Annotated in this window: 56 protein-coding genes and 1 tRNA gene (1 of these 57 running past the window's edge); 27 read left to right on the top strand and 30 right to left on the bottom strand. The window is 71.0% G+C overall.

Annotation, left to right across the window (positions count from 1 at the left end):
* Window positions 1-66 precede the first annotated feature (66 nt).
* Window positions 67-975, bottom strand: a complete 909-nt coding sequence (locus ABCS02_RS08505) for a hypothetical protein (protein WP_345835148.1) — start codon at window positions 973-975, stop codon at window positions 67-69.
* A 207-nt stretch (window positions 976-1,182) separates the two neighbouring features.
* Between ABCS02_RS08505 and ABCS02_RS08500 the strand changes: the two genes are divergently transcribed.
* Window positions 1,183-1,734: a YceI family protein gene (locus ABCS02_RS08500; RefSeq protein WP_345835147.1), complete on the top strand. Its 552-nt coding sequence runs from the start codon at window positions 1,183-1,185 to the stop codon at window positions 1,732-1,734.
* Between the two features lie 70 nt (window positions 1,735-1,804).
* On the opposite strand, the gene ABCS02_RS08495 is transcribed toward ABCS02_RS08500, so the two are convergent.
* The 6 genes from ABCS02_RS08495 to ABCS02_RS08470 all read right to left on the bottom strand — a co-directional run bounded on the left by ABCS02_RS08495 (window position 1,805) and on the right by ABCS02_RS08470 (window position 10,153).
* On the bottom strand, window positions 1,805-5,197 hold the full coding sequence (locus ABCS02_RS08495) for an error-prone DNA polymerase (RefSeq protein ID WP_345835202.1): 3,393 nt from the start codon (window positions 5,195-5,197) through the stop codon (window positions 1,805-1,807).
* A 108-nt stretch (window positions 5,198-5,305) separates the two neighbouring features.
* Complete coding sequence (locus ABCS02_RS08490) at window positions 5,306-6,886, bottom strand: DNA polymerase Y family protein (RefSeq protein WP_345835146.1); 1,581 nt, start codon at window positions 6,884-6,886, stop codon at window positions 5,306-5,308.
* Window positions 6,887-7,582 carry a hypothetical protein gene (locus ABCS02_RS08485; protein ID WP_345835145.1) on the bottom strand — a complete coding sequence of 232 codons (696 nt, stop codon included), beginning with the start codon at window positions 7,580-7,582 and terminating at the stop codon, window positions 6,887-6,889.
* 65 nt (window positions 7,583-7,647) lie between these two features.
* On the bottom strand, window positions 7,648-8,871 hold the full coding sequence (locus ABCS02_RS08480; RefSeq protein WP_345835144.1) for a hypothetical protein: 1,224 nt from the start codon (window positions 8,869-8,871) through the stop codon (window positions 7,648-7,650).
* 63 nt (window positions 8,872-8,934) lie between these two features.
* The gene (locus ABCS02_RS08475; protein ID WP_345835201.1) at window positions 8,935-9,780 is read right to left on the bottom strand and encodes a DUF3097 domain-containing protein; all 846 of its coding nucleotides are present in this window, start codon (window positions 9,778-9,780) and stop codon (window positions 8,935-8,937) included.
* A gap of 82 nt (window positions 9,781-9,862) precedes the next feature.
* Window positions 9,863-10,153, bottom strand: coding sequence for a DUF6504 family protein (locus ABCS02_RS08470; RefSeq protein ID WP_345835143.1), 291 nt, complete (start codon window positions 10,151-10,153; stop codon window positions 9,863-9,865).
* A 164-nt stretch (window positions 10,154-10,317) separates the two neighbouring features.
* On the opposite strand from ABCS02_RS08470, the gene ABCS02_RS08465 reads away from it, so the two are divergent.
* From ABCS02_RS08465 to ABCS02_RS08455, 3 genes are read left to right on the top strand one after another with little or no spacing between them, the layout of a single operon-like run.
* Window positions 10,318-10,968, top strand: coding sequence for an NAD(P)H-dependent oxidoreductase (locus ABCS02_RS08465; RefSeq protein WP_345835142.1), 651 nt, complete (start codon window positions 10,318-10,320; stop codon window positions 10,966-10,968).
* 15 nt (window positions 10,969-10,983) lie between these two features.
* The gene (locus ABCS02_RS08460; RefSeq protein ID WP_345835141.1) at window positions 10,984-11,385 is read left to right on the top strand and encodes a helix-turn-helix domain-containing protein; all 402 of its coding nucleotides are present in this window, start codon (window positions 10,984-10,986) and stop codon (window positions 11,383-11,385) included.
* A 4-nt stretch (window positions 11,386-11,389) separates the two neighbouring features.
* On the top strand, window positions 11,390-11,875 hold the full coding sequence (locus ABCS02_RS08455; protein WP_345835140.1) for a DUF1707 domain-containing protein: 486 nt from the start codon (window positions 11,390-11,392) through the stop codon (window positions 11,873-11,875).
* 55 nt (window positions 11,876-11,930) lie between these two features.
* Here ABCS02_RS08455 and ABCS02_RS08450 read toward each other — a convergent pair whose 3' ends face one another.
* From ABCS02_RS08450 to ABCS02_RS08435, 4 genes are all read right to left on the bottom strand, one after another.
* On the bottom strand, window positions 11,931-13,031 hold the full coding sequence (locus ABCS02_RS08450) for a VIT1/CCC1 transporter family protein (protein ID WP_345835139.1): 1,101 nt from the start codon (window positions 13,029-13,031) through the stop codon (window positions 11,931-11,933).
* Window positions 13,028-14,008, bottom strand: a complete 981-nt coding sequence (locus ABCS02_RS08445; protein ID WP_345835138.1) for a transcriptional regulator — start codon at window positions 14,006-14,008, stop codon at window positions 13,028-13,030. Before ABCS02_RS08445 ends, ABCS02_RS08450 begins: the two co-directional genes overlap by 4 nt.
* Window positions 14,009-14,047: 39 nt before the next feature.
* A complete protein-coding gene (locus ABCS02_RS08440; protein WP_345835137.1) occupies window positions 14,048-15,016 on the bottom strand; it encodes a cation diffusion facilitator family transporter in 969 nt (322 codons plus the stop codon).
* Window positions 15,017-15,072: 56 nt separating this feature from the next.
* Window positions 15,073-15,157: transfer RNA gene (locus ABCS02_RS08435), tRNA-Leu, on the bottom strand.
* A 125-nt stretch (window positions 15,158-15,282) separates the two neighbouring features.
* Here ABCS02_RS08435 and ABCS02_RS08430 point away from each other — a divergent pair.
* Window positions 15,283-16,602, top strand: a complete 1,320-nt coding sequence (locus tag ABCS02_RS08430) for a M20/M25/M40 family metallo-hydrolase (protein WP_345835136.1) — start codon at window positions 15,283-15,285, stop codon at window positions 16,600-16,602.
* A 10-nt stretch (window positions 16,603-16,612) separates the two neighbouring features.
* Complete coding sequence (locus ABCS02_RS08425; protein WP_345835135.1) at window positions 16,613-17,476, top strand: undecaprenyl-diphosphate phosphatase; 864 nt, start codon at window positions 16,613-16,615, stop codon at window positions 17,474-17,476.
* Between the two features lie 54 nt (window positions 17,477-17,530).
* Here the strand turns inward: ABCS02_RS08425 and ABCS02_RS08420 are convergent, their stop codons facing one another.
* Entirely contained in the window at window positions 17,531-18,472 is a 942-nt protein-coding gene (locus ABCS02_RS08420) for a PAC2 family protein (RefSeq protein ID WP_345835134.1), read from the bottom strand.
* Between the two features lie 89 nt (window positions 18,473-18,561).
* On the opposite strand from ABCS02_RS08420, the gene ABCS02_RS08415 reads away from it, so the two are divergent.
* The 10 genes from ABCS02_RS08415 (at window position 18,562) to lnt (ending at window position 28,848) form a co-directional block, all read left to right on the top strand.
* On the top strand, window positions 18,562-19,266 hold the full coding sequence (locus ABCS02_RS08415) for an HAD family hydrolase (protein ID WP_345835133.1): 705 nt from the start codon (window positions 18,562-18,564) through the stop codon (window positions 19,264-19,266).
* The gene (locus tag ABCS02_RS08410; protein WP_345835132.1) at window positions 19,263-20,285 is read left to right on the top strand and encodes a tRNA (adenine-N1)-methyltransferase; all 1,023 of its coding nucleotides are present in this window, start codon (window positions 19,263-19,265) and stop codon (window positions 20,283-20,285) included. Before ABCS02_RS08415 ends, ABCS02_RS08410 begins: the two co-directional genes overlap by 4 nt.
* Before the next feature lie 83 nt (window positions 20,286-20,368).
* Window positions 20,369-21,289, top strand: a complete 921-nt coding sequence (locus tag ABCS02_RS08405) for a peptidylprolyl isomerase (RefSeq protein ID WP_345835131.1) — start codon at window positions 20,369-20,371, stop codon at window positions 21,287-21,289.
* A 20-nt stretch (window positions 21,290-21,309) separates the two neighbouring features.
* Entirely contained in the window at window positions 21,310-22,359 is a 1,050-nt protein-coding gene (locus ABCS02_RS08400; protein ID WP_345835130.1) for a WYL domain-containing protein, read from the top strand.
* Window positions 22,352-23,326 (top strand): WYL domain-containing protein, encoded by a 975-nt coding sequence (locus ABCS02_RS08395; protein WP_345835129.1) that lies wholly within the window; start codon window positions 22,352-22,354, stop codon window positions 23,324-23,326. Before ABCS02_RS08400 ends, ABCS02_RS08395 begins: the two co-directional genes overlap by 8 nt.
* 9 nt (window positions 23,327-23,335) lie before the next feature.
* Window positions 23,336-23,686 carry a hypothetical protein gene (locus ABCS02_RS08390; RefSeq protein ID WP_345835128.1) on the top strand — a complete coding sequence of 117 codons (351 nt, stop codon included), beginning with the start codon at window positions 23,336-23,338 and terminating at the stop codon, window positions 23,684-23,686.
* A gap of 3 nt (window positions 23,687-23,689) precedes the next feature.
* Complete coding sequence (gene tatA / locus ABCS02_RS08385; protein WP_345835127.1) at window positions 23,690-23,950, top strand: Sec-independent protein translocase subunit TatA; 261 nt, start codon at window positions 23,690-23,692, stop codon at window positions 23,948-23,950.
* A gap of 43 nt (window positions 23,951-23,993) precedes the next feature.
* Window positions 23,994-24,746 carry a twin-arginine translocase subunit TatC gene (gene tatC / locus ABCS02_RS08380; protein ID WP_345835200.1) on the top strand — a complete coding sequence of 251 codons (753 nt, stop codon included), beginning with the start codon at window positions 23,994-23,996 and terminating at the stop codon, window positions 24,744-24,746.
* Window positions 24,747-24,755: 9 nt separating this feature from the next.
* Window positions 24,756-27,191 carry a DEAD/DEAH box helicase gene (locus ABCS02_RS08375; protein ID WP_345835126.1) on the top strand — a complete coding sequence of 812 codons (2,436 nt, stop codon included), beginning with the start codon at window positions 24,756-24,758 and terminating at the stop codon, window positions 27,189-27,191.
* A 58-nt stretch (window positions 27,192-27,249) separates the two neighbouring features.
* Complete coding sequence (gene lnt / locus ABCS02_RS08370; RefSeq protein ID WP_345835125.1) at window positions 27,250-28,848, top strand: apolipoprotein N-acyltransferase; 1,599 nt, start codon at window positions 27,250-27,252, stop codon at window positions 28,846-28,848.
* 25 nt (window positions 28,849-28,873) lie between these two features.
* Here the strand turns inward: lnt and ABCS02_RS08365 are convergent, their stop codons facing one another.
* From ABCS02_RS08365 to ABCS02_RS08350, 4 genes are all read right to left on the bottom strand, one after another.
* Entirely contained in the window at window positions 28,874-29,245 is a 372-nt protein-coding gene (locus ABCS02_RS08365; protein ID WP_345835124.1) for an RNA polymerase-binding protein RbpA, read from the bottom strand.
* A 116-nt stretch (window positions 29,246-29,361) separates the two neighbouring features.
* Entirely contained in the window at window positions 29,362-30,111 is a 750-nt protein-coding gene (locus tag ABCS02_RS08360; RefSeq protein WP_345835123.1) for a glycerophosphodiester phosphodiesterase family protein, read from the bottom strand.
* Window positions 30,108-31,118, bottom strand: coding sequence for an SPFH domain-containing protein (locus tag ABCS02_RS08355; RefSeq protein WP_345835122.1), 1,011 nt, complete (start codon window positions 31,116-31,118; stop codon window positions 30,108-30,110). Before ABCS02_RS08355 ends, ABCS02_RS08360 begins: the two co-directional genes overlap by 4 nt.
* Window positions 31,115-31,615 (bottom strand): NfeD family protein, encoded by a 501-nt coding sequence (locus ABCS02_RS08350; protein WP_345835121.1) that lies wholly within the window; start codon window positions 31,613-31,615, stop codon window positions 31,115-31,117. Before ABCS02_RS08350 ends, ABCS02_RS08355 begins: the two co-directional genes overlap by 4 nt.
* Before the next feature lie 141 nt (window positions 31,616-31,756).
* Between ABCS02_RS08350 and ABCS02_RS08345 the strand changes: the two genes are divergently transcribed.
* Together ABCS02_RS08345 and ABCS02_RS08340 are read left to right on the top strand one after the other, a co-directional pair.
* Window positions 31,757-32,545 carry an SDR family oxidoreductase gene (locus ABCS02_RS08345; protein ID WP_345835120.1) on the top strand — a complete coding sequence of 263 codons (789 nt, stop codon included), beginning with the start codon at window positions 31,757-31,759 and terminating at the stop codon, window positions 32,543-32,545.
* Window positions 32,542-34,536 (top strand): S9 family peptidase, encoded by a 1,995-nt coding sequence (locus tag ABCS02_RS08340; protein WP_345835119.1) that lies wholly within the window; start codon window positions 32,542-32,544, stop codon window positions 34,534-34,536. Before ABCS02_RS08345 ends, ABCS02_RS08340 begins: the two co-directional genes overlap by 4 nt.
* Window positions 34,537-34,669: 133 nt before the next feature.
* On the opposite strand, the gene ABCS02_RS08335 is transcribed toward ABCS02_RS08340, so the two are convergent.
* Complete coding sequence (locus ABCS02_RS08335) at window positions 34,670-35,188, bottom strand: DUF308 domain-containing protein (RefSeq protein ID WP_345835118.1); 519 nt, start codon at window positions 35,186-35,188, stop codon at window positions 34,670-34,672.
* 176 nt (window positions 35,189-35,364) lie between these two features.
* Between ABCS02_RS08335 and ABCS02_RS08330 the strand changes: the two genes are divergently transcribed.
* A complete protein-coding gene (locus tag ABCS02_RS08330) occupies window positions 35,365-37,746 on the top strand; it encodes an excinuclease ABC subunit UvrA (RefSeq protein ID WP_345835116.1) in 2,382 nt (793 codons plus the stop codon).
* 4 nt (window positions 37,747-37,750) lie between these two features.
* Here ABCS02_RS08330 and ABCS02_RS08325 read toward each other — a convergent pair whose 3' ends face one another.
* Window positions 37,751-38,380, bottom strand: coding sequence for a septum formation family protein (locus tag ABCS02_RS08325; RefSeq protein WP_345835114.1), 630 nt, complete (start codon window positions 38,378-38,380; stop codon window positions 37,751-37,753).
* Window positions 38,381-38,389: 9 nt separating this feature from the next.
* The gene (locus tag ABCS02_RS08320; protein WP_345835113.1) at window positions 38,390-38,551 is read right to left on the bottom strand and encodes a hypothetical protein; all 162 of its coding nucleotides are present in this window, start codon (window positions 38,549-38,551) and stop codon (window positions 38,390-38,392) included.
* A 54-nt stretch (window positions 38,552-38,605) separates the two neighbouring features.
* Between ABCS02_RS08320 and ABCS02_RS08315 the strand changes: the two genes are divergently transcribed.
* Complete coding sequence (locus ABCS02_RS08315; protein ID WP_345835112.1) at window positions 38,606-39,118, top strand: hypothetical protein; 513 nt, start codon at window positions 38,606-38,608, stop codon at window positions 39,116-39,118.
* On the opposite strand, the gene ABCS02_RS08310 is transcribed toward ABCS02_RS08315, so the two are convergent.
* On the bottom strand, window positions 39,113-39,844 hold the full coding sequence (locus ABCS02_RS08310) for a flavodoxin family protein (protein WP_345835111.1): 732 nt from the start codon (window positions 39,842-39,844) through the stop codon (window positions 39,113-39,115). The genes ABCS02_RS08315 and ABCS02_RS08310 overlap by 6 nt on opposite strands.
* A 208-nt stretch (window positions 39,845-40,052) precedes the next feature.
* On the opposite strand from ABCS02_RS08310, the gene ABCS02_RS08305 reads away from it, so the two are divergent.
* The 6 genes from ABCS02_RS08305 to ABCS02_RS08280 all read left to right on the top strand — a co-directional run bounded on the left by ABCS02_RS08305 (window position 40,053) and on the right by ABCS02_RS08280 (window position 45,380).
* The gene (locus ABCS02_RS08305; RefSeq protein ID WP_345835199.1) at window positions 40,053-42,068 is read left to right on the top strand and encodes an MDR family MFS transporter; all 2,016 of its coding nucleotides are present in this window, start codon (window positions 40,053-40,055) and stop codon (window positions 42,066-42,068) included.
* Between the two features lie 62 nt (window positions 42,069-42,130).
* Entirely contained in the window at window positions 42,131-42,718 is a 588-nt protein-coding gene (locus ABCS02_RS08300) for a helix-turn-helix domain-containing protein (RefSeq protein ID WP_345835110.1), read from the top strand.
* Between the two features lie 62 nt (window positions 42,719-42,780).
* Entirely contained in the window at window positions 42,781-43,578 is a 798-nt protein-coding gene (locus ABCS02_RS08295; RefSeq protein WP_345835109.1) for an alpha/beta hydrolase, read from the top strand.
* Window positions 43,579-43,671: 93 nt separating this feature from the next.
* Window positions 43,672-44,187, top strand: a complete 516-nt coding sequence (locus tag ABCS02_RS08290; protein ID WP_345835108.1) for a DUF1003 domain-containing protein — start codon at window positions 43,672-43,674, stop codon at window positions 44,185-44,187.
* 132 nt (window positions 44,188-44,319) lie between these two features.
* On the top strand, window positions 44,320-44,907 hold the full coding sequence (locus ABCS02_RS08285) for a hypothetical protein (protein WP_345835107.1): 588 nt from the start codon (window positions 44,320-44,322) through the stop codon (window positions 44,905-44,907).
* A gap of 62 nt (window positions 44,908-44,969) precedes the next feature.
* Window positions 44,970-45,380 (top strand): VOC family protein, encoded by a 411-nt coding sequence (locus ABCS02_RS08280; protein ID WP_345835106.1) that lies wholly within the window; start codon window positions 44,970-44,972, stop codon window positions 45,378-45,380.
* Window positions 45,381-45,402: 22 nt separating this feature from the next.
* Here the strand turns inward: ABCS02_RS08280 and ABCS02_RS08275 are convergent, their stop codons facing one another.
* From ABCS02_RS08275 to ABCS02_RS08235, 9 genes are all read right to left on the bottom strand, one after another.
* A complete protein-coding gene (locus tag ABCS02_RS08275) occupies window positions 45,403-45,966 on the bottom strand; it encodes a dihydrofolate reductase family protein (RefSeq protein ID WP_345835105.1) in 564 nt (187 codons plus the stop codon).
* A 99-nt stretch (window positions 45,967-46,065) separates the two neighbouring features.
* Window positions 46,066-46,512, bottom strand: coding sequence for an SRPBCC domain-containing protein (locus tag ABCS02_RS08270; protein ID WP_345835104.1), 447 nt, complete (start codon window positions 46,510-46,512; stop codon window positions 46,066-46,068).
* Window positions 46,509-46,859, bottom strand: coding sequence for a metalloregulator ArsR/SmtB family transcription factor (locus ABCS02_RS08265; protein WP_345835103.1), 351 nt, complete (start codon window positions 46,857-46,859; stop codon window positions 46,509-46,511). The genes ABCS02_RS08270 and ABCS02_RS08265 overlap by 4 nt, the downstream gene beginning before the upstream one ends.
* An 85-nt stretch (window positions 46,860-46,944) precedes the next feature.
* The gene (locus tag ABCS02_RS08260; RefSeq protein WP_345835102.1) at window positions 46,945-47,205 is read right to left on the bottom strand and encodes an SHOCT domain-containing protein; all 261 of its coding nucleotides are present in this window, start codon (window positions 47,203-47,205) and stop codon (window positions 46,945-46,947) included.
* On the bottom strand, window positions 47,202-47,627 hold the full coding sequence (locus tag ABCS02_RS08255) for a DUF6325 family protein (protein ID WP_345835101.1): 426 nt from the start codon (window positions 47,625-47,627) through the stop codon (window positions 47,202-47,204). The genes ABCS02_RS08260 and ABCS02_RS08255 overlap by 4 nt, the downstream gene beginning before the upstream one ends.
* A 159-nt stretch (window positions 47,628-47,786) precedes the next feature.
* Window positions 47,787-48,188, bottom strand: coding sequence for a DUF1801 domain-containing protein (locus tag ABCS02_RS08250; protein ID WP_345835100.1), 402 nt, complete (start codon window positions 48,186-48,188; stop codon window positions 47,787-47,789).
* Window positions 48,188-48,805, bottom strand: a complete 618-nt coding sequence (locus tag ABCS02_RS08245; protein WP_345835099.1) for a dihydrofolate reductase family protein — start codon at window positions 48,803-48,805, stop codon at window positions 48,188-48,190. Before ABCS02_RS08245 ends, ABCS02_RS08250 begins: the two co-directional genes overlap by 1 nt.
* A complete protein-coding gene (locus ABCS02_RS08240; RefSeq protein WP_345835098.1) occupies window positions 48,805-49,302 on the bottom strand; it encodes an SRPBCC family protein in 498 nt (165 codons plus the stop codon). The genes ABCS02_RS08245 and ABCS02_RS08240 overlap by 1 nt, the downstream gene beginning before the upstream one ends.
* Before the next feature lie 3 nt (window positions 49,303-49,305).
* Window positions 49,306-49,656: a metalloregulator ArsR/SmtB family transcription factor gene (locus ABCS02_RS08235; protein WP_345835097.1), complete on the bottom strand. Its 351-nt coding sequence runs from the start codon at window positions 49,654-49,656 to the stop codon at window positions 49,306-49,308.
* Between the two features lie 177 nt (window positions 49,657-49,833).
* Between ABCS02_RS08235 and ABCS02_RS08230 the strand changes: the two genes are divergently transcribed.
* Window positions 49,834-54,543, top strand: a complete 4,710-nt coding sequence (locus tag ABCS02_RS08230; RefSeq protein ID WP_345835096.1) for a hypothetical protein — start codon at window positions 49,834-49,836, stop codon at window positions 54,541-54,543.
* Window positions 54,544-54,625: 82 nt separating this feature from the next.
* On the opposite strand, the gene ABCS02_RS08225 is transcribed toward ABCS02_RS08230, so the two are convergent.
* Window positions 54,626-55,011, bottom strand: the 3' end of a protein-coding gene (locus ABCS02_RS08225) for a class II glutamine amidotransferase (RefSeq protein ID WP_345835095.1). It continues 460 nt past the right edge of the window; only the last 386 of its 846 coding nucleotides appear in the window; its start codon lies off the right edge, out of view — the gene reads right to left on this strand; the stop codon is at window positions 54,626-54,628.

Raw genomic sequence — 55,011 nt, 5'->3', positions numbered from 1 at the left:
TCGTCGAGTGTGGGAAGTTCGATTGAACCATAGGGAGTGTAGCACCTGACATTGGAGAGCGAAATGTCAGTAGTCGATGAGCCAGGCCGCGCGGTAGGCCGGGAACCGGGGGAAGGTCCAGACGAAGATCGCGGTCCCGCCGGGGCTAGCGGCGGTCGAGCGCGTCGCCCGGACGGCGGGGACGACTTTCATCACCGTGAACCCGTCGCCCGTCGAGGTGCGCCCGGATTGGTGCGTTCCGCCGATGGGCATCCCGGAGAACGCGAAGCCGTCCTGTTTCTGCCAGACCAGGTTCGGGCTCGCCGTCGTGTGGGCCTCCATCCGCCAGTCGACGCCGCCGCGCAGGAACGCGGGATTGCCGAAGCCCCCGCCGAACAGCGTCCCCGTCGGGGTGAAGGTGTTCGAGGCGCCGGTCGAGGCGTATTGCCACGTGCCGGTCCAGGTGTCGGTGATCGTGCCGTCGTTGGCGATGGCGCGGACCCCGTGGGATGTCGTCGGCGTCAAGGTGTTGTACGACGACGTCACGCCGAACGGGGCGTTTCGCGCCATGTAGAAGAGCCCGTCGTCGAAGGTGACGGCGAGCGTGGTGGTGGCAGGCAGGTAGCCGGGCGCGCTGACTGTGATCGTGGTGGAGCCGTTGGTGTCGAGGCCGGTCACGGGGATCGTGACCAGGGCGGCGCCGCCGGTGGCGACGACGACGGGGCCGTCCACGACGCCGGGCGTTCCGTACCGGACCGAGACGCTGGCCGGAAGTTGCTCGCCCGGCGCCGGTGTGAGCTGGACGGCGAGGCGCGCGGTGTGACCGCTGCCGATCAGGTCCTCCGGGTCGAGGAAGGCGATGACGCCGGGGGTCGACGCGGCGTAGGCCGGGGAGGCGGTCGTGAGTGCGATGGCCGGGGCGGCCCAGGCGGCGGCGCCGACGATCGTCCGGCGTGTCGGGCGCGGATCCTGGCCGTTCGGGAAAGGTGTCGACATGGTCGGATTCTCCTCTGCATTCACATGGCATGAAACATAACAACAGTAAAAATTGTACGGATCGTGCGCTGATGCGCATCCGTCGCGAGGATGAGAATGGATGTCATGTCAACTTTTTTCGCCGAGTTCGGAATAGGCGCGGAATCCATGCGGTTGCATGTACCTGACAGCGTCCGACAGCGCAAGCTTCGAGCAAGGAGAAACCGAATGACCATCGACATCCCCGGATACAAGGCCGGCACCTGGACCATCGACCCCGCGCACAGCGAGGTGGGCTTCAGCATCCGCCACCTCATGATCAGCAAGGTCAAGGGCGTCTTCGAGAACTTCGACGCCACCTTCGTGACCGCAGAGAACCCGCTGGAGTCGACCGTCTCCGCGAAGGCCCACGTGGCCTCCATCAACACCAAGAACTCCGACCGCGACGCGCACCTGCGCACCGGCGACTTCTTCCTCGCCGAGGAGTTCCCGACCATCGACTTCGTCTCCACCGGCGTGCGCCACGAGGACGGCGAGTTCCTGGTCGACGGCGACCTCACGATCAAGGGCGTGACCAAGCCGGTCACCTTCGAGTTCGACTTCGGCGGCTTCGGCCAGGACCCGTACGGCAACTACAAGGCCGGCGCGACCGCGAAGACCAAGGTCAACCGTGAGGACTTCGGCCTCACCTACAATGCCGCGCTCGAGACCGGCGGCATGCTGCTCGGCGACGACGTCACCATCACCCTCGAGCTCCAGGCCGTGCTCGCACAGGCCTGACCCCCCTCTCTGAAGGGCACGTTGTTGTCACTTTTTCCCCGTGAAAGTGACAACGACGTGCCCTTCGGCGTTAACGGAAGTCGCGGGAGGTGGTGCGGATGGCGGTGTCCAGGGGCTCCAGGCGGTCGGCGATCACGTTGACCACGCCCTCCTCGCTGCGCTCCAGGATGCCGCGGATGATCATCGCGGGGGCCTGCCTGGCGACACGGCGGTAGCGGTTCCACACGCCGACGGGGCAGATGACGTTCACGAGGCCCGTCTCATCCTCCAGGTTGAGGAAGGTCACCCCCGCCGCCGTCGCCGGCCGCTGCCGGTGGGTGACCACGCCGCCCACCTCGATGCGCCGCCCCGACTCGGCGACCGAGAGCGTGTCCGCCGCCCGGACCCCGCGCGCCGTCAGTCCGGGGCGCAGGAAGCGGATCGGGTGGTCGTCGGTGGAGATCCCGGTGGCCCACAGGTCGCTCGCGAGCTGCTCGGCAGGGGAGAGCATCGGCAGCAGCGGCGGCTGCACCGTGATCGCGGTGCCCGCCAGGAACTCCGGGCGCTCCTGGGCGGCGTTGCCGGCCTCCCAGATCGCCTGCCGCGGGCTCAGCCCGAAGCCCTCGAAGGCGCCGGCCGCGGCGAGCGCCTCCAGCTGCGCCACCGTCAGCCCGACCCGGCGGGAGAGGTCGCTCAGGTCGCGGTAGGGCCCTGACGCCTCGCGCTCGGCCACGATCCGCCCCGCGAGCGTCTCGCCGATGGAGGTCACCCCGGCCAGGCCCAGCCGCACCGCGTGCCCGGCGTCGCGGCGGTGCGCGGCGAAGTCGAGCGGCACGGCGCGGTCGAAGCCGCCGACCGGGGGCTGGTCGTGCTCCAGGCACGGGTCGGTGCCGGTCGGTCCCTGCCGCGCCGGGTCGATCGCCTCCAGCAGCGGGAACACCCCGGAGAGCTGGATGTCGGGCCGGCGCACCACGACGCCGTGCCGGCGCGCGTCGGCCGTGAGCGTGCGCGGCGAGTAGAACCCCATCGGCTGCGCGCGCAGCAGCGCCGCGAGGAACGCGCCGGGGTAGTGCAGCTTCATCCACGAGCTGACGTAGACCAGCAGCGCGAAGCTGATCGCGTGACTCTCGGCGAAGCCGAAGTTGGCGAACGCCTCGATCTTCGCGTAGATCGCGTCGGCGTCGTCCCCGACGATCCCGTTGTGCGCCATCCCCTCGTAGAGCTTCGCCCGCAGCGCGCCGATCTTCTCGACCCCGCGCTTGGAGCCCATCGCCCGGCGGAGCAGGTCGGCGTCCTCCGCGGTGCAGTCGCCGACGGCGACGGCCATCTGCATGAGCTGCTCCTGAAACAGCGGAACGCCCAGCGTCCGCTCCAGCACCGGCTCCAGCGCGGGGTGCAGGTAGGTGACCGGCTCCTTCCCGAGCTTGCGGCGGATGTACGGGTGCACGGCGCCGCCCTGGATGGGGCCGGGCCGGATCAGCGCGATCTCGATCACGAGGTCGTAGAAGCTGCGCGGCTGCAGGCGCGGCAGCGTGCCGATCTGCGCACGGCTCTCCACCTGGAACACCCCGATCGAGTCGGCGCGGCACAGCATGTCGTAGACGCCGGCCTCCTCCTTCGGGATGCTGTCCAGCGTCCACGCCTCGCCGAGCGACGCCTCGATGGTGCGCATGGAGTAGTCGAGCGCGGAGAGCATCCCGAGCCCGAGCAGGTCGAACTTGACCAGGCCCATCCAGGCGCAGTCGTCCTTGTCCCACTGCAGCACGGTGCGGTTCTCCATGCGGGCGTGCTCGATCGGGCACACCTCGCCGACGGGCCGGTCGGTGAGCACCATCCCGCCGGAGTGGATGCCGAGGTGCCGAGGGAACTTCAGCACCTGCTGGGCCAGGTCGACCACGGCCTCCGGGATGTCGTGCTCGTCGGTGGTGGCGACCCGGCTCCACGAGTCGATCTGCTTGCTCCAGGCGTCCTGCTGCCCGGTGGAGTGGCCGAGCGCCTTCGCCATGTCGCGCACGGCGTTCTTGGGCCGGTAGGTGATGACGTTGGCGACCTGGGCGGCGTTGTGCCTGCCGTACTTGGCGTAGACGTACTGGATGACCTCCTCGCGGCGGTCGGAGTCGAAGTCGACGTCGATGTCCGGTTCCTCCTCGCGCATGGAGGAGAGGAAGCGCTCGAACGGCAGGTTGTACTTGATCGAGTCGACCGCCGTGATCCCGAGCAGGTAGACCACCGCCGAGTTCGCCGCCGAGCCGCGGCCCTGGCAGAGGATGCCGCGCTCGCGGGCGAACCGCACGATGTCGTGGACGATGAGGAAGTAGCCGGGGAAGTCCTTCGCCTCGATCACGTCGAGCTCGCGCTCGATGCGCTCCCGCTTGGCCGGGTCGCGGTCGAGGTCGGGATAGCGCTCTGCGGCGCCGCGCCAGGTGAGCTCGCGCAGCCAGCTCATCGGGGTGTGACCCTCCGGGACCTCCTGCTTCGGCAGCCGCGGCCGGGCGCTGCGCAGCCGGAACGCCAGGTCGTCGGCGATGTCCGCCGTGCGCTCCACGGCGCCGGGGTAGCGCGCGAACCTGGCGGCCATCTCCCGGCCGCTGCGCAGGTGGGCGGCGGCGGAGGCCGGCAGCCAGCCGTCCATCTCGTCCAGGCTGCGCCGGGCGCGCACCGCGGAGATCGCCGTCGCGAGCGGGTACTGGGCGGGCGTGGCGTAGTGGACGTTGTTGGTGGCGACGACCGGGAGGCCGAGCCGGCCGGCGATCCGGGCGAGCACGTCGTTGTCGGTGGTGTCGCGCGGGCCGCCCTGGTCGATCAGCTCCACCAGCACGTTGCCTGGGTCGAACAGCTCAGCCAGCCGGGCGACCTCCCGCTCGGCCGCCCGCTCGCCGTGCTCGGCCAGCGCGAGGCGCACGTCGCCCTTGCGGCAGCCGGTGAGCACCATCCACTCGCCGCCGGACTGCTCGGCGAGGCTCGGGAGGTCGTACACCGGCCGGCCCTTCTCCTCGCCGGCGAGCTGCCCGGCGGTGATGGCGGCGGCCAGCCGGTGGTAGCCGGACTGCTGCCGGGCGAGCAGGACGAGGTGGCTGCCCTCCGGGTCGGCCTCCCCGTTCTGCGGCCGGCTGAGCGAGAGCGACAGCTCAGCGCCGAACACGGTCTTCACGCGTTCGTAGGCCTCCGCGGCCTCGGCGAGCCGGACCACCCCGTACAGTCCGTCGTGGTCGGTGAGGGCGAGGCCGTGGAGGCGGAGCCGGGTCGCCTCCTCCAGCAGCTCCTCGGGCGCGCTGGCGCCGTCGAGGAAGCTGAAGGTGCTGTGCGCGTGCAGCTCGGCGTAGGGGACGTGGCCCTCGTCCGGTTCGTCGGACATGGGCTGCGCGACGTACTTCTGCCGCTTGCGCGACGACGGCCGCTCCGGCTGCTCCTGCTCGCTGACGCGCCGCCCGCTCAGCCGCCGCTCGAACTCGGCCCACGGGATCGGCGGGTTGTTCCAACCCATCACCCCCCGCGTCTCGGCGTCGCGGGGACGCAACACGCCGTCACTCGCCGGGGATTACGGCGTGTTGCGTCCCCTCGATGGCGGCGGAGGGGGCGGAGGAGGGGCGCGCTAGTCATAGCGGGCCTCGGCGAACCAGGCCGTGCCGGTCAGCGCGAGCAGCCAGGCCGTCCCGTCGGCGTCGACCAGCTGGAAGCGGTGCATGGCGCGGGCGAGCGTCGCATCCCACCAGCGCTCGCGCACCGGCCACGGGCCGGCCCAGGAGTCGACAGGGCGGGCATCGCGTGCCGAGCCTGTGGGGGAGAACGACGCGATCGGCGCGGTGACGTCGCCGCGGTCGGTGACCTCCACCGGCTCCCCGGACGCGCTCAGCACCGCCACCGGCCGCGGCACCTCGAACACCGTGGAGGGCGCCGGCGCAGGCAACGACCCCGGCCACGGCCGGTCGGAGCGGGCGACGCCCACCGGCCGGTCGCCCCACGGCACGAGCACTTGCCGGTCGGACAGCGCCCGGCCGCCGCCGATCGTCGCGGTGACGACGGCGTCGTGGCCGAGCATGCCCTGCACGCGGGTGAGGCCGTGGTGGATGCGCTCGTCCGCGCCGCCGCCCCACAGCCCGTCCTCGTGGTGGCCGATGTCGTCCACGGCCTCCGGCGCGACCGCGACCTTGGCGATCGGCGAGGCCAGCCCGGAGTCGATGGAGCCGGAGCCCTGCAGCTGCCAGCGCACCCGGTCGACCACGTCGGAGGCCGAGAACAGCCGGGGGTGCTGCCAGCTGCGCTCGCTCACCCGGCCGCGCTCGTCGGTGACCTCGATGCGCAGCGACGTGCACACCAGCCCGGCCTTGGTGAGCCCGGCCACGAACTGCTCGGCCGTGCCGCGGAACGCGAACGTCACCTGGTCGACCCGGTCGAGGGGAGGCTCGAACTCGATCGCGCGGTCCAGGACCTTCGGCGGGGTGCGCGGCACCACGGCGGCGCCGTCCATCCCGCTGGCGAGGTCGTGGGCGTGCTCGCCGCGCTCCCCGAACCGCTCCCGGACGTCCAGCCGGTCGAGCCGCGCCAGGTCGCCGAGGGTGCGCAGGCCCAGCCGGCGCAGCAGCGGGGTGAGCTCGGTGAGGCCTAGCTGGGCGACCGGCAGCGGGGCGAGGAAGGCGGGGGAGCCGCCGGGTGGGACGACGCGAACGCGGGGTGCGGTCTGCGCGATCCCGGTGGAGCGCGCCGCCTGCTCGGCGGCGAACGGCCCGTCGGCGATCCCGATCCGCACGTCCCCGAGCGCGAGGCCGAGCTCGTCCTCCAGCGTCTCCAGGCAGCGCAGCAGCTCGGCGGCCGCGGCCTCCTCGCCGCCGTAGTAGCGCGCAGGACCGCGCGCCCGCAGCACGCAGGTGCCCGGCCGCACCGCCTGGACGCCCGGCGTGATCTCCTCGATGGCGGTCAGCACAGGCTCGAAGGCGCGCGCGTCCAGCACCGGGTCGTAGAGGACGATCTCCAGCTGCGGGCAGCGCGACTGCGCCTCCCTGACCCGCAGCCCCCGGGTGACGCCGTCGGCGCGGGCGTGGGAGGAGCAGGCGAACACCATCCCCTTCTCGACCAGCGCCAGCGGCACGTCCGCCGGCAGCTCCAGGCGCTGCCGTGCGGCGATGACCGGCCAGTCGGGGCACCAGAGCACGATCGCGCGGGTGACCTGCCGCATCTAGCTCACCGCCTCCAGCCGCGTGGGCGCGGAGGCGCGGAACGTCTCGTCCACCGCGGGCAGCCAGAGCTCGGCCCTGCGCCGCGGCCCCGCCCCGCCGCGCGGCGCGGCCTCCACCGTCACCCGCCGGGAGGAGAGGTAGCCCGCGCCGGCGCCCAGGCCGTCCCAGCCGCTGCGGACGACGGAGAGCGCCGCCTCCGCCTGCGGCCAGTCGCCGGCGACGACGAGCGTGGCCTCCCGCTGCCGCAGCCGCGCGGTCAGCCGGGCGACGTCGCCGCTCTTCGGCCGCTCCGGGGGCGCGACGGCGATCACGCCGAGCACGTCGGCCATCGCGGCGGTGACCGTCAGCCATTGCGGCCCGGGATGCGGCACCAGCACGAGCCGCTCCAGGTCGATGCCGAACCGCCCGGCGGCCTCCGCCCCGAAGTCGGGCATCCCGACCACCCCGCACCAGGCGCCCGCGGCGCTCGGCCCGGCGAGCATCGCCATCAGGAGCGTGGTGGAGCCGTGCACCGTGTAGGCGGCGCCGGCCTTGAGCGCCCCGCCGGGCAGCAGCGCGGCGAGCGCGGGATGGGTCTCCAGCGTCCGCGCGTCGAGCTTCGTCGCCTGCATCTGGCGGATGCGCGACTGCAGCTCATGCACCTGCGCCCGGTCGGCGACCGGGTCGGGGAAGGCGGGTGCCACGGCAAGGGACATACCTCTATTTTCGAACACATGTTCGAATACCGCAAATGTATTCTGATGCGCTGAAGTGCGCGCGATCAGACCGCGTAGAGCCGGCGGGACTGGACGATGTCGGGCAGGTTGTACCGCTCCCAGTTCTCCCGCTTCACAAAGTACGAGTGGTCGAAGTAGCCCTCCCGCCGCCGCCAGTGCACCATCACGGGGAAGTGCGGAAGCTTCTGCGGGTCGAACTTCAGCCGGCTCGTCCAGTGCCGGGTGCCGTCAGCCAGCACGACGAGGTCCAGCCGGGTCCGCATCACGACCACGCCGCCCACCTTCGCCCGGATGGCCGCCCACTCGACGTCCGGCCGCTCGATGGCCGGGGTGTGCAGCAGCACGAGGAGCCGGATCCCCTGGCCCGCGGCGGCCGCCGACAGCGCCACGTTGCCGCCGTGGCTGTGCGCGAAGACCGTGTCCAGCCGGTCGTTCTGCGGCGAGACCCGGCGGGTCCAGACCGGGAGGTCGGCGGCGCCCTGCCCACGGTCCGCGTCCGAGTAGCCGCCGTTCCACATGAAGTAGTCAGGCCGGGAGTCGTACAGGTCGTCCCTGACCCGATCCCGGAGGAAGTCGTGCATCGGCGACCCCGGCACGTACCAGCCGTCGTCCTCCGCGACGAGACCCCAGGTGCCGTGGATGGTCGTGCTCACGCTCGCCCCGAGCGGCACAGGGGCGGTCGGTCCGGGCCCCGGCACGGGCGCCGGCCCCGGCTCCGGCACCGGCTCCGGCCCGAGCGCGGCGAGCGCGATCCCGCGCTCCAGTTCGTCGGAGGAGCCCGCGGCCGCGCTCAGGAGCTCGGCGCTGACCCGGAGCTCACCCCGCGACAGTCCCAGGAGCGAGGCCGCCGCGGCGGCGGCCTCGACCCCTCCCGCGCGCTGGCGCAGGTTGAGCAGGGCGAGCAGCACCTCCGGGCGGCGCGTGCCGTCGACCTCCTGCCACAGCAGCGACGCCGTCTCCGAGCTGCCCGGACCTCCGTCGAAGCCGGGCAGGCCCCGGTCGGCGAGCGCGATGTCGGTCGACTCGTCGAGCCGCTCCTGCGCGTACCGAACGGAGTCGACCTCCTTGCCTGCCGCAGCGAGCTGCGGGATCGCCAGCTCATCGCCCTCGTCCTGGAGCGCGGCCGCGGCCGCCGGGCTCCCGAACGCGTAGGTCGCCATCCCGAGGTACTGCGCCGCCCGCGACGCCAGCGCCGATGGCAGCTCGCTCTCGAAGGCCTCGACGCCAGGAAGCGGTTCGAGCTCGTCTGCCAGGTCGACGTCGGACACGTGGGACCCCCTCGTTTCGAGGCAGGATAGCGCCGCCGGAACCGACGGTGGAAGTGCCCGCCCCTACCGCGCCACCGGCTCCGTCACGAAGTCGATCAGCCGCTCCACCCGCCCGAGCAGCTCCGGCTCCAGGTCGGCGAACGTCCGCACCCGGCCGAGGATGAGCTTCCAGGCCCGCGCGATGTCCGCCTGCGTCTCGTGCGGCAGCCCGAGCGCCTCGCAGATCCCGTGCTTCCACTCGATGGAACGGGGGATGGCCGGCCAGGCCTCCAGCCCGACCCGCGCGGGCTTCACGGCCTGCCAGATGTCGATGTAGGGGTGGCCGACCACGAGTACGTGCGCGCCGAACGGCCCGCCGGCGACCTTCTCGGCGATCCGGCTCTCCTTGGACCCGGGGACCAGGTGGTCGACCAGCACGCCGACGCGGCGGCCGCGGTCCGGCGCGAACTCGCGCACGATCGCGTCCAGGTCGTCCACCCCCTCCAGGTACTCCACGACGACGCCCTCCACCCGGAGGTCGTCACCCCAGACCCGCTCCACCAGCTCGGCGTCGTGGCGGCCCTCCACGAAGATGCGGCTGGCGCGGGCGACGCGCGCCTTCTGCTCGCCGACCGCGAAGGACCCGGAGGCCGTGCGCCCACGCCCGGCCGGGGCGCGGCTCGGCACGACGAGCCGCACGGGCTCCCCGTCGATCAGGAAGGAGGCACTGAGGGGGAACACGCGCTTCGCCCCGAAGTAGTCCTCCAACTCGACGGTCTGCGCCTCCAGCCGCACGATCGCCCCGCAGAACCCGGTGCCGGCCTCCTCGACCACGAGGTCGCGCACGGCCTCCACGGTCGGAATGGTCTTGCGGCCGGCGTTCTTCCAGTCGGAGGCCAGCACATCGGAGCCGTAGCGGTCGTCGTCCATCACGTTGAAGGAGGGTAGGGGATGGGCGGGGTGGGGTGGGGGAGGCTCCCCGGGTGAGGGCGGGATGCGCGCCCCACCCGCCTCAATCGAAGATCCGCACCAGCCGCCAGCTCCGGTCGTCCGCGTCGTGCCGCACGTCGAACACGTGCGCCACCCCGCCGTCGCTGGTCGCCTGGAACCGCCAGCCGCCGATCTCCCGCGGCAGCGCGCCGACACCGTATCGGTGCTCGCCGAAGGGGCGCCACCACGCGCAGATCTCCGCCCACACTGTCGGGGTGTCGCTCACCCGGTAGCGCGTGGAGCGCCAGACCAGGCGGGTCGGGATGCCGTCCTCGGTGGTCCACACGGCCACCGCCTCGTCGATGTCGGTCATGGGCTCGGGTTCCTCTCGAATCGAACATATGTTCGAAATGCAAGTGTAAACCTGTCCGCTGACGCACGCACCCGGCAGTACCCCGGGGCACAAAAAAGTGCCTGGTTCCCTTTTTCTTTCGTTGCTGCAAACATGGAGGTCGCTGAAATACCGAAAGGAAGAATATGCCCGCCATCCTCCATGTGAACGCCAGTCCGCGCGCCGCCCACAGTCAGTCGCTGGCACTGGCCGAAACGTTCCTGGATGCCGTCGCCGAGCACGCGCCGGCTGTCGAGATCATCACCCTCGATCTCTTCGATCGCGGCGCATTGCCCGAATTCGGGATTGCCGCCGCCCAGGCGAAGATGGCGATCTTCACCGGCAACGACCAGACGGAGGAGCAGAGGGCCGCGTGGGCCGACGCGCGAGCCGTGTTCGACCAGTTCGCGAACGCGGACGGATACGTCTTCAACATCCCGATGTGGAACGCCGGCATCCCATACGTGCTCAAACAGTGGATCGACATCGTCACCCAGCCGGGCTGGAGCTTCGGGTTCGACCCCTCGGCAGGATATTCGGGCCTCATGGCCGGGAAGAAGGCCGTGGCGATCCATACCTCAGGCGTCTTCGCCCCGGGCGTGCCACCGGCGTTCGGCTCGGACTTCTCGGTGCCGTTCTTCGAGGATTGGCTCTCGTTCGTCGGTGTCACCGATGCCGATCATGTGAGGTTCGCCCCCACGGTACTCAACCAGGACCCCGAGCAGGCTCGTCGCGCCGCCGAACGCGAACTCCGGGCCCTGGTCGGCGATTTCAGCGCTCACGTCACGCTGGCGTAGGCCGCGAGTACCGACGTGAACGACGGAGACGATGGGGACCCTCGGGAGCTCGGTGACTGTTCTGCTCGACAGCTCCTGGCGGCGATCAGCAGCAAATGGGTGACGCTGGTCCTGCTCGCGCTGTCGAGCGACGACCTGCGGCACAGCGAGCTGCGCCGGCGCATCGGCGCCAGCCAGAAGATGCTGACCGCCACGCTGAGGGCTTTGGAGCGGGATGGACTCGTGCGACGGACTGTGACGCCGAGCGTGCCGCCCCGAACCGACTACGGCCTGACGGAGCGCGGCGCCTCGCTGCTCCCCGTGCTGGAGTCGATGAAGGCCTGGGCGGAGGCGAACATGGACGACGTCGCCGAGAGCAGGCGGCTGAATGATGAAGCCAAAGCCGGGTCCACGGTGATCGTCCCCCTGCCATACTGACCGCATGACAGACTTCGGGGATCCGTCGAACGCGTCGCTGCGCCTCAGCCACGACGAACGGGAGCGCGCCGTCGCCGCGCTGCAGTCGCACGCCACGCAGGGGAGGCTGAGCGAGGCCGAGCTGGAGGCGCGGGTCGCCGCCGCGCGGTCGGCGGTCACGCGCGGCGACCTCCAGCCGTTGTTCTCCGACCTCCCGGGCGTGCTGCGCCTGGATGGCGACGGCGCCGCACCGAGCGCCCCGGCCGCCGCCGCGTGGCAGGCGTCCCAGCCGGGGCCGAGCCCGTGGGGCTACCCGCCGGCGCCGGGCGAGCACGGCCGGCCGGTCACCCGCTGGGGGCTGCTCGTCGTCTCGATCATGCCGTTCGTCGCGGTCATCCTGTTCTTCGTGACCGGGATGGCCTGGGGCTACGCGTACAGCTGGCTGTGGTTCCTGCTCATCCCGCTCGCCGGCGCGCTCGTGTACGGCGTCGATGGGGGCCGGAGGCGCTGACATTCGGCACGAATGGCGGCTCTCGCGCCGTCATTCGCGCCATTCGGCACGAATGTCAGCCGACGGTCGCGCCGAACAGCAGTCCCAGTAGGTACGTCGCGGCCGCCGCGCCGTAGCCGATCGCGAGCTGCCGCAGCGCGCGCTTCAGCGGCGACGCGCCCGACAGCAGGCCGACGATCGCGCCGGTCCCGAGCAGCACCAGGCCGACGAGGACGGCGGCCACCACGATCGCGGCGGTGCCGGTCAGTCCGAAGATGAACGGCAGGATCGGGATGAGCGCACCGGAGGCGAAGAAGCAGAAGCTCGACACGGCGGCGCTCCAGCCGTTGCCGACGGCCTCGTGGTCGTCCTCCACGGCGCCGGGCACCGCGACCGGCGACGTGTACGCACCGAGCGTCGTCAGCACCTCGTGGGCGTGCTCCTGTGCCTCCGCCTGGTCCATGCCGCGCGCCCGGTAGACGAGCGTGAGCTCGTTCGCGTCCACGTCGAGGTGGGACAGTGCCGAGCTGGTCGCCGGGTTCGGGCTGGAGGCCTCCAGCAGCTCGCGCTGCGACCGCACGGACACGTACTCGCCCGCGCCCATCGACAGCGCGCCGGCGAGGAGGCCGGAGACGCCGGTGAGCAGCACGACGTGGCTCGGGACGCCGCTCGCGGCCACACCGAGGACGAGCGCCAGGTTACTGACCAGGCCGTCGTTGGCGCCGAACACGGCCGCGCGGAACGTCCCGGAGAGCCGCTGCCGGCCGCGGGCGGCGAGCGCGCGCACGACCTCCTCGTGCACCTGCTCGTCCGCCGCCATCTGCGGCGTGGCGTCGGCGTCGTCTGCGTACGGCGAGCGCGCCTCCGCCCGCTGCGCGAGCGCGAGCACGAACACCGAGCCGAACCGGCGGGCCAGGAAGCCGAGCATCCTGGTGCGGATGTCGCCCCGCAGCGGGCGGCCGACCTGATCGCCGAGGAGGTCGACCCAGTGCTGCTCGTGGCGGCGCTCGGCCTCCGCGAGCGCCAGCAGGATCTCCCGCTCCTCGCCCTCGCGGCGGCCGGCGAGGTCGCGGTAGACGGCGGCCTCCGCACGCTCGTCTGCAAGGTACTGGCGCCAGCGCTTGATGTCGGTGTGCGTCGGGGTGCGCGGGACGGGGGAGGGCTCGGGGGTGCTCATCGGGTGACGAGTCTACCGGCGGCCGCGAAACGGTCGCCCCAGACGGCGGCCAGCTCGCGGACCTCGGGAGGCCCCTCGATCGTGAACGGCGCGGCGACCGCGGCCAGCCCGAACAGCGCCCACTCGGGGGAGTCCGCGGTGATCCGGACGCGGGTGCGCGCCGTGCCGTCCGCCGCCGCGGCCTGAGGCGAGGCCTCCGCCCAGCGCCCGATGGCCTTCTCCACGTCGGCGAGCGGAGCCGCGATCACGGCGTCCACGACGAGGGACTCCACCGCCCCGGCGAGCGACTCGCGCACGTACTCGGCGGCGTCGGCCGCCGGCAGCGTCCGCGGCCGGAACCGCGCCCCGGTCGGCCGCGGCTCGGCCATCCGGTCGAGCCGGAAGCTGCGCCAGTCGAACCGGCCGAGGTCGTACGCGACGAGGTACCAGCGCCGCCCGACCGACACCAGCCGGTGCGGCTCCACCGTGCGCTCCGAGGCGTCCCCGTCTCGCCGCACGTACGAGAAGACCAGCCGCTCCTCGTCGCGGCAGGCCTGGGCGACGACGGTGAGCAGCTCGGCGTCGACCACGGGGCCGGGCCGCAGCTCGGAGGCGAGCGTGGCGACGCGGAGGGCGTCCACCCGGCGGCGCAGGCGCGGCGGCATGACCTGCACCACCTTGGCCAGCGCACGGACGGACGCGTCCGCGACCCCGGCGACACCGCTCTGCGCGGCGGCGCGCAGACCGACCGCGAGCGCCACGGCCTCCTCGTCGTCGACCACGAGCGGCGGCAGGGAGGCACCGGCGGCGAGCTGATAGCCGCCGGCGACGCCGCGCGTGGCGTCGACCGGATAGCCGAGGTCGCGCAGCCGCTCCACGTCGCGCCGGAGCGTGCGCGGCGACACCTCCAGACGGTCGGCGAGCTCCTGGCCCGGCCAATACCGGTGCGTCTGCAGGAGCGACAGGAGTTGGAGGGTGCGCGAACCGGTGCTGGCCATGCGCCCAGTCTGCCGTGTTAACCGGTCAGGATGTGGCCGCTATCGCAGGTCGTCCGTGTCGGAGTCCCGCGGGAGGAGGGCGGGGGCGCCGCGCTGGGACAGGGTCAGCACCGCCTCCGCGACGTGCTCGTTGCGCTCCAGCGACTGCGCGACCGCGTACAGGTCGTCGGCGACGTCCGCCTCCCGGTCGTCGCCCACCAGGTCGACGGCCGCGACCAGGAACACCCGCTCCGGTCCCACATACTCCAGGTGCAGGTAGGTGACCCGCTCGACCTCGGGGTGCTGGAGGATCGCGGTGAGCGCCGCCTGCTGCACCCGGTCCGGAGCCGGCTCGCCGAGCAGGAAGCGGCGGTTCCGGTCGATGAGCACGACCGCGACGACCGCCAGCAGGATGCCGACCAGGATGGAGCCGACCGCGTCGTACACCGCGTTGCGGGTGAGCTCGTGCAGCAGCACCCCGAGGAAGGCGATCACGAGCCCGATCAGCGCGGCGGCGTCCTCCGCGAAGACTGCGCGCAGCGTCGGGTTCGACGTGCTGAGCACGTGTTCCAGCGTCCCGGTGTCGCGCTCGGCCGCCATCGACCTGGCCTGGCGGAAGGACTGGGCGAACGAGATGCCCTCGAACACGAAGGCCACGGCGAGCACGATGTAGTTGATGAGGTAGTCGCTGTCGGGCTCCCCGGTGCCGAGCTGCGAGAACCCGTGCAGGATCGACACGACGGCTCCCGCCGTGAACAGCCCGACGGCGGCGAAGAGCGACCAGACGTACGCCTCCCGGCCGTAACCGCTGGGGTGGAGGTCGTCGCTCGGCCGGCCCGCGCGCCGCTCGGCCTGCAGCAGGAAGACCTCGTTCCCGGCATCCGCCCAGGAGTGCGCGGCCTCCGCCACCATCGACGCGGACCCGGTGATGATCGCCGCGACCGTCTTCGCGAGCGCGACCACGATGTTGGCGCCGAGCGCGAGCAGCACAGTGAACAGACTCTCCCCGGAGCGCTTACGGTTCGCCATGCCCGCCACACTACGACTGAAGGCCCCGATCTTTCGATCGGGGCCTTTGTCGTCGGTGTCCGAGGGGGGACTTGAACCCCCACGCCCTATACGGGCACTAGCACCTCAAGCTAGCGCGTCTGCCATTTCCGCCACCCGGACGGGTGTTTTCCGGCCGCCGAAGCTTCCGGCTGCCGAAGAAAGACATTAGCACGAAACCGACTTCCGCTCTGACATCGTCGCGCACCCCGGGCGTGGCGGGACGGGCCGCCCGGTAGCGTGGGGGGATGACCGACTCCACCGACACCGCCGCGTCCGGGCTGGACGAGACCGCGATCATCGCGCGCGACCTGATCCGCTTCGACACCACCAACTACGGCGAGGGCCGGTCCAACGGCGAGACCGAGGCCGCCGAGTACGTGGAGGCGCGGCTGAGCGCGATGGGCCTGTCCCCGCAGCTCTTCGAGTCCGACCCCGGCCGCACCAGCGTGGTCGCCCGGGTGCAGGGGCGCAACCCCGCCAAGCCCGCCCTCGTGGTGCACGGCCACCTCGACGTCGTCCCCGCCGACCCGCGCAACTGGTCGGTCGACCCGTTCGGCGGCGTCGTCAAGGACGGCCTGCTCTGGGGCCGCGGCGCGGTCGACATGAAGAACATGGACGCGATGATCCTGACCGCGGTCGGCGACATCCTGGCCGCAGGGGAGCAGCCCGAGCGCGACCTGGTGCTCGCCTTCTTCGCCGACGAGGAGGACGGCGGCCGGCGCGGCTCGCACTTCCTGGTGGAGACCCAGCCGCAGCTCTTCGCCGGCGCCACGGAGGCCATCAGCGAGGTCGGCGGCTACTCCATCGACCTCGGCGGACAGCGCGCCTACCTGCTGCAGACCGGCGAGAAGTCCCTGGTCTGGATCAAGCTGATCGCCCGCGGCCGCGCCGCGCACGGCTCCCGCCTCATCCGCGAGAACGCGATCACCCGGCTCGCCGAGGCCGTCCTCGCGATCGGCCGGCGCGAGTGGCCGATCCAGCTCACCGACACCACGTCCCGGCTGATCGCCGAGCTCGGCCGGCTGCTCGACGTCGATCCGGAGCGGGTCGGCCCCGACGAGGTGGTGCTGCGCACCGGCACCGCGGCGGGCTTCATCCTCGCGACCCTGCGCGCCACCAGCAACCCGACGCTCCTGGACGCCGGCTACAAGCACAATGTCATCCCCGACACGGCGGAGGCGCTCATCGACATCCGCACCCTGCCCGGCGACGAGGACCGCGTGCTCGCCGAGGTCCGCGAGCTGGTCGGCGACGACGTGGAGGTGCAGATCATGCACCGCGACATCGGCCTGGAGGCGGAGTTCGGCGGCGACCTGGTCGACGCCATCACCGGCACCCTGGAGCGGCACGATCCGGGCGCTCCCGTGCTGCCGTACCTGCTCTCCGGGGGCACCGACAACAAGGCGCTCAGCCTGCTCGGGATCACCGGCTACGGCTTCGCGCCGCTGCGACTGCCGAGCGACCTCGACTTCCCCGGGATGTTCCACGGGGTCGACGAGCGGGTCCCGCTGGAGGCACTAGTGTTCGGCAGGTCCGTCCTGCGCGACCTGCTGCGCAGCTACTGAAAGAGCCTTCGTGGAATTCCTCAACGCCCTGATCCTGGGTGTCGTCCAGGGACTCACCGAGTTCCTGCCGATCTCCTCCAGCGCCCACATCCGCATCGTCGGGACGCTGCTGGGGACCGGCGCAGACCCCGGCGCCCGCTTCACCGCGATCATCCAGCTCGGCACGGAGGCCGCCGTGCTGCTGTACTTCTGGCGCGACATCGCCCGTATCGTCACTCGCTGGTTCCAGGCCCTCCTCGGCCGCATCCCGCGCAACGACCCCGACGCGCGGATGGGCTGGCTGGTCATCGTCGGCAGCGTCCCGATCGTGGTGCTCGGCCTGCTGTTCCAGGACGCGATCGAGACCACCTTCCGGTCGCTCTGGATCGTGGCGACGACCCTCTTCGTGTTCGGCGTCCTGCTCGGGATCGCAGACTGGGTGGGAGCGAAGACCCGCCGCCTGCGCGAGCTCACCTGGGGCCACGGCATCATCTTCGGTTTCGCCCAGGCGCTCGCCCTCATCCCCGGCGTCTCGCGCTCGGGCGGCACGATCACGGCCGGGCTGTTCATGGGCTACCAGCGCCGCGCGGCCGCGCGGTACTCGTTCCTGCTTGCCATCCCCGCGGTCTTCGGCAGCGGCCTCTACCAGCTCTACAAGGCGTTCAAGGAGCCGTGCACCGCGGCACTCGAAGCCGCGGGCACCTGCACCGCGGAGGTCTTCGGCCCCGTCGAGACGGCCGCCGCGACGGTCGTCGCCTTCGCGGTCGGGCTCGTCGTGATCGCCTTCTTCATGGGCTACATCTCGCGGCGCAGCTTCCTGCCGTTCGTGATCTACCGCATCGCGCTCGGCGTGCTGCTGATGATCCTGCTCGGCACAGGCGTGCTGGCCGCCTGACGCCGTCCCGACACGCCCGGGGAGCCGGAGCGGCCGGGTGAATTCACGCGGGAATCAGCCCCGGCGCGGGTCGTCGCCCGCCTTGCCGTCGCGTCCGTCCCTGCCGTCGCGCCCGTCGCCGCGGCGGCGGAGGTAGCGCTCGAACTCCTGCGCGATCGCCTCGCCGCTCGCCTCGGGGGAGTCGACGGTGTCGCGCGCCTGCTCCAGCTGCTGGATGTAGGCGGCCATCTCCTCGTCGTCGGAGGCGAGCGCGTCGATCCCCGCCTCCCAGGCCGCGGCCTCCTCGACCAGCGCCCCGCGCGGGATGGTGACGTCGACCAGCTCCTCCAGCTTGTCGATGAGCGCCAGCACGGCCTTCGGGCTCGGCGCGTTGTGCACGTAGTGCGGCACGGACGCCCAGATCGAGACGGTCGGGATGCCGACGTCCTCCGCCCCCTCGGCGAGCGCGCTGAGGATGCCGACCGGCCCCTCGTAGGTGGAGCGCTCGATCCCGAGCTCGGCCCGGACGGCGGCGGACTCGCTGGTGGCGAAGACGGAGATCGGGCGGGTGTGAGGGACGTCGGCGAGCATCGCGCCGAGGAAGACGATCACGCCGATGTCCTCGGCGAGCGCCGCGTCCATGATCTCGGCGGTGAAGCTCTTCCAGCTCCGCGACGGCTCCGTGCCGAGCAGCAGGAAGATGTTGCCCGCGTTGTCGCCGGTCACGTCCAGCTCGGCGTCGCCCGCGAGCGCGTCGCCGACGCGGCCGGGGCGCGCAGGGCCCATCACGACAGCGGACGGCCAGACCAGGCGTCGGCGGCCGTCATCATCGGTGACGACCGGACGGTTGAACTGGAAGTCGAAGTAGAGCTCCGGGTCCACCTCGGCGATCGGGACGACGTCGAGCTGCTCCTTGAGCGTCTTGACGGCGCCGCTCGCCGCTTCGCCTGCGTCGTTCCATCCTTCGAAGGCCACCACCAGGATGCGCCCGCCGAGGATGTTCTTCGCGTCAGTCACGTGGCCTACTCGTCCTCTCGTCGGCTGGCCGGTCGGCCGCCGTTCTCACCAGGATAGGCCCCGACCCCGTCGCGATAGACTTGCCGGTCGTGACCGATCTGACCACGCACCCGCTGCCGGCCGCTGTCTTCTGGGACATGGACGGCACCCTCGTCGACACCGAGCCGTACTGGATGGCCTCCGAGCAGGAGCTCGTCGGCTCGTTCGGCGGCGTCTGGACGCACGACGACGGGCTGCTGCTGGTGGGTCTCGGGCTGTGGAACTCGGCCGAGATCCTGCGCTCGCGCGGCGTGGAGCTGGAGCCCGACGAGATCGTGCACTGGCTGACCGAGCGGGTGCGGCAGAAACTCGCCGAGCAGGGCGTCCCGTGGCGTCCGGGCGCGCGGGAGCTGCTCCGCTCGCTGCGCGACGAGGGCGTGCGCACGGCGCTGGTGACCATGTCGGTCCGCAGCATGGCGGAGCAGATCGTCGCGGCCATCCCGTTCGACGCGTTCGACATCATCGTCAGCGGCGACGAGGTCACCGACCCCAAGCCGCACCCGGCGCCGTACCTGCGCGCCGCCGAGTTGCTGGGCGTCAAGCCGGGCGACGCGGTCGCGATCGAGGACTCCCTGGTCGGGCTGTCGTCCGCCGTGGCCTCCGGCGCCGCGACGATCGGCGTGCCGCACATCGTGCCGCTGCCGGAGTCGGACGAGCACACCCTGTGGGACACGCTGGAGGGCCGCACGGCCGGGGACATCGCGGCCGTTGCCGCCGGGCGGCGCGCCGCTATCGATCAGGAGGATGCACGATGACCGAAGAGCGACGCAATTCCGGCCCGTTCCGGGTGGGCGACCGCGTCCAGCTGACCGGCCCCAAGGGCCGCATGAACACGATCACGCTGGAGCCGGGCAAGCTGTTCCACAGCCACCGCGGCGTCCTCGCGCACGACGCCATCATCGGACTGCCGGACGGCTCGGTGGTCGTCAACAACGCCGGCGTCGAGCACCTGGCGCTCCGCCCGCTGCTGAACGACTTCGTGATGTCCATGCCCCGCGGCGCAGCGATCATCTACCCGAAGGACGCCGCGCAGATCCTCGCCCTGGCCGACATCTTCCCCGGCGCGACGGTCGTGGAGGCCGGCGTCGGCTCCGGCGCCCTGTCGCTCTGGCTGCTGCGCGCGATCGGTCCGCAGGGCCGCCTGCTGTCGTTCGAGCGCCGCGAGGAGTTCGCCGACGTGGCGCGCGCCAACGCCGCGACCTTCCTCGGCAGCGACCCGGAGAACTGGACCGTCACGGTCGGCGACCTCCAGGAGGAGCTGACCGCCGCCGTCGAGCCCGCGAGCGTCGACCGCGTCGTGCTCGACATGCTCGCGCCGTGGGAGACCCTCGACGCGGTCACCGCCGCGCTCAAGCCCGGCGGTGTCGTGCTCTGCTACGTCGCGACCGTCACCCAGCTCTCCCGCGTCGCCGAGGCGATCCGGGCCACCGGCCACTACACGCACCCGCAGTCGAGCGAGACGATGGTCCGCGGCTGGCATGTGGAGGGCCTCGCCGTGCGGCCGGACCACCGGATGATCGCCCACACCGGCTTCCTGATCACCGCGCGCCGCCTCGCGCCGGACACCGTCCTCCCTGAGCTCAAGCGCCGCCCGTCGAAGAGCGACTACGACGACGCCGACGTCGAGGCCTGGACGCCGGGCGCGCTGGGGGAGCGGCAGTCCAGCCCGAAGAGCCTGCGCAAGCGGATGCGGGAGGCCGCGGCCAGCGCGACGCTCGCGCGCGAGGGCGGCGCCGACGCGTCAGGTGACGAGCGCGACCCGCACGTCGACTAGCATGGTTCAGGTCGTGAGGCGCGTCGCCTGACGCGACAACCCCCACCGCTCGCATCGCAAATGCCCGCATCGAAAGAGGACCCGTGCGCAGAGCTACCGCACTCGGAAGATCGTCCGTCGCCCTCCTCGCCGTCGGCATCGTCGCCGCGGCGCTGACCGGATGTTCGTCCAACCCGAACGCCGACTGCGGCTCCGCCCTGAAGAGCGGGCAGGCGTCGGACCTGGTGAAGGCCTCCGGTCCGATCGGCAAGGAGCCGAAGATCAGCTTCCCGACGCCGGTCGACACCACGACCTCCGAGCGCACGATCCTCACCACGGGCAGCGGCCAGCCGGTGATCAACGGCCAGATGGTCGAGATCCAGTACACGCTGCTCGACGGCCAGACCGGCCAGGTCGGCGAGAAGGGCAGCTACGGCGGCGACACCACGCCGATCACGATCGGCAACTCCAACGCGGCGATCAGCAAGGGCCTGCTCTGCGCCCCGGTCGGCTCGCGCGTCGCGGTCGCGATCTCGCCGAAGGACTCCGGCGGGGCCGGCTCGGGCAACACGACCATCCTCGTCGCCGACATCGTGCACGCCTACCTCCCGGCGGCCAACGGCGCCGTCCGCCCCTCCGTCTCCGGCTTCCCGACCGTCGTGCTCGCGCCGACCGGCCAGCCGGGCATCACGATCCCGTCCTCCGGCGGCGCGCCCAAGACCGTCCGCACCGAGACGCTCAAGCAGGGCGACGGCGAGGAGGTCAAGGCCGACTCGCAGGTCGTCCTCCACTACACCGCGGTCGGCTGGGACCAGAAGAACGTCGTGATGAGCAGCTGGCAGAGCAAGTCGCCCGACATCGTGGCGATGAGCACCGGCCAGAGCGCGCTCAACCAGGCGCTGCCGCAGGAGGTCCTGAAGCCGCTGGTCGGCCAGAAGGTCGGCTCGCAGCTCGTCATCGAGGCCCCCGCGAACGGCAACGTCCCCGCCGCGGCCTGGGTGGTCGACATCCTCGGAGTCCGCTGAGTCCCGACTAGGATGGTCGGGTGCCCCGATCCTCGTCTTCGCCCGCGCGCGTCCCGGTCGAGGAGCGTCTCTTCAGCCTCGTGCTGGCGCTGCTCGCGACCGAGAACGGCCTGACGAAGAACGAGATCCTCTCGACCGTCCAGGGCTACCGCCAGCGCTACGAGTCGCACGGCGACAACAGCAGCCTGGAGCGCCAGTTCGAGCGCGACAAGGACGACATCCGCGAGCTCGGCGTGCCGCTGGAGACGGTCGAGTCGCCGGAGGCCGCGGGCAACAACCAGCTGCTGCGCTACCGCATCCCGAAGGGCGCATACGACCTCCCGGCCGACGTGGTGTTCTCCCCGATGGAGATCACCCTGCTCGGCCTCGCCGCCACAGTGTGGCGCGAGGGCTCGCTGTCGGGGGAGTCGCGCCGCGCGCTGATGAAGCTGCGCTCGCTCGGCGTGGAGGCCGACGAGCCGGTCGTCGGCTACGCACCGCGCCTGCGTGCCCGCGAGAGCGCCTTCGAGCCGCTGAGCCAGGCGCTGGAGCGCAACGCGATCGTCCAGTTCCCCTACCTCAAGCCCGGTGAGAGCGCGTCGCGCGTGCGCACGGTCGCGCCGCTCGCGCTCGTGCAGCACCAGGGTCGCTGGCACCTGCAGGGCATCGACCAGGAGGCCGGCGGCTCGCGCACCTTCCTGCTCTCGCGCATGGTCGGGCCGGTCAAGGTCACGAACCGCACATTCACGCCGGAGGGCGACGACTTCGCCGAGCGGGCGCTGGAGGACCTGGAGCGGATCTGGGCGGCGAACGTCGCCGAGATCGAGGTGACGGCGGGCACCGACGCCGCGACCCGGCTGCGCAAGCGCTACGGCGATGCGGTCCCGGCCGAGCACGAGGGCGCGGCCTTCCGGCTCACGGTGAACTTCTCGGACATCAACATCCTCGCCGACCAGCTCGCGGCCTTCGGCCCGGAGGTGCTGGTGCTGGCCCCGGAGGAGCTGCGCGGCAAGGTGGTCGAGCGGCTGGTGGCGGTGGCCGAGGCGCACGAGGGCGTCGCGGACGCGGGGGAGGGGAACGCCCGTGGCTGAGCGCAGGCGCCCGATGCAGGCCCAGGACAAGCTGGCCTTCCTGCTCGCCCTGGTCCCGTACCTGATGGACCGCGACCGGGTCACCGTCGCGGAGGCGGCCGAGCACTTCGGCGTGGACGAGGAGAGCATGCGCGACGCCGTGCGGCTCATCGCCGTCTCCGGCATCCCGGGCGAGACGAACGCCTACCAGCCGGGCGACCTGTTCGACATCTCCTGGGACGAGTTCGAGGAGAACGACCGCATCGTCCTCACCCACCAGGTCGCGATCGACGACTCGCCGCGCTTCTCCGCGCGGGAGGCCGCCGCGCTGATCGCCGGCCTCCAGTACCTCACCGCGCTGCCGGAGAACGCCGACCGCGACGTGATCGGCTCGCTGATGGCCAAGCTGGCCCGCGGCGCGTCCGCCGCGCCGAGCCAGGTCGCCGTCGCCCGCTCCGAGTCGGACGAGGCCCTCGCGACCATCCGCGAGGCCGTCATCGCCGGCACCCAGCTCGAGTTCGACTACCTCAACTCGCGCGGAGAGCGGGAGCGCCGCCGCGTCGACCCGCTGCGGGTCGAGTCCGTCGACCAGGACTGGTACCTGCGCGGCTGGGACCACCTCCGCACCGCGATCCGCACCTTCCGCCTCGACCGCATCGACGGCCTGATGACGACGAAGGAGCCGATCACCTACCGGCCGGGCGACCTCAAGCTGCCTGAGACGCTCTTCGAGGGCACGCCGGAGGACCAGCTGGTCACCGTCGAGGTGTCCGCGTCCGCGATCCCGCTCATCGAGGACTACATCCCGGAGGGCGCAGCGCGCGAGGAGCGCGACGGCGTCATCCGCACGAGCGTGCGCGTCGCCCACTTCCACGGCCTCAAGCGCCTGGTCGCCGGGCTCGCCGGCGTGCTCACCGTGCTCGACCCTCCCGAGGCCCGCCGGCTCGTCGCCGAGTGGGCGCGTGCGGGCGCCGACCGCTACCGTTAGGCTCCCTGCATGCCGTGGTGGTCGTGGGTCGTCATCTGGGTCGTGCTCGTGCTCGGCCTCCTCGGCATGCTCGCGTTCTTCGCCTGGTGGCTGTTCCGCAAGGTCATGGCCGCCGGCCGCGAGGCGAGCGCGCTGATCGAGAAGGCGGACATCCTCAGGCAACGCTCGGATGACATGCGGTACACTGAGTTTCACAGCGCCGTCTTCGCGGATGCGGACCTGCTCCGCGCACAGCGGGAACAAGCCGTCGCCGACCGTCAGGTCGCACGGCAAGCTCGCAGAGACAGCCGGGTTCGGCGCGGTAAAATACTCGTCAGGGCGGATCCGTTCCGCTACTCGTACTTGAACAGAAGGACGTAAATCATGCTCGGCGGCCTCACCGGATGGCACCTGCTCATCATTCTCGCGGTCATCCTCCTTCTCTTCGGTGCGCCCAAGCTTCCCGCCCTCGCGAAGAGCATCGGCCAGTCCATGCGCATCTTCAAGGGCGAGGTCGACGAGATGAAGAAGGACGGCAAGGACGACGGCGCGAACACCGACGCGTCGACCGCCGCCCCCAGCGCTTCCGCGCCTACCACTACTGCGCCGATTAACGACTCGACCGAGTCCAAGCCGAAGCAGTAGCTGCGTGGCCTCCACCAAGCGAGGCAAGAACCGCGAAGGCCGGATGTCGCTGGCCGAGCACTTCGTCGAGCTTCGTAAACGTCTGTTCCGCGCTGCGATCGGCCTGCTGGTCGGCGCGGTCGTGGGCTGGATCCTCGCCGGTCCCGTGATGGACGCGCTGCGTGCCCCCATCACCGAGATCGCGAAGCAGCAGGGCCGCGAGGCGCTGCTGAACTACGGCAGCATCACCGGCGCCTTCGACCTGAAGATGCAGATGGCGATCACCATCGGCGTGATCGTCTCCAGCCCGATCTGGCTGTGGCAGATCTGGGCGTTCTTCGTGCCCGCGCTTACGCGCAAAGAGCTCAAGTACGCGTTCGGCTTCTTCTTCACCGCGGTGCCGCTGTTCATCGCGGGAGGCGTGGCCGGCTGGCTGCTCGTGCCGCACATGGTCAGCCTCCTGACCAGCTTCGCGCCGGAGCAGGACGCGGCGATCATCGACGCTAAGACCTACATCGACTTCGTGACCAAGCTCGTCCTCGCGGTCGGCGTCGCCTTCGTGCTCCCGGTGTTCCTGGTGCTGCTCAACTTCGTCGGCGTGCTGAGCGCCAAGTCGATCATCGCCTCCTGGCGCTGGGCGATCATCATGATCGCGCTCTTCACCGCCATCGCGACGCCCGCGGCCGACGTGCTCTCGATGTTCCTGCTGGCCGTGCCGATGGTGCTGCTCTACTTCGGCGCCTACGGAGTCGCCTGGCTGCACGACCGCCGCGCGGCCAAGGCGGCGATGCGGCTGGAGGCCGAGCTCGCGGCATAGGCTGGTCGCGTGACCGACCAGCAGCAGCTCTCCCCGGCCGAACGCTTCGCCGCCTCGCGGCAACGGGCGCAGCAGCCCGTGCTGGAGACGTTCCGGGCGGGGCTGCGCTTCGACCTGGACCCGTTCCAGCGCGAGGCGTGCGCGAGCCTGGAGAACGGCCGCAGCGTGCTCGTGGCCGCCCCGACCGGTGCGGGCAAGACCATCGTCGCCGAGTTCGCGGTGTTCCTCGCCATGCGCGAGGCCAACGCGAAGGTGTTCTATACGACGCCGATGAAGGCGCTGAGCAACCAGAAGTTCCAGGAGTTCGTCGAGGCCTACGGGCCGGAGTCGGTCGGCCTCCTGACGGGCGACACCAACATCAACTCGCACGCCCGCATCGTGGTGATGACCACCGAGGTGCTCCGCAACATGCTGTACGCGGACTCCGACCTCCTCGGCGATCTGGCCTACGTGGTGATGGACGAGGTGCATTACCTGGCTGACCGGTTCCGCGGGGCCGTCTGGGAGGAGGTCATCATCCACCTGCCGCAGGCGGTGCGGATGGTTTCCCTCAGCGCCACGGTCTCCAACGCCGAGGAGTTCGGCGACTGGCTGCAGGCGGTGCGCGGCGACACCGACGTGGTGGTCTCCGAGGAGCGCCCGGTGCCGCTGGAGCAGCACATCCTGATGCGCACCAAGCTGATCGACCTGTTCGACTCGTCCGGGCTGGCGGCGACCAACCGAGTGAATCCGGAGCTCGTGCAGATGGCGCGGTATGGCGGCCGGGTGCTCTCCAGCCGGCAGACGCGCGACGTCGGGCGCTACCACTCGCGCGGCGGCCGCCCCGACACCTTCCGGATGAACCGCGCGGACTTCGTCCGGATGCTGAACGAGCACAACCTCCTCCCGGCGATCTTCTTCATCTTCAGCCGCAACGGCTGCGACGCCGCCGTCCGCCAGACCCTGCGCGAGGGCGTACGGCTCACCGAGCAGCGCGAGCGCGACGAGATCCGCGCCATCGTCGAGGAGCGCTGCCGCACCCTGCTGGACGAGGACCTCGCCGTGCTCGGCTACTGGGAGTGGCTGGAGGGCCTGGAGCGCGGCGTCGCGGCCCACCACGCCGGCATGCTGCCCGCCTTCAAGGAGGTCGTGGAGGAGCTCTTCCGCCGGAAGCTGGTCAAGGTGGTCTTCGCGACCGAGACGCTGGCGCTGGGCATCAACATGCCCGCACGCACGGTCGTGCTGGAGAAGCTGGAGAAGTTCAACGGCGAGGCGCGCGTGCCGATCACGCCGGGGGAGTACACCCAGCTCACCGGCCGCGCTGGGCGCCGCGGGATCGACGTCGAGGGGCACTCCGTCATCCAGTGGGAGGACGGCCTCGACCCGCAGTCGGTCGCCTCGCTGGCCTCCCGCCGCAGCTATCCGCTCAACTCGAGCTTCCGGCCCACCTACAACATGGCCGTCAACCTCATCGATCAGTTCGGGCGGGTGCGCACCCGCGAGATCCTGGAGTCGTCGTTCGCGCAGTTCCAGGCCGACCGCGCGGTGGTCGACCTCGCCCGCAAGGTGCGCCAGCAGGAGGAGTCCCTCGCCGGTTACGAGAAGGCCATGGAGTGCCACCTCGGCGACTTCCGCGAGTACTCGCGCATCCGCCGTGAGCTCAGCGACTTGGAGAAGAAGGGTCAGCGCATCGAGAACGCCTCCAAGGCCGACCGCGAGCGGCGCCAGCGTCAGCTCGCCGCGCTGCGGAAGCGGATGCGGGAGCACCCCTGCCACCGCTGCCCCGACCGCGAGCAGCACGCCCGCTGGTCGGAGCGCTGGTGGAAGCTCAAGCGCGACACCGACCGGCTCAGCGCCCAGATCCAGTCCCGCACGGGAGCGGTCGCGAAGGTCTTCGACCGCGTGTCCGACGTGCTGCTGGAGCTCGGCTACCTGGCCGAGGAGGACGGCGAGACGGTGCTGACCGTGCACGGCCGCACGCTCAAGCGCATCTACGGCGAGCGGGACCTGCTCGTCGCCGAGTGCCTGCGCCGCGGCTACTGGAAGGAGCTGGACGCCGCGGGCCTCGCCGCGATGGCGTGCGCGCTGGTCTTCGAGCCGCGCCGTGACGACGGTCTCGCGCACGACCGCAACCTCCCGCGCGGCGCCTTCCGCCCCGCCCTGGACCGCACCACCGACCTCTGGGCCCGGCTGGACGACCTGGAGCGCGACAACCGCCTCCCGGGCAGCGAGCCGGTCTCCACGGCGCTGGCGCTGGCGATGCACCAGTGGGCGCGCGGTGCGGCGCTGGACGTCGTGCTGCGCGAGGCCGACATGGCCGCCGGCGACTTCGTGCGCTGGGCGAAGCAGACGATCGACCTCCTGGACCAGCTCTCGCTGGTCGCGCAGGGCAACGTCGGACGCACGGCACGGCAGGCGCTGGAGTCGATCCGCCGTGGCATCGTCGCGTACTCCGCCGTTGCCTGAGCGCACGGGAGCGGCGCCTGTGCGGGACACAGGGCCGGATGCCTTAAGCTCTCCCTTCGTGACCCGACGCCCACGCGCGCCCCGACGGCGGCCGCCCCTGCCGGCAGCGCCGCTGCCGCTCTGGCTCGCGATCGTCGTGGGCGTCGGAGCCGGGCCCGTCCTCGCCGCGGGCTTCCCGGGGCAGAACCTGTGGCCGCTGACGTTCGTCGGCATCGGGATGGTGCTGCTCGCGCAGCGCGGCCGCACATCCGGCGCCGCGTTCCTCGTCGGCTGGCTGGCGGCCGAGGCGTTCTACCTGGTGCATGTGTCGTGGACGTCGCTGTACCTGGGGCCGGTCCCGTGGGTCGCGCTCTCCACGCTCGAAGCGTTGTTCTGGGGCGCGGGCGGCATCCTCCTGACACTGGCGTACCGCTGGGTGCCGCGGGCCTGGCCGGGGATCGCGGGACGTCTGGGGCTGGTGCCCGTCGTCGTCGCGGGACTCTGGGTGCTGCGGGAGTACGTGACGGGCAACTGGCCGTACGGCGGCTTCTCCTGGGGCCGGGTGGCGGAGTCGCAGTCGCTGAGCCCGTACGCGCCGCTGGTCGCCTGGCTCGGGATCTCGGGGCTGGGCTTCGTCATGGTCTGGCTGGTCGCGCTCCTGATCGAGCTGTTCTTCGCGGTCGACGTGCGCACCGTCCTCCGCGGCGCGATCGCCCTGGGCGCGGTCGCGCTGGTGCTGGCCGTGCCGTCGTGGCCGGCGACCACGCACGGGACCACGCGGATCGCGGCGGTCCAGGGCAACGGACCCGCCGGGTACTTCGACAACGCGCCGGTGGGCGCGGTGCTGGACACCCAGATCACCGAGACGCTGAAGATCCCGCTCTCGCAGTCGTCGGGCGACAAGAAGGTCGACATGGTGGTGTGGCCGGAAGGCGCTGCGTTGCCGGATCCGACCCGCGACCCGGGGACGGCCTCCGTCCTCGACGCGCTCGGCCGGCGGTTCGGCGCCCCCTTCATCGTCGGGACGATCACCTACCGCGACGGCAAGTACTTCAACACGTCGCTGCAGTGGGAGGCGGGCAAGGGCGCCGTCGACTACTACGACAAGAAGCACCCCGTCCCGTTCGGCGAGTACGTGCCCGACCGGTCGTTCTGGCGGCCCTTCGCGCCGTCGCTCATCGACCTCATCGGCCGCGACTACACGCCGGGGACCCGCGACAACGTCTTCGACGTCGGGGGAGTGCGCGCCGGCATCTCGATCTGCTTCGACATCGTGGACGACCAGCTCCTGACCGACATGATGAACGACGACGCCCAGGTCATCCTCGCGCAGACCAACAACGCGGACTTCGGCCAGACCGACGAGAACGAGCAGCAGCTCGCGATCGCCCGGCTGCGCGCGATCGAGTCCGGCCGGGCGCTGGTGAACATCTCGACCGTCGGCAGCAGCCAGATCATCGCGCCGGACGGCAAGACGATCACCATGATCCCCCCGTTCACGCCCGGCCACATGGTCGCGGACGTGCCGCTCGGGACCACGACCACGCCCTCCACGCTGCTGAGCCGCGGCATCGAGTTCCTGGTCGCCGGTCTCGGGCTCTTCGGCCTCCTGGCGGCCGCGCTGTGCCGCAGGCTGCCGGCGCCGGACACGAGAAAGCCGCTCCCACCGGAACGGTGAGAGCGGCTGTACAGGATGCCGAACGTCAGGCGGTGTGCTTGTGCTCGGTCGTCCCGCGGCGTGCGCGCAGGTACTGCAGCCGCTCCTCGAGGAGCTCTTCGAGCTCGGCCCGGGTGCGACGCTCCAGGAGCATGTCCCAGTGGCTGCGCGGCGTCTTGACGTCCGAGTGGTCGATCTCGACGGGCTTGTCGTCGACCAGCAAGCGGGCCTCGTGGCCGCAGTGCTTGCACTCCCAGGCATTGGGAGCCTCGGCCTCGGCGGCGAAGACCATTTCGGTCTCCGTGCCGCAGTCGGGGCACAGGTACGTATAACGGGAACGCGGAGAGTAGACGACGCCTTCTTCACTTTGTAAGCTCTGGGCGCCAAGCCTCATTCCGCGCAAACTGCGATCTGCCATCGTGTGGTCTCCTCTTCGCGCGAATCCTCACAGTTATAAACCAGCAAGCTGGGGATTCTCTTTCCGGACGCCGCCTTCTCTCAGTGGGCTCACAGCGTCGGGGTAGGAGCGACGGCCTATTTTCGCGGGTCGACCAGGGCTTTCAGGAGGTCGCAGCGGTTGGTGACGATTCCGTCGACTCCCAGGTCGAGCAGTCGGGTCATGCCGGCGACGTCGTCCACCGTCCAGACGTGCACCTCGGCTCCGGCGGCCTGGATCGCGCGGACCGTGCGGGAGGTGACCAGGCGCACCGGGCCGCGGCGCTCCGGGATCTGCACGGCCGCGAACCCGCGCAGCGCCCGCCGGGTGAGGGGTCGCACCCCCAGTTTCGAACCGAGCAGCGCGGGTACGAACTCCGAGACCGAGGGCGACACCGCGACCTCCGGGAGGGCGGAGGTCGCGGCTCTCCTGCGCGCCGCCGAGAAGCTCGTGAGGAGGACCCGGTCGGCCGCGCGCGTCGTGACGATCGCGGCGGCGGCCGGGGCCGCGGCGCGCTCGTCCTTGATGTCGATGTTGAAGCGCGCCGCCGGGAAGGCGTCCAGCGCCTCGGCGAGCGAGCAGAACGACTGGCCGTCGCCGAGCGGGATGCGCCGCAGCTCGGCCAGGGTGAGCTGCTCCACGCGCACGTCGCGGCCGGCCACCCGGGACAGGTCGGGATCGTGGCTGATCACGGCCTCGCCGTCGGCCGAGGCGTGCACGTCCGTCTCCAGGTGCGTCGCACCCGCGCTCAGCGCCTTCAGGAACGCGAGCAGCGTGTTCTCCGGCGCCTCCACGGCCAGGCCGCGGTGCGCGATGATGCGCGGCCGCGGCCCGTCGAGGAACGTCACGCCGGGGGAGCGGGCGGGGGAGTCGGACCCGTGGCGCCGGCGGCGGCCGCCTCCACGGACGGTGCGGCCTGAGTGCCGGCCGGGACAGCGTCGAGCCCGGCCGCGGCCGCGCCCTTCGGCCCGAACGCCTGCCCGATGCCCTTCAGCGCCTCCGTGAGCTCGCTCGGGATGACCCAGAGCTTGTTCGCGCTTCCCTCGGCGAGCTTCGGCAGCGTCTGCAGGTACTGGTAGGCCAGCAGCAGGTTGTCGGGATTCCCCTCGTGGATGGCGCCGAAGACGGTGGTGATCGCCTTCGCCTCGCCCTCCGCACGGAGCACGGCCGCCTTCGCGTCGCCCTCCGCCTTGAGGATCGCGGCCTGCCGCAACCCCTCCGCGTTGAGGATCTCGGACTGCTTGGTGCCCTCGGCCGTCAGGATCAGCGCACGACGGTCGCGCTCGGCGCGCATCTGCTTCTCCATCGAGTCCTGGATGGACACGGGCGGGTCGATCGCCTTCAGCTCGACGCGGGATACTCGGATGCCCCACTTGCCGGTGGCCTCGTCGAGCACCAGGCGGAGCTGGCCGTTGATGTTGTCGCGGCTGGTCAGAGCGGCTTCGAGGTTCAGGCCGCCGACCACGTTACGGAGCGTGGTCGTGGTGAGCTGCTCGACGGCCCCGAGGTAGTTGGCGATCTCGTACGTCGCGGCGCGGGCGTCGGTGACCTGGAAGTAGACGACTGTGTCGATCGAGACGACCAGGTTGTCCTCGGTGATGACCGGCTGCGGCGGGAACGACACGACCTGCTCGCGGAGGTCGATGAGCGGCCGCACCTTGTCGATGAAGGGGACGACGACGTTGAGGCCCGGGGTGAGCGTCTTGTGGTACCGGCCCAGCCGCTCCACCACCCCGGCCCGCGCCTGCGGGATGATCCGGATGGCGCGGAACAGCGTGACCAGCACGAAGATCGCGATCACCAGGACGATGACCGAGACCACGATGGTCACGACGAGCTGGGTGACATCGGTCACGTCAGGCTCCTCTCAGTGAGGTCGCCGGCTCCCGCCGACACCGGTGACGGGGCGACGACGGCCGTCGCGCCCTCGATGCTCAGGACGATGACATGCTCGCCGGGCACCAGTTCGGCGGGGCCGGACTGGGCGGGCGAGAGCCGCGCGGTCCAGGTCTCCCCGACGGACAGCTTGACCAGGCCCGCGGTGCGCGAGACGGTCGAGACGACGACGCCGTTCATGCCGATCAGCGCGTCCACATTGCTCTTGGTGGGGTCGCCTCCGCGCTTGAGCCTGTGCAGCAGCGGCGGCCGGATGAAGAAGACCAGGACCACGGAGATCGCGGCGGCGATGATGAGCTGCAGCCACCACGGCGCGCCGAACAGCCCGGCGATCAGCCCGCCGAAGCTGCCGATCGCGATCATGAGGAAGACGAAGTCGAGCGTCAGCATCTCGATGATCACGAAGACGAGGATGAGGACGAGCCAGGCGATCCAGGCGAAGGACGTGATGTCCATGAGCGGCCCCCTCTCTACACATCACCATGTGTCTACACATCACTATGTACTTGCTAAAACGCTAGCATTCCCGCGGCCCACCGGACGGAACGCACTTGGTAGTCTCAGAAAGCCGTGTCGTCCAACGCTCTAGGAGTACCCGTGTCCAACGCTTCCGCGTCCGCCAGCCCGCTCGAGCAGGGCAGCCTCACCGGCAAACGCGCCCTCGTCACCGGTTCGTCGCGCGGCATCGGCGCCGACACCGTGCAGTACCTGGCCGACGCCGGCGCCGCGGTCGCGATCAACTACCGCAACAAGGAGGCGCGCGCGGTCAAGCTGGCCGACACCATCCGCGAGCAGGGCGGCTCGGCGATCACGGTCGGCGCCGACCTCACCGACCCGACCTCGGTCGGCGCGCTCTTCCGGACGATCGACGCCGAGTGGGGCGGCCTCGACATCCTCGTCCTCAACGCCTCGGGCGGCATGGAGTCCGGGATGGCGGAGGACTACGCCATGCAGCTCAACCGCGACGCGCAGGTGAACGTCCTGACGTCGGCGCTGCCGCTCATGGCGCCGGGCTCGCGCGTGGTGTTCGTCACCAGCCACCAGGCGCACTTCATCCGCTCGACGCCGACCATGCCGGAGTACGAGGCGGTCGCGCTGAGCAAGCGGGCGGGCGAGGACGCGCTGCGGGCGCTGCTGCCGGAGCTGGAGGCGAAGGGCGTCGAGTTCGTCGTGGTCTCCGGCGACATGATCGAGGGCACCATCACCGCGACGCTGCTCAACCGACTGAACCCGGGCGCGATCGACGCCCGCAAGGAGGCCGCCGGGCGCCTCTACAACGTCGGCGAGTTCGCCGCGGAGGTCGCGTCGGCCGTGGTCGACCCGGTCCCGGCCGACCATACCCGTCTCGTCGGCGACGTCTCCAGCTTCGAGCCGATCAGCGAATGAGGGCCGCTGACCTCGAGCTCCTGACCGGGGTCTCGCGTCCCACCGTCCACCCGGCAGGAGGCCGAGCGGTGGTCTCGGTGACGCATCCCTCGCTCGCCGCCGACGCGACGGTCGGGCAGCTCTGGAACGTCCCGCTGTCCGGGCACGCGGCGCCGCGGCGGCTCACCCGCGGCTTCCGCGACAGCGCCCCGAGGTTCTCGCCGGACGGGCGCCTGATCGCGTTCCTGCGCGGCGGCCCGAAGTCGCCGTCGCAGCTCATGGTGGTCGACGCCGCGGGCGGCGAGCCGGTGGTCGCCACCGACCGCAAGCTGGGCGTGACCGAGTTCGCCTGGGCTCCGGACGGCCGCTCGCTGGCGTTCGTCAGCCGCGACCCGGAGCAGGGGCGCTACGGCACAGTGGAGGGCATCGACCCGAACGGGGAGCGGGCCCGCCGGATCGACACGCTGAAATATCAGTCCAACGGACTCGGCTACATCACCGACCGGCGCTCGCACGTCTACCTCGTGGCCGTCCCCGACGTCTGGGCGGAGCCTCCGGTGGCGCCGATCGCCGAGGCCGACGGCTCGACCCGCCCGGCACCCGCGGTCGCCACGCCGCGCGCGCTGACCGGCGGGGACTGGGACGACTCGACCATCGCGTTCTCGCCGGACGGCTCGACGCTCGCGTTCGTCTCCTCCCGGCACGACAGCCGGGACGACGACCTGCGCTCGAACGTCTTCCTGGTGCCCGTCGACGGCGGGCGGGAGCCCTCCGACGCGACGGGGGAGCACGGCAGCTTCTCGGTCGTCGCCGTCGCCTACGGCCTCAACGGCGCGCTCTACTTCAGCGCGCAGGACGTGGGCCAGGGCGGCAGGGACTTCGTGGCCAAGAACACCGCCCTGTACGTGATCGACCACCCGGGGGCCGCCCCGCGCCTCCTGACCGATCCGGAGACGGTCGACCTCACCGAGTCGGACATCGTCGCCTTCCGCGACGACAGCGTGCTGGTGTGCGACCGCCGCCGCGGCGCGCTCGTCCTGACCGAGGTGGAGGCCGACGGCGCCTCGCGCAGGCTCACCGACGACCTCACGGTGGTGAACGGCGTCGGTGCGTCGGGCGAGACGATCGTGGCGAGCGTCTCGGATGCCGGCACCGCGGGCGACGTGGCCGTGATCGACGGCGACGGCCTCCGGCGGCTCACCGACTTCTCCCGCCCGCTGCGCGCGGCCGGCGTGATCGCCCCGCGCGAGCTCACGGTCACGGGCCGCGACGGCTATCCGATCCACGGCTGGGTGGTGGTGCCGGAGGGCGCCGGACCGCATCCCGTGCTCCTGAACATCCACGGCGGGCCGTTCGCGGCTTACACCGCTGCGCTCTTCGACGAGGCGCAGGTCTACGCCGCGGCGGGCTACGCCGTGGTGATGTGCAACCCGCGCGGGTCGGCCGGCTACGGCCAGGACCACGGCCGCGTGATCCGGCAGCGGATGGGCACCGTCGACCTGGCGGACGTCCTGGACTTCCTGGACGGCGCGATCGCCGAGACCCCTGACCTCGACGCCGAGCGCGTCGGGGTGATGGGCGGCTCCTACGGCGGCTACCTGACCGCGTGGACGATCGCGCACGACCACCGCTTCGCCGCGGCCATCGTGGAGCGCGGCTACCTCGACCCGGCCGCCTTCATCGGCACCAGCGACATCGGCAGCTTCTTCAGCGACGAGTACACCGGCACCGATCCGGCCGGGATCGCGGCGCAGAGCCCGCAGGCCGTGGTCGACCAGGTGCGCACGCCCACCCTGGTGCTGCACTCGTCCAGCGACCTGCGCTGCCCGCTCGGCCAGGCCGAGCGGTACTACGCGGCGCTGAAGCGCGGCGGCGTCGAGGCCGAGCTCGTGATCTTCCCTGGGGAGGACCACGAGCTGAGCCGCAGCGGCCGCCCGCGGCACCGTCGCGAGCGGTTCGAGATCATTCTGGACTGGTGGGACCGGCACCTGCCGGTGAAGGCGCGGCGCTGAGCGGCGGTGGCCTCTACGCGGCGGCGGGTGCGGCGGGCGCCGCGGTCGTCTTCAGCGCCTCGCGGCCGAAGGTGAACGCGCGGACGATCCCGATGATGCCGAGCACGATCAGGGCGATCGCGGCGAACCAGGATCAGGAACACCGCCGACGACGCGGGAGGAACAGCACCACGAGACCGGCGATGATGCTGAGGATGCCGTAGGCGATCGCCCACCCGGCGGAGCGGGCGCGCCCGGCCTCCACCAGCGCCATCACGCCCTCGATGATCCAGCCGACGCCGATGAAGGCGAGGGCGAAGATCACCAGCACGGTCGCCGCGGTCGAGACGTTCTTCAGCGTCACGACGGCGAGGAACACCAGCAGCACGCCGAGGATGATGTTCAGCGTGCGGATGCCCCCGCCGATGCCGCGGGCGAAGATCCCCATGCCGAGCCGCATGATGCCGGCGATGAGGAAGTAGATGCCGAGGAACACCGCCAGCACGGCGATGGTCTTGGCGGGCCAGAACAGCAGCACGACGCCGAGGATGACCGCGACGGCGCCGCTGACGCCCATCACGGCCCGGATGGCGTTGATGGCGGAACGCGTCATCTCCGAGGCGTCCAGCGAGAGGTCGCGGACGGCGGAGTCGAGAGGATCGGTGGAGGACATCGCACGCACCTTTCAGTCGTGCGGCCACGGAGTCGGATGGCCGCTTACGCGCAGAATACTGAAAATCTCCTGTGCATATCAGACCCATTCTCGCGAGGCCGCGGTGCCGGGGGAGGGGAGCGGGTCGGAGGCACCTGGTTAGATCGGAATCACACCGAAACGGACGGAGCACGGCGATGACCACGGCGACCAGCGCGACCACGGCCGAGGGCGGACAGGAGCGGGCGGACAGCCACGATGTCATCCGTGTCCGCGGCGCACGTGAGAACAACCTCAAGGACGTCAGCGTCGAGCTCCCGAAGCGCCGGTTGACCGTGTTCACCGGGGTGTCCGGCTCCGGCAAGAGCTCTCTGGTGTTCGGGACCATCGCCGCCGAGTCGCAGCGCCTGATCAACGAGACCTACAGCGCGTTCGTGCAGGGCTTCATGCCGTCGCTGGCACGGCCGGACGTGGACGTGCTGGAGGGGCTCACCACGGCGATCCTCGTCGACCAGGAGCGGATGGGCGCCAACGCGCGGTCGACGGTCGGCACGGTCACCGACGCGAACGCCATGCTGCGCATCCTGTTCAGCCGGCTCGGGCAGCCGCACATCGGCTCGCCGCAGGCCTTCTCGTTCAACATCCCGACCGTGCGCGGCGCCGGAGCCATCTCGATCGAGGGCAAGGGGACGGTGAAGCGCAGCTTCGAGCAGACCGGCGGCATGTGCCCGCGCTGCGAGGGGATGGGCACCGCCTCCGAGATCGACCTGACCCAGCTCTACGACGAGTCGAAGTCGCTGTCCGGCGGCGCGATCACGGTGCCCGGCTTCACCGCGGACGGCTGGTCGGTGCGGATGTTCAGCGAGTCCGGCTTCTTCGATGCGGCCAAGCCGATCCGGGACTACTCGGAGACCGAGCTGCACGACTTCCTCTACAAGGAGCCGGTCAAGGTCAAGATCAACGGCATCAACCTCACCTACGAGGGCCTGGTGCCGCGCGTCCAGAAGTCGATGCTGTCGAAGGACGTCGAGGCCATGCAGCCGCACATCCGGGCGTTCGTGGAGCGCGCGGTCACCTTCGCGCCCTGCCCGGAGTGCGGAGGGACGCGGCTCAACGAGGGCGCGCGGTCGTCGCTGATCCGCGGCGTCAGCATCGCCGACGTGTGCGCGATGCAGCTCAGCGATCTGGCGGAGTGGGTGCGCGGGCTGGATGAGCCGTCCGTCGCCCCGCTGCTGGCGAACCTCCAGGGCACGCTCGACTCCTTCGTGGACATCGGCCTCGGCTACCTGTCGCTCGACCGGCCCTCCGGCACGCTGTCGGGCGGGGAGGCGCAGCGCACCAAGATGATCCGCCACCTGGGGTCCTCGCTCACCGACATCACCTACGTCTTCGACGAGCCGTCGGTCGGCCTCCACCCGCACGACATGCGTCGGATGAACGAACTGCTCGTGCAGCTCCGCGACAAGGGCAACACGGTCCTGGTGGTGGAGCACAAGCCGGAGATGATCGTCATCGCCGACCACGTGGTCGACCTCGGGCCGCGCGCCGGCACCGCCGGGGGAGAGATCGTCTACGAGGGGACCATCGAGGGTCTGCGCGGGAGCGGCACGCTCACCGGGCGGCACCTGGACGACCGCGCGCGGGTCAAGGAGTCGGTGCGCACGCCGTCCGGGCGGCTGGAGGTGCGCGGCGCGACCTCGCACAATCTGCAGGACGTGGACGTCGACATCCCGCTCGGCGTGCTGGTCGTGGTCACCGGCGTGGCCGGTTCTGGCAAGAGCTCGCTCATCCACGGCTCGGTGTCGCCACGCGAGGGCGTCGTCTCGGTCGACCAGGCGGCGATCCGCGGCTCGCGGCGCAGCAACCCGGCCACGTACACCGGCCTGCTGGAGCCGATCCGGAAGGCGTTCGCGAAGGCCAACGGCGTCAAGCCGGCGCTGTTCAGCGCGAACTCCGAGGGCGCCTGCCCGAACTGCAACGGCGCGGGTGTCATCTACACCGACCTCGGCGTCATGGCCGGCGTCTCGACGGTGTGCGAGGTCTGCGAGGGCAAGCGCTTCGACGCCTCCGTGCTGGAGTATCGCTTCGGCGGGCTGGACATCAGCGAGGTGCTCGCGCTGTCCGTGGAGGACGCCGAGACGTTCTTCGCGAGCGGCGAGTCGCGCATCCCGGCCGCGCACGCCATCCTGCAACGCCTGACGGACGTCGGCCTCGGCTACCTGACCATCGGCCAGCCGCTGACGACGCTGTCCGGCGGCGAGCGTCAGCGCCTCAAGCTCGCGACGCACATGGCCGAGAAGGGCGGCGTCTACGTGCTGGACGAGCCGACCACCGGCCTGCACCTGGCCGACGTCGAGCAGCTCCTCGGCCTCCTGGACCGGCTGGTCGACTCGGGCAAGTCTGTGATCGTGATCGAGCACCATCAGGCCGTGATGGCGCACGCCGACTGGATCGTGGACCTCGGCCCCGGAGCCGGCCACGACGGCGGACGCATCGTGTTCGAGGGCACGCCCGCCGACCTGGTCGCGGCGCGCGCGACGCTGACCGGGCAGCACCTGGCGGAGTACGTCGGAGCGTGACGCCTTAGTGGGCCGCCACGGCGGTCCCGGTGAGCTCGTGACGGGAGTAGGTGTCCACGAAGCACTCGTAGGCGCGGTCTCCGGAGGCCCACTGGGTCGCGCTGTCCGGATACCGCAGCTCCACCTGGACGTCCTCGTTCCACACCGCGACCCAGTTCCAGTCCAGGAGACCGGGGGCGGTGCAGAGGTCGCCGACCTGGGTGTTGAGCGCCTGCACGCCGGGGAACGGCGCGTCGGCGGACTGAGGGAGGACGCCCTTGGAGAGCACCTGGGCGATGTGCGGCGACGCGCAGTCGATGACGGGGTAGGCGGCCTCCCGGGGCGACGGGAAGACCTGGAGGCACGCGCCGACGGCGATGCTGCCGACCGGTTGCTCGGGGACGGTCGCGACCGGCGGGGTGTGCGTCGGACGCGGCGGCAGCCCGAGCGGAGTGGGAGCCGGATCCAGCGGGTGCGGGGGAGCGGACGGGGCTGCCGTCGTGTCGGCCTGCGCCCGGCCGGGAGGCCGGCTGTTCGCGAAGGCGGCCACGGAGAGGAGGACGACCGCGGCGGCGGCGGCGGTCGCGGCCACGAGGACCATCCAGCCGCGGCGCGACAGGCCGTCCTGGCTCTCGGGCGATCGGCGGTCTCTCACCGCCTCATCCTACGTTCGGCCGTCGACATCGCGAGCGGTGCCGCAGAAGGCGCACACCAGCGTGAACCGCGGGCTCCGGTCGACGGTGACGATGGACGGGTAGGCGGTGCGGCCCTGGCAGCGCGGGCAGCTGCTCGCGGTGTCGGGTGCGCGGGTGTCGAGGGTCGTCATGCGTAGGAGACCCGTGCGGAGCGTCGTCGTGACGCCGGTGGGTAGCCTGAGCGCGTGGAAGAATCCGAACCGATCCGGCTGAGCGTCGGCGGGGTCTCCCGGGCGGACCTGCGCGCGGCCCTGCAGTCGCACGGTGTGCTGCTGAACGCGCACGCCGAGACACTGCTCGATCACGATGCGTTCGAGCTGCGGGAGCCGGAGGCGCTGACCGTCGTCGTGCAAAGCGTGGGCGAACTGGGCCTGGGCGACGGAGGGAGCCTGGCGGAGGTGTTCGCGGCGGCGCGGGAGCAGGGACTGTCGCTGTGCCCTCCCGACACCGGGCCATACCTCCGGCTGGCGCTGCGTTCGCAGCCGGACGCGCCCGATTCCGTGCTGTCGGCCGGACGCTCACCCGCGGGCGCGATCAAGGTCGCCGCCGCGCCGCTGAGCGACGATGTCGGGTTTCCGAAGGGCTTCTACCTGCGCGTGGTCGACGGCGTGCAGTGGCTGCGCGGCTACCGCTGCGACGACGAGTACCGATTCGCGGCCGGCGACCGGTTCGCGTTCACGCTGCCGCCGGCGCTATGACCGGTACTCGGGGTTCGGGAAGTCGAACCGCACCCCCGCGTCCCACTCCTTGCGCTGGTTGCCGTAGTCGGGGAAGCCGCCCGCGTCCTTCAGCATCCGGGCCAGGTGCAGGAGGTTCCAGGTGAGGAAGGTCGTGTTCCGGTTCGTGAAGTCGTTGTCGAACCCCACCCGCGTGCCGTCCGGAAGCTCGTCCCCGTAGCTGGGCCCGGGGCCGGCCTCGCCGATCCAGCCGGCGTCCGCCTGCGGGGGGATCGAGTAGCCGATGTGCTGCAGGCTGTAGAGCACGTTGGACGCGCAGTGCTTGATGCCGTCCTCGTTGCCGGTGATGAGGCAGCCGCCCGTCCGGCCGTAGTAGAGCCACTGGCCCTTCTCGTTGAGCTCGCCGGAGTGCGCGTAGAGCCGCTCGATGATCTTCTTCGTCTCGCTGCTGTTGTCGCCGAGCCAGATCGGGCCGGCGATCACGAAGATGTCGGCGGCGAGCACCCGCGGGAACAGCTCGGGCCAGGCGTCCACCTCCCAGCCGTACTCGCGCATATCGGGGTACACGCCCGTCGCGATGGGGTGGTCGACGGCGCGGAACTGATCGACCTCCACCCCCTGGTCGGACATGATCGACGCGCTCACGTCGATCAGCGACTGGGTGTGGCTGCGCCCGGGGGAGCGGGTGAGGGTCGTGTTGATGAAGAGCGCTTTCAGATCGCTGTAGTCCGTGTCCCGTGGGCTCATGGGTCACACGGTAGACAGCGGGCGTTCGCCTGTCCAGCGGGAATCTTTCGCGGATCGTGAGCGTTTGCAGCAAACGCATATGTGCATTCGTGTATGATTGCAGTGTCTGCAAAAAAGCATCGTCCAAAAGGAACCCGTCTTGTCTACAACCACTGCGCCCGTGAGGGTGCAATCCGCGGCTCCCGCGCCGCGCGAGTCGAAGCCGATCATGTCGCACCGGCAGATTCTCCTCGTCATCTACGGCCTCATGGCCGGGATGTTCCTGTCGTCGCTCGATCAGACGATCGTCGGCACGGCCATCCGCACCATCGGCGACGACCTCCACGGACTCAACGACCAGGCGTGGGTCACCACGGCGTACCTGATCACGTCCACGATCGCCGTCCCGATCTACGGCAAGCTGTCCGACATCTTCGGCCGCCGCCCGCTCTACATCTTCGGAATCGTCGTGTTCCTGCTCGGATCCCTGCTCTCGGCGTTCTCGACGTCGATGATGATGCTGGCCGCCTTCCGCGCGTTCCAGGGGATCGGCGCGGGTGCGCTGATGTCCCTCCCGCTGGCGATCATGGGCGACATCCTCGCCCCGCGTGAGCGCGCCAAGTACCAGGGCTACTTCCTGGCCGTCTTCGGCATCTCGTCGGTCATCGGCCCGCTCATCGGCGGTCTGTTCGCCGGCGCGAACCAGATCCTCTTCGTCACCGGGTGGCGCTGGGTCTTCCTGATCAACGTCCCGATCGGCATCGTGGCGCTCCTCATGGTGCTGGCCTTCCTGCACCTGCCGAAGTTCCACAAGACCGCCAAGCCGCGGATCGACTGGTGGGGTGCGACCGCGGTCATCGTGACGCTCGTCCCCGTGCTGCTGGTCGCAGAGCAGGGCCGCGACTGGGGCTGGACCTCGGCCGCCTCCATCAGCTGCTACGTGATCGCCGCGGTCGGCCTGATCTCCTTCATCCTCATCGAGCGCGCCATGAAGGATGACGCGATCATCCCGCTGCGCCTGTTCCGGTCGCGGGTGTTCTCGATGGCGACCGTCCTCGGCGTGCTCGTCGGCTTCGGGATGTTCGGCGCCATGCTGACCCTCCCGCTGTACCTGCAGATCGTCTTCGGGCTGAGCCCGACGGCCTCCGGCTTCGCCACGCTGCCGATGATGGCGGGCCTGATGATCGCCTCGATCGCGTCGGGCCAGATCATCGCCCGCACGGGCAAGTACCGGATCTTCCCGGTCACGGGAACGCTGTTCACGGCGGGCGGCTTCTTCGTGCTGACCTTCCTCACGATCGACAAGCCGCTCTGGTTCCTGATGATCGCGATGTTCCTCATCGGGCTCGGACTCGGCCAGATGATGCAGACGCTCACCCTGGCCAGCCAGAACGCGGTCGCGCCGAACCAGATGGGCGTCGCGACCGGCGCGTCCACCTTCTTCCGCCAGATCGGTGGAACGCTCGGCGTCGCCGTGCTGCTCTCGGTGCTCTTCGCCGCCCTGCCGGGCAACATCGTCACGGCGACGGCCGACCAGAAGACCCTGAGCTCTGCCCTGGATGCCGCCCTGACGCCGGAGGTGGCGACCGCGCCGCACAACAAGGCCATCATGAAGCAGCTCTGGACGCCGATCGTCACCCCGATCGAGAAGAGCATCCAGGACGAGCTCACCGCAGGCGCGACCAAGGCGAAGGCGGCCGCCGGCGCCGCCGTGACCCAGAAGGTCACCGCAGCCGTCGACGCGCAGGTCGCCGCCGGGAACATCCCGGCCGAGGCCGCGGCGCCGATCATCGCCCAGCAGGTCGCGGCGGCGACGCCGCAGGCCGAGGCCGCCGCACTGGAGGCGGTCGCGAAGGCGGCGCACGCCACGGTCGTCAACGGGACGGTCGAGGTGAACTGGGCGAACGCGAGCCAGCGCGGCTTCTACGTCGACAAGCTCACCCCGACGCTCGCCGACAAGCTGAAGAAGGGCGACTCCAAGGCGAACAGCTCGAGCAGCAGTTCGACGAGCGACACCTCGTTCCTCGACGGCGCCGACCAGCGCCTGAGCAAGCCGTTCATGGTCGGGTTCAACGATTCCGTGGTCCTGGTCTACACGATCGGACTCGGAGTGATCCTGCTGGCCTTCGTCCTCACCCTGTTCTTCAAGGTGCCGCCGCTGCGGAAGACCTCCGCGCTGCAGCAGCAGGTGGACGAGGGCGGCGCGACCGTCACCGGGAGCATCCGGGCGGTGCCGCAGGCCTGATCGGGGGAGTGGGCGGCGTCCTCGTGGCGCCGCCCGCTCCGCTCGGTCGGAAGCATCGGATCATGACCGCAATCGACATCCACCCCGAGGCCGTCGGCCTCCGGGAGCGCAAGAAGCTCCAGACCCGCACCGCCATCCACGAAGCGGCCTTCCGCCTCATCGACGCGCAGGGGCTGGACGCGACGACGGTCGAGCAGATCTGCCAGGAGGCAGACGTCTCGGGCCGCACCTTCTTCAACTACTTCTCCTCCAAGGCCGCGGCTGCCCTGGAGTTCCAGGACCCCACGATCCACCCGGACGTCGAGCAGGCGTTCCTCGCCGACCCCGGCAGCCTGGTGATGGCGCTGTGCGAGGTGATCGGCAGCGGTTCCGAGCACGGCCCGGACCTGGTCCGCCTGAAGCAGCTCCTGAGCCGCCGCCCCGAGCTCCTGACGACCGCGACGCGGATCATGGTCGAGGTGCGGGAGATGTACGTCGACCTCGCCGCCCGCCGCGCGCGCAGCAGGTCGGAGGCGGAGCTCGCCGTCATCCTCGTGATGGCCGCGCTCAGCAAGGTCCTGCACGACGACAACGCGTCGGAGGAGCCGATCAGCGTGCAGCTGAAGGCGACGGTGCGGCAGCTGTTGGCGCTGCGGTGCGACGAGGCGTGAGCGATGCGCGGCCGGGGGAGCGGCCTCGGTGCGTCGGCCTTTCCTCGCTGTAGCGTGGTGGGGTGAATGAGGCGCAGCGCACGGTGACCGTCGAGGACGGGACGACGATCGCCTATTCGGTCGTGGACGGCACAGGACCGGCGGTCGTGCTCCTGCACGGGCTGGCCGGCAGCAGCCGCGAGTTCGTCCCGACCGCTCGCGCGCTCTCACCGCGGCGGGTGATCCTGATCGACCAGCGCGGCCACGGCTCCAGCACGCGCATCCCCGCCGACACATCCCGAGCGGCGTTCGTGAGCGACGTCGTACGCGTCATCGAAGCGGAGGACTCGCAACCGGTGGACCTCGTCGGTCAGTCGATGGGCGCCCACACCGCGATGATCGCGGCCGCTCATCCGGAGCTGGTACGCCGGCTCGTGCTGCTCGAAGGCGACGCGGGCAGCGGATCGCCGGACGACCACGCTGCGCTCGGCGACTTCTTCCGGGCGTGGCAGGTCCCGTTCGGCAGCCGGGAGGAAGCCGGCGAGGCGCTCGGTGATGGTCCGCTGGCGCAGGCGTGGGTGGCTGACCTGGAGGAGCGCGGGGGAGTCTTCTACCCACGGTTCGACGCCGACGTGATGGTACGAGCCATCACCGGGGTGGCCGTGCCGCGTTGGAGCGAGTGGGAGAGCATCACCCGGCCCACGCTCGTGGTCTATGCCGATGGAGGCATATTCAGCGAGGAGCAGAAGGCCGAGTTCGTCGCTCGCGGCAAGAACGTCAGGCGGGTCGACCTCGCCGGCGCTTCGCACGACGCGCACCTGGACGCGTTCGAGCAATGGTCCAGTGAACTCTGCGGGTTCCTGCTGCCCGCGCCACGCTGAGCGCCGACGCCCCGGCTCCCGGGCTCCGTGACGCCTGCGCAGTACGCTCGGCCCATCGGCGGGAGGAGTCCGCCGCGAGCCTGGAGTAGAGCGATGTCGCAGCCGTCTTCCCCTACCGGAACATCCACCTCCGCCGCACCTGCCCCCGGGCGCCGGCGCCCGTTCCTCCGGCCCAGCCGTCTGCTCGCCAACGCTCCGCACGAGAAGTTGCATCCGGCGGTGCTCGCCGAGGCCGAACGTCGCGCGTCAAGCGTTCAGTTGCGGATCGCCGACGCGATCACGGCGTTCGCCGGGTCGATGATGTTCGTGTACCTGCACATCGCGCTCTTCGCGGTCTGGATGCTCGTGTTCGAGAAGAGCCCGTGGCCGACGCTGACACTCATCGTCTCGCTGGAGGCGATCTTCCTCTCGACCTTCGTCATGATCGGGCAGAACCGCCAGGCCGCCTTCCAGCAGGCGAAAGCCGACCACGACTACATCGCCCAGCAGAAGCTGCTGGAGGAGAACACCGAGCTCACGCGCACGATCCACCGGCTGACGCAGGAGATCCACGCCAGGATGCCCGAGAGCGGTGCGCCGTCAGCCGGAGCAACGGACGCGATCCACTAGCTGCGTTCGCGTCAGGACTTTGCGGGCTGCCGACGCGCATTGGCTCGGTCGCGCTGCTCGATGTTCATAGTCGCTAGTCCGGGCACGGACCCGGCGTCCTACTCTCGGTACCACAGTGCGAGGGGTGAACAAATGGCCAGGTCGTGGTGGGCGCGAGCGATCGTCGGCGCGGTCTGCGGTCTGGCGTGGGCGTGCGCGCTTCGTGCCTACATGGCTCTGCTCGCCGGATCGGAATCGCAGTTCAACTGGCCGGGGACGTTCTTCGGCATCCTTCTGCCCGGCGTGCTCGTCGGCGCAGCCCTCGGGTCCGCGTCCTCACTGAGCCGTGATCGCCGGGCGATTCTGCGGTGGACGGCCGCGTCCCCGCTGCTCTTCGCCGTCTTCACGCTCCTGCTGCCCGGTGTGTTCGTCGCTCTCGTGACGACCGGCATCGGAGGAGGCGCGATCGCGGTCCCGCTGGCGGGCATCCTCGGCGGATATGCATTCGCGGGCCGGCGCACGTGGCTCCGAGTGGTCGGGGCCGTGGTGGCGGTCGGAGTGCTCGCCGGTCTCGTGTGGACCGTCCCGTTCATCGCCGGCCTGCCGCTCGCCACGCCGCACGGCGCATGGGCGGCGCTCCTTATCGCGTCGCTGCTCGTGGTCGAGATGCTGGCCGCGTCCATCCCGTTCGCGCGACTCCGGGCTTTGAGTAGCGCGGAGACGCCGGTAGCCACCCGTTAGTTAAGCGCTGATAATGCACATTATGTCAGCTAGCGGATCGTCCACCCGAGTACCCTTCCAGAATGACGCCGAACGACGACTTCCCCGGCGATGCCGAACTGACGCACATCCTGGTCGTGAAGGACGCCGACGCCTCGCGTGATTTCTACCGCGACGTCGTCGGCGCCGAGATCGTCCGCGCGTACGGCGGCACCAGCGTCGTCGCCCGGCTGGCCGGCACCTGGCTGTTGCTGGTCACCGGCGGCGGCCCGACTCCGGACAAGCCCTCCGTGACGTTCTCCCCGCCGGATGACCCGGACCGCGTCGCGCACGCGATGACGTTCCGTGTGCCCGACTGCGCTGCGGCGTACGAGGTGCTCCGCGCGCGCGGCGCCGACTTCCTGACCCCGCCGATCGTCAACGGCCGGGAGGTTCGCTGCTTCTTCCGCGATCCGGACGGGCACCTGATCGAGCTCTCCGAGTACCGGGGCTGATTCGACATCCTCCGAACGCCCGCTAACGAACCACCTGGTAGACGACCTTCTGCACCCCGTTCCCGTACGTCTCCCCCTCGACCACGGCCAGCTTCTCGATGCCGTGCTCCGAGCTGCTGAACAACCGCTCCCCCTCGCCCAGGAGCACCGGGAAGACCAGCAGGTGGTAGCGGTCGACCAGCCCTGCGTCGGCCAGGGCGTGGCCGAGCGCCGTGCTGCCGTGGACGATGATCGGGCCGCCCTCGGTCGCCTTCAGGGCGGCCACGTCGTCGAGCGAGCGCAGGATCGTCGCGGGCCAGCGCTCGTCGTCGCCCTCCAGTGTCGTGGAGACGACATAGCGCGGCATCGCGTTGTAGCCGGCGAACTCCTCCATCGACGGCCAGACCGGGGCGAAGAGCTCGTAGCTCCTCCGGCCGAGCAGGACGGCGGTCGCCTCCCCCTGCTCGCGGCCCTTCAGCTCGTAGGCGGCCGGGTCGAACTCGACGCCGTTGAAGGTCCAGCCGGCGTTGCGGTAGCTCGCGTCGCCTCCCGGAGCCTCGGCGACGCCGTCGGCGGAGACGAAGGCGGAGATGATGAGGTCGCGCATGGGGGTCAATCCTCTCGGTGCAGGTGGACGGCACGATGTCGTGCCGTATTCAACCTAGCAGTTCTAAACCGGATAGTTCAATACCGGGAGGAAAGTCGATCAGGCTTCCGCGAGCTCCCCGAGGACGTCGAGGAAGGTCATCCAGCCGGCGATCGTGCCCTGCCGCTGCTCGTCCGAGAATCCGGGCGTCTGCTGGGTCATGCGCAAGCGTGTTCCCACCGCCGACGGGGTCAGCTCGACCGTGAGGACGGCACGTTCGGGGACGGCAGGACGATCGGTGAGCGTCATCACCAGACGCGACGGCGGGTCGACCTCCAGGAATTCCCCCGCCCAGTCGATGGTGCTGCCATCCGGAAGGACCATCATCGCCGACCAGGACCTGCCCTCCTCTGCCCGGTAGTCGAGCCCGTCGAGCGGGACCTGCACCTCGCGGCCGCCGAACCAGCGGGCGAACGACTCGGGAGTCGTCCACGCGGCGAACACGGCGGCCGGCGGCGCCGCGAACTCTCGGTCGATCTCGATGCCGTCGTCGGTGATGCCGGTCACTCCTGGTCCTTCTGTTCGGTGTTCGCGGCGGCGAGGAGGTCGTCGAGCGCGTCGAAGCCGGCCTCCCAGAATCGCTGGTAGTCCTCGATCCACGCCGAGGCGGCGAGCAGCGGGCGGGCGTCGAGCATGGCCGGACGGTACTGGGCCTCGCGGCCGCGAGTGACGAGGCCGGCGCCCTCCAGGACCCGGAGGTGCTTGGAGACGGCGGCGAAGCTCATCTCGAACGGCGCCGCGAGATCGCCGACGTTCGCCGAGCCCTGCGCGAGCCGCGCGAGGATCGCCCGCCGGGTCGGGTCCGCCAGGGCCGCGAAGGTCCTGCTCAACGGATCGTCTATCGCCGTGGTCATCGCCACCTCCCCATCGGCGTACTGAACCGAATGGTTCCATACGACGCCAACGGTAGCACGCGGGCTGCTCCCCCGCCGGGAGGCGCTACAGGTTCAGGATGCGGGCCTTCTGCGCCTCGAACTCCGCCTCGGTGAGCACCCCGGAGGCGCGCAGCTCCCCGAGCTGAGCGAGCTGATCGAGCACGGACGGCTCAGCGGCCAGGGCCGGCGTCTCGGGAGCAGCGGGCTGGGGCTGCCCGGTCGCCGCGGCGTCCTGGGCGGCCCAGCGCTGTTGCTGGCGCCGGTGGGTGCTTCCGATGACGCGCGTCGCGACGGAGGCGCGCGCGGCGGTGCGCAGAAGGCTCATCGGTCCGCTCCTTCCGCATCGAGGGCGTCGGCGAGGTCGATGATGTCGACTCCCCCGGCGAACAGCTCCTCGCCGCCCGCGGCGATCCAGGCGTCCGCCGCGGGGGCAAGCGAGCGGTCCTCGTAGACGAGGGCGACGGCGAAGGCGCCGGGCTCCAGCGCATCCACGACCCGCTGGACGTCCTCCGCGTCGAGGATGCCCGAGTACGCACCGGCGAACCCGTCGGCGCCGGGGAACCGATCGAGCGGCTGCCGGACGGGCGCTCCCGTGTCGTCCACGCGGATCAGTTCGAGGTCGAGGACCTCGATGATCCCGTCATCGACCCGCTGCAGCACGGCGGCGAGGCCCGCGCTGACGGAGGCCTCGGCGGGGAAGGCGAACACGAGATAGTCCACAGGTCCGGCGAAAGCGTCGTTGGCCATGGCGTTCCTTTCTCTGGAGAGGGCACGGCGAACGCGACGCTAGCGGCGCGCGAGACGTGCTCCCCCGCCGCACGCCCGGAAGCGGTGCCGCCGCGGCCGAAGTTTCACCGGCTCTGCCATCCCCCGCCCGCCGCCATCGCCCGCGCACTCACCCGGCGCTCAGGCCTTCCGGCCACCGACCCCCGGCCGCGAGGTGATCTGCCGCATCCAGTCCGCGACCTGCTCCTCGTCCAGGTCCGCGAGCGTCGCCAGCTCCACCCCACGGGTGGCCTTGCCCATCGCCACGGGCGTCACCGGCGGCACGGGATCGAGCGTCGTCCCGTTCACGAACATGAGCTTCACGATGTCGTCGAAGGCGCCGCAGCAGAAGCACCAGCCGTCGCCGACGCCGTAGTACGACATCCCCCACTTGATCGAACGGGTGAGGCCGGGCAGCGTTCGCGCCGCCAGGGCGTCGACGGCCTCGGCGATCGCGCGCTGGCCGTCGGGGAGGCTCGCGATGTACGCGAACACCGGCTTGTCGCCGACCGCCGCCTTGGCCGGGCTCGCGCGGCCGGGCATCAGCGCTCCCGAACGGTGTAGGTCAGGTGCGTCGCGCGCGGAGACGCGTCTGAGGCCGTCTGCTCCAGCCTGATCCGGGAGTCGTCCACCGATTCGAACAGGCGGATGCCCTTTCCGAACAGCACGGGCGAAAGGGCGATCGAGAACTCGTCCACCAGGCCCGCGTTCAGGTACTCCACGACCGTCGCGCCGCCCCCGGCGATCCGGACGTCGCGCTCCCCCGCGGACTCGCGCGCCCGATCGAGCGCGACCCGGAGGTCGTCGACGAAGTGGAAGGTGGTGCCGCCGGCGCGCACCCAGGGGTCGCGGCGCTCGTGGGTCACCACGAACACATCGCTGTGGAAGGGTGCGTCCTCCGGCCAGGAGTGCTCTCCGGCCTCGAACATGCGCTTGCCCATCACGCTGGCGCCGGTGCGCTCGAAGGTGCTGCGAGCGATGTCGTTGTCCAGGCCCTCCTCGCCGCCGGGGCCGAGCCCCAGATTCTGGCGGAAGAACCGGGTCGGGAACACCCAGTGCTGCAGCTCCATCCACTGCTTCCCCATCAACTCGTCCGGGGAGTCCGGCGCCATGAACCCGTCCAGCGACATCGAGACGCTGAAGAACACCTTCCCAGCCATCAGTCCTCCTTCTCATTCCTCATCGTGGTCTCGACGTAGCCGGCCAGCTTGGCCAGCGTCTGCCTGCCGCCCTCGGCGGCGTGAGAGCGTTCGAGCGCCTGGTCGCGCAGCTGTGTCGTCGGGAAGACCGTCCGCAGCTCGATGCGCGTCGCCGTGCCCTCGGGCGTGAAGGTCAGCGCCGACTCGAACGTGTCCGGGTCGTCGCGGCGCTCGCCGTGGAGCAGCTCGATGCGCTCGGGCGGCACGATGGCGGTCCAGGTGATCCACTCGGGATGGACGGTGCCGTCCGGCCCGCGCATCGTGAAGACCCACTCGCCTCCGACCCGGAACTCGAAGGACCGCGTGGTCGTGCTGAAGCCCTCGGGGCCCCACCACCGCGAGAGATGCGCGACCGACGTGAACGCCTCGAACACCAGCTCGGGCGGCGCGTCGATCAGACGCGTGACCACGATCTCGCGATCGGCCGTCGAGGACTCCGCTGCTTCCGGTTCGCGCACCGACTACTCCCCTGCACCCTCTCGTCGCTCGGCCTTCAGCTCCTGCAGGTACGCGTCGAGCCGGCCGAAGCTCTCGTTCCAGAACTGCTCGAAGCCGCCCGTCCACTCGTGGACCGTGCGCAGGCCGCCGGCGTCGAGGCCGTAGACCCGCTGCTTGCCGGCGCGGCGGTCCTGCACGAGCCCGACCTCCTTGAGCACCCGGAGGTGCTTGGACGCGCCGGGCTGCGGCATCCCGAGGGCCGTGGCCACCTCGTTCACCGGCCGCTCGCCGGAGCGCAGCAGCATCAGGATGTCCCGGCGGCGCGGCTCCGCGATCGCGTTGAAGACGTCCGAGGTCGTCGCTGCCCGTGCCATGCGATCGATCATATACCCATATGGGTGCAGGTGTGCCAGGTGAAGATCGTCGTTAAACCTCGCTTCCACTGAGCGGAAGGATGTGCTGCGCGCCGCGGAAAGACCACGGTCCGCGGCCCGATCCGCCGAGCGACGTCGGTAACTTTCGACGGTCATTCACCGACGGGGAGGCATTCGATGAAGTTCTTCACACGCAGGCGCTCGAAGGCGCTTGCCGCTCTCGTGAGCGTGCTGATGGCGGTGGCCGGCGTCATCGTCTTCTCGCAGGTCGCGGCGGCCGCGCCGACCGACCAGCAGTGCGCGTACGCGGACGCCGGCACGGGGACGTACGCGCGCACGCTGTGCTGGCTCGACCAGAGCGGCTACGACCAGGCGGCGGCCTCCAGCCCCGGCGGCCAGCAGATGAAGGTCGCACTCCCCGGTGGCTACACACTCCAGTACACGGCCTTCGCGACCGGCCGCGCGGTGGTCGCCGCCGCGTTCCCGACGTACACGGCGGCCTATCTCGGGCGCACCGACGGCGGGTATCGCGGAGTGGCGGGCATGCCTGCGCTGTACCAGGCGGGCGCCACGGGCGGGCACTCGTCCGTGCTGATGGCCGGCATCTCCGTCACGGACGCCGACGGGAACCCCGTCAACGCCTTCTCGATCGTCATGGCCGACGCGGAGTCCACCGACCAGGGCGAGTCGCTGGCGTTCGCCTCGGACAAGCCGCTGCGGCAGATCGCGCCGATCGGCAATGCGTGTGAAGCCGGGTTCACCGGAGTCGGCACGAACACGGTGGTGTGCTCCAGCAATCAGAGCGTCTGGAGGACCGGCACGGCGATGCTGGCGGCCGACGCTCCGAACGGCGTCACGATCGACCTGAACACGAACCGGCGGCAGGGCGTCGCGTTCGGCATCCTGCTGTCGAAGGTCGTCCTGTCCAAGAACGTCGCCAGCCGGGTGAGCCCCTCCGACTCGTTCGGGCTCAGCGTCAGCGCGCCCGGCGGCATCCAGCTCGCCAGCGCGAACACCGGGACCGCGACCACCGCCACCACCGGCGAGGTCGAGACCATCGGCGCCGCCACCACCTCCCCGTTCACGCTCGCGGAGACGGCGACCGGCACGACCCCGATCGGCGCGTACGCGCAGTCCTGGTCGTGCACCAGGAACGGCTCGGCCGATCCGGGTCTGCCGTCGGGCGCCGCCGGCCCCTCGGCCACAGTCGCGCTCGGGATCGGTGACCTGGTCAACTGCACCATCACCAACACGGCGCTCTCCGGGAACCTCCTGCTCCAGAAGGAGGCCGGACCCGTGAACGACGTCAACGGCAACGGCGTCCGCGACGCCGGCGACACCATCCCGTACTCCTTCACGGTGACGAACACCGGGCAGGTCGCGATCGACAATCTCGTCGTCAACGACCCCAGCGTCGGAGCGGTGACCTGCCCGGCGACCACGCTCGCCCCCGGAGCCTCCACGCGCTGCACGGCGAACGCGCTGTACACCATCACGGCCGCTGACGTCTCCTCAGGCGCCTTCACGAACACCGCGTCGGCGCAGGGCACCCTGCTCGGCGGCACGACCGTGATCCGCTCCAACACCTCGGCGACCACCACGACGCTCGAAGCGGCGAACGCGTCGCTCACGCTCAGCAAGACGGTCACCCCGTCGACCGCGGCGACGGCCGGGACCACGGTCACCTACAACTACAGCGTGACGAACACCGGCAACGTGGATGTGCACGCCCTGGCGATCGCGGAGAGCTCGTTCTCGGGAACCGGGACCGGCCCGGCGCCGGTCTGCCCCGTGACGTCGCTCGCCCCCGGCGTCTCGACGGTCTGCACGGCGACCTACACGCTGACCCAGGCAGACGTCGACAGTGGCTCGGTGACGAACACCGCGCACGCGACCGCGACCGACCCGGAGAGCGGCACCGTCGACTCCCCCGCTTCGTCTGCGACCGTGACCTCCGCCGCCGCGCCCGCGATCACGCTCGAGAAGTCGACGTCGCCGGACGACGCGGCGTCGTTCGTCGTCGGGCAGGTCTTGACCTACTCCTTCGTCGCCACCAACACCGGCAACGTGACGCTGACGGACGTCGGCATCACCGAACAGGGCTTCACCGGCACCGGAGGCGCGGTGAACCCGGTGTGTCCGGCAAGCGCTCCGATCCCGCCGGGCGCCCAGGTGACCTGCACGGCGGACTACACACTGACCCAGGCCGACATCGACCAGGGCGACGTGACGAACACCGCGACCTCGCAGGGCACGCCGCCGAGCGGCCCGGCCGTGAGCTCGGCGCCGGCCACGATCAGCGCCCCGGGCAACCCGGCGCCGGCGATCACGGTCGAGAAGACCGCGACGCCCGCGACCGTCGCTGCGCTGGGCGACGTCGTGAGCTACCAGTTCGCCGTCACGAACAGCGGCAACGTGACCCTGAAGGACGTCACGGTCGACGAGACGGCCTTCTCGGGAACCGGCGGGACCCCTGCCGTCACCTGCCCCGCGGAGGCGGCGACGATGCTCCCCGGCGCCCGGATGATCTGCACCGCCAGCTACACGCTGACGCAGACGGACGCCGACCAGTCGCAGCTCGTCAACACCGCCACCGCCACCGGCACCCCGCCGGCGTCGGCCGGTGGGCCGGTCACGAGCGCGCCGTCGACGGCGACCGTCGCGGTCGCGGAGAACCCTGCGCTCACCCTGGTGAAGACGGCGAGCCCGCTGCACGCGAACGCCGCCGGCGACACGATCACCTACTCGTTCGCGGTGACCAACACCGGCGACACGACGGTGAACGGCATCGGGATCGCGGAGGGCGCCTTCTCCGGCACCGGCACCGCGCCGTCGCCGACCTGCCCGGCGGGTGCGGCCTCCCTCGCGCCCGGCGCGACCGTGACGTGCACGGCCACCTACACCGTCACCCTCGCCGACGCGAACGCCGGCGGCATCGACAACACCGCCACCGCGACCGGAACGACGGGGAGCGGCGCCGCCGTCACGTCGCCCGGCTCGCAGACCGTGGTGCCGATCGCGCCCGACCCGGCGCTGACCCTGCAGAAGACCGCCTCCATCCGGAACGTGACGGCAGCGGGCCAGACGGTCACCTACGAGTTCGTGGTGACCAACACCGGCAACGTGACGCTGCAGAGCCCCCAGGTCGTCGAGTCGCAGTTCAGCGGGTTCGCCGTGCTGGACCCGGTCTGCCCGGCCGGGGTGACCTCCCTGGCGCCCGGCGAGTCGGTGACCTGCACGGCCGACTACGTCACCACCCAGTCCGACATCGACAAGGGCGGCATCACCAACCGGGCCGTGGCGACCCTCCAGACGCCGGGCGGAGCCACCATCACCGCTCCCCCGTCGGAGGTCGACATCACCGCCGACCCGGCGCCCGCGCTGACGATGGCGAAGACGGTCGACCCCACCGCGATCACCGCGGCGGGACAGCCGGTCACGTACTCGTACCTGGTGACGAACACCGGGAACGTGACGCTCACGGGCATCTCGGTGGCCGAGGGCGCCTTCACCGGCACCGGGGCGACGCCCGCGCCGAGCTGCCCGGCCGGCGCGGCCTCCCTCGCGCCGGGTGCGACGGTCACCTGCACGGCCGTCTACACGCCGACCCAGGACGACGTCGACGCGGGAACCGTGACCAACACGGCGACCGCGAGCGGCTCCCCGATCGGCGGAGGCGCTGCGGTGGACTCGCAGCCGTCGTCCACGACCTTCAGTGCGATCGCATCGCCGGACCTGTCCATCACCAAGACGGCCGACCCGGCCACGATCACGCGAGCCGGTCAGGCCGTGACCTACAGCTTCGTCGTGACCAACACCGGCAACGTGACCATGTCCGAGGTCGAGGTGATCGAAGGGACCTTCACCGGGACCGGCACAGCGCCGGTCGTCCAGTGCCCGGCGGCGCCGATGGTCCTCGCGCCCGGTGACACCGCGACCTGCACGGCGACCTACATCGCGACCCAGGCGGACGTGGATGCGGGCTCCGTCGACAACACGGCGACCGTGCAGGGCACGATCCCGTCGGCGCCCGGTGTGCCGATGACGTTCGGTCCGGCTGACGGCACCTTCGACGCACCGGCCCAGCCGGCGCTGACCATCGTCAAGTCGGGGACGCCGAGCGACGCCGCGTCGTTCACGGCGGGCGCGGTGATCACGTACAGCTTCGTGGTGACCAACACCGGCAACGTGACGCTGGACGACATCCAGGTGACCGACTCGGGCTTCACGGGCAGCGGCCCCGCCCCCGTGCCGGACTGCTCGGGTGCGCCGTCCTCCCTCGCCCCGGAGGCGCAGCTGACCTGCACGGCGACCTACACCGTCACGCAGGCGGACGCCGACGCCGGAGGCATCACCAACACGGCCACCGCGAGCGGACTCCCGCCCGCGGGCGGCGAGCCGGTGCAGAGTGAGCCGTCCACGGTCACACTGCCGCACGACAGCGCGCCGGCGCTCTCCCTGGTGAAGAGCGCCACCGTGAACGCCTCCACGATCGACTACCACTTCACGGTGACCAACACCGGGAACGTGACGGTCACGGGCGTGGCCATCGCGGAGGGCGACTTCACCGGCACCGGCGGCTTCCCCGGCGTCGACTGCCCGGACGGGGCGGCCTCGCTGGCCCCCGGCGCGTCGATCGTCTGCACGGCGGCGTACACGCTCACCGATGCGGACCGGCGGGCGGGAACCGTGACCAACACGGCGGTCGCGGACGGCACGGCCGGCTCCGGACGGGTCTCCTCGCCGCCGTCGACGGCCCGGGCCGCAGTGGGCGGTCTCGCCTCGACGGGACTGGACGTCGAGACGCTCGTCTGGGTCGGCGCGATCCTCCTGGCCCTCGGCGGCGGCGCCATCGGATTCCGCGCCCTGCGGCGACGCCGGGCCTGATCCGGAGGTGATGAAGGCGGGGACGACTCAGGTCGTCCCCGCCTTCTCGCGTGCTCAGGCTTCCGTGCTCAGGCCAGCGTGCTCAAGCGTCGGCGCGCGCCATGAACGGCTCGTGGTGGTAGCCGTCGTCGGTGAGGATCGCGACGGTCGACTCCCCCACCTCCAGGAACGCGCCGGGGATGTCGTTGAGCGGCTCGGACACGACGACCTTCGCCTTGTCCCCGAAGACCTCCAGGCGGGCGGCGTCCGGGTACATCTCGCGCAGCTCCGGGATGGCGACCGAGTGGTACAGGCTCCGGCTGCGGCCCGACGTGGAGTGACGGAACGCCCACAGCGTGGCGCCGTCGGAGATCGCGATCGTCCCCTGCATCGGGAACTGGACGCCGTTCGCCTCTCCCACCTCCTCGATCCGCTGGACGGTCTTCGCCATCGCGCCGATCGGGTCGTCCTGGAGGCCGAGCGTGAGGG

It is taken from the genome of Microbacterium sp. X-17 (assembly GCF_039615055.1).
The sequence above is the reverse complement of the archived record's forward strand: the minus strand, read 5'-3'. Positions and strand labels throughout refer to the sequence as shown.

Bases quoted from the DNA above. Each gene is read 5' to 3' on its own strand.
- ABCS02_RS08500 (WP_345835147.1), top strand. From the start codon at position 1,183: ATGACCATCGACATCCCCGGATACAAGGCCGGCACCTGGACCATCGAC.
- ABCS02_RS08230 (WP_345835096.1), top strand. From the start codon at position 49,834: ATGAAGTTCTTCACACGCAGGCGCTCGAAGGCGCTTGCCGCTCTCGTG.
- ABCS02_RS08305 (WP_345835199.1), top strand. From the start codon at position 40,053: ATGTCGCACCGGCAGATTCTCCTCGTCATCTACGGCCTCATGGCCGGG.
- ABCS02_RS08280 (WP_345835106.1), top strand. From the start codon at position 44,970: ATGACGCCGAACGACGACTTCCCCGGCGATGCCGAACTGACGCACATC.
- ABCS02_RS08365 (WP_345835124.1), bottom strand. From the start codon at position 29,245: ATGGCAGATCGCAGTTTGCGCGGAATGAGGCTTGGCGCCCAGAGCTTA.
- ABCS02_RS08455 (WP_345835140.1), top strand. From the start codon at position 11,390: ATGACAGACTTCGGGGATCCGTCGAACGCGTCGCTGCGCCTCAGCCAC.
- ABCS02_RS08440 (WP_345835137.1), bottom strand. From the start codon at position 15,016: ATGGCGAACCGTAAGCGCTCCGGGGAGAGTCTGTTCACTGTGCTGCTC.
- ABCS02_RS08495 (WP_345835202.1), bottom strand. From the start codon at position 5,197: ATGGGTTGGAACAACCCGCCGATCCCGTGGGCCGAGTTCGAGCGGCGG.
- ABCS02_RS08290 (WP_345835108.1), top strand. From the start codon at position 43,672: ATGTCGCAGCCGTCTTCCCCTACCGGAACATCCACCTCCGCCGCACCT.
- ABCS02_RS08465 (WP_345835142.1), top strand. From the start codon at position 10,318: ATGCCCGCCATCCTCCATGTGAACGCCAGTCCGCGCGCCGCCCACAGT.
- ABCS02_RS08450 (WP_345835139.1), bottom strand. From the start codon at position 13,031: ATGAGCACCCCCGAGCCCTCCCCCGTCCCGCGCACCCCGACGCACACC.
- ABCS02_RS08430 (WP_345835136.1), top strand. From the start codon at position 15,283: ATGACCGACTCCACCGACACCGCCGCGTCCGGGCTGGACGAGACCGCG.
- ABCS02_RS08265 (WP_345835103.1), bottom strand. From the start codon at position 46,859: ATGACCACGGCGATAGACGATCCGTTGAGCAGGACCTTCGCGGCCCTG.
- ABCS02_RS08390 (WP_345835128.1), top strand. From the start codon at position 23,336: ATGCCGTGGTGGTCGTGGGTCGTCATCTGGGTCGTGCTCGTGCTCGGC.
- ABCS02_RS08340 (WP_345835119.1), top strand. From the start codon at position 32,542: ATGAGGGCCGCTGACCTCGAGCTCCTGACCGGGGTCTCGCGTCCCACC.
- ABCS02_RS08310 (WP_345835111.1), bottom strand. From the start codon at position 39,844: ATGAGCCCACGGGACACGGACTACAGCGATCTGAAAGCGCTCTTCATC.
- ABCS02_RS08245 (WP_345835099.1), bottom strand. From the start codon at position 48,805: ATGGCTGGGAAGGTGTTCTTCAGCGTCTCGATGTCGCTGGACGGGTTC.
- ABCS02_RS08320 (WP_345835113.1), bottom strand. From the start codon at position 38,551: ATGACGACCCTCGACACCCGCGCACCCGACACCGCGAGCAGCTGCCCG.
- ABCS02_RS08475 (WP_345835201.1), bottom strand. From the start codon at position 9,780: ATGGACGACGACCGCTACGGCTCCGATGTGCTGGCCTCCGACTGGAAG.
- tatA (WP_345835127.1), top strand. From the start codon at position 23,690: ATGCTCGGCGGCCTCACCGGATGGCACCTGCTCATCATTCTCGCGGTC.
- ABCS02_RS08330 (WP_345835116.1), top strand. From the start codon at position 35,365: ATGACCACGGCGACCAGCGCGACCACGGCCGAGGGCGGACAGGAGCGG.
- ABCS02_RS08445 (WP_345835138.1), bottom strand. From the start codon at position 14,008: ATGGCCAGCACCGGTTCGCGCACCCTCCAACTCCTGTCGCTCCTGCAG.
- ABCS02_RS08250 (WP_345835100.1), bottom strand. From the start codon at position 48,188: ATGCCCGGCCGCGCGAGCCCGGCCAAGGCGGCGGTCGGCGACAAGCCG.
- ABCS02_RS08485 (WP_345835145.1), bottom strand. From the start codon at position 7,582: ATGTCCCTTGCCGTGGCACCCGCCTTCCCCGACCCGGTCGCCGACCGG.
- ABCS02_RS08285 (WP_345835107.1), top strand. From the start codon at position 44,320: ATGGCCAGGTCGTGGTGGGCGCGAGCGATCGTCGGCGCGGTCTGCGGT.
- ABCS02_RS08350 (WP_345835121.1), bottom strand. From the start codon at position 31,615: ATGGACATCACGTCCTTCGCCTGGATCGCCTGGCTCGTCCTCATCCTC.
- ABCS02_RS08275 (WP_345835105.1), bottom strand. From the start codon at position 45,966: ATGCGCGACCTCATCATCTCCGCCTTCGTCTCCGCCGACGGCGTCGCC.
- ABCS02_RS08300 (WP_345835110.1), top strand. From the start codon at position 42,131: ATGACCGCAATCGACATCCACCCCGAGGCCGTCGGCCTCCGGGAGCGC.
- ABCS02_RS08235 (WP_345835097.1), bottom strand. From the start codon at position 49,656: ATGGCACGGGCAGCGACGACCTCGGACGTCTTCAACGCGATCGCGGAG.
- ABCS02_RS08505 (WP_345835148.1), bottom strand. From the start codon at position 975: ATGTCGACACCTTTCCCGAACGGCCAGGATCCGCGCCCGACACGCCGG.
- ABCS02_RS08470 (WP_345835143.1), bottom strand. From the start codon at position 10,153: ATGACCGACATCGACGAGGCGGTGGCCGTGTGGACCACCGAGGACGGC.
- ABCS02_RS08335 (WP_345835118.1), bottom strand. From the start codon at position 35,188: ATGTCCTCCACCGATCCTCTCGACTCCGCCGTCCGCGACCTCTCGCTG.
- ABCS02_RS08490 (WP_345835146.1), bottom strand. From the start codon at position 6,886: ATGCGGCAGGTCACCCGCGCGATCGTGCTCTGGTGCCCCGACTGGCCG.
- ABCS02_RS08410 (WP_345835132.1), top strand. From the start codon at position 19,263: ATGACCGAAGAGCGACGCAATTCCGGCCCGTTCCGGGTGGGCGACCGC.
- ABCS02_RS08255 (WP_345835101.1), bottom strand. From the start codon at position 47,627: ATGGCCAACGACGCTTTCGCCGGACCTGTGGACTATCTCGTGTTCGCC.
- tatC (WP_345835200.1), top strand. From the start codon at position 23,994: ATGTCGCTGGCCGAGCACTTCGTCGAGCTTCGTAAACGTCTGTTCCGC.
- ABCS02_RS08260 (WP_345835102.1), bottom strand. From the start codon at position 47,205: ATGAGCCTTCTGCGCACCGCCGCGCGCGCCTCCGTCGCGACGCGCGTC.